Source organism: Actinomycetota bacterium (assembly GCA_040881665.1).
Lineage (GTDB): Bacteria > Actinomycetota > UBA4738 > UBA4738 > HRBIN12 > JBBDWR01.
On sequence record JBBECT010000006.1, the window covers coordinates 1 to 57671 of the forward strand.

57 protein-coding genes, 1 rRNA gene, 1 pseudogene and 1 riboswitch (1 of these 60 running past the window's edge) are annotated in these 57671 nt (G+C 68.8%); of the genes and pseudogenes, 3 read left to right on the forward strand and 56 right to left on the reverse strand.

All coding sequences use genetic code 11. The annotated features are described in order from the left end of the window. From WEF05_09680 to tyrS, 3 genes are all read right to left on the reverse strand, one after another. A 16S ribosomal RNA gene (locus WEF05_09680) occupies positions 1-60 on the reverse strand; the annotation flags it as partial. A gap of 340 nt (positions 61-400) precedes the next feature. Further along, a complete protein-coding gene (locus tag WEF05_09685; GenBank protein ID MEX1102152.1) occupies positions 401-1381 on the reverse strand; it encodes a DUF4325 domain-containing protein in 981 nt (326 codons plus the stop codon). A gap of 265 nt (positions 1382-1646) precedes the next feature. After that, entirely contained in the window at positions 1647-2876 is a 1230-nt protein-coding gene (tyrS, locus tag WEF05_09690; GenBank protein MEX1102153.1) for a tyrosine--tRNA ligase, read from the reverse strand. A gap of 62 nt (positions 2877-2938) precedes the next feature. Between tyrS and WEF05_09695 the strand changes: the two genes are divergently transcribed. Continuing rightward, entirely contained in the window at positions 2939-5206 is a 2268-nt protein-coding gene (locus WEF05_09695; protein ID MEX1102154.1) for a transglycosylase domain-containing protein, read from the forward strand. Here the strand turns inward: WEF05_09695 and WEF05_09700 are convergent. From WEF05_09700 to ribD, 14 genes and pseudogenes are all read right to left on the reverse strand, one after another. Then, complete coding sequence (locus tag WEF05_09700) at positions 5187-5831, reverse strand: DNA-3-methyladenine glycosylase (protein MEX1102155.1); 645 nt, start codon at positions 5829-5831, stop codon at positions 5187-5189. The genes WEF05_09695 and WEF05_09700 overlap by 20 nt on opposite strands. Beyond that, positions 5828-7582, reverse strand: a complete 1755-nt coding sequence (gene polX, locus WEF05_09705; protein MEX1102156.1) for a DNA polymerase/3'-5' exonuclease PolX — start codon at positions 7580-7582, stop codon at positions 5828-5830. Before polX ends, WEF05_09700 begins: the two co-directional genes overlap by 4 nt. A gap of 38 nt (positions 7583-7620) precedes the next feature. Then, positions 7621-8541, reverse strand: coding sequence for an ornithine carbamoyltransferase (gene argF, locus WEF05_09710; protein MEX1102157.1), 921 nt, complete (start codon positions 8539-8541; stop codon positions 7621-7623). Between the two features lie 25 nt (positions 8542-8566). Further along, the gene (pheT, locus tag WEF05_09715) at positions 8567-10957 is read right to left on the reverse strand and encodes a phenylalanine--tRNA ligase subunit beta (protein MEX1102158.1); all 2391 of its coding nucleotides are present in this window, start codon (positions 10955-10957) and stop codon (positions 8567-8569) included. After that, on the reverse strand, positions 10954-12006 hold the full coding sequence (gene pheS / locus WEF05_09720) for a phenylalanine--tRNA ligase subunit alpha (protein MEX1102159.1): 1053 nt from the start codon (positions 12004-12006) through the stop codon (positions 10954-10956). The genes pheT and pheS overlap by 4 nt, the downstream gene beginning before the upstream one ends. A gap of 73 nt (positions 12007-12079) precedes the next feature. Next, the gene (locus tag WEF05_09725; GenBank protein MEX1102160.1) at positions 12080-13507 is read right to left on the reverse strand and encodes a TrmH family RNA methyltransferase; all 1428 of its coding nucleotides are present in this window, start codon (positions 13505-13507) and stop codon (positions 12080-12082) included. Between the two features lie 77 nt (positions 13508-13584). Beyond that, entirely contained in the window at positions 13585-13950 is a 366-nt protein-coding gene (gene rplT, locus WEF05_09730; GenBank protein ID MEX1102161.1) for a 50S ribosomal protein L20, read from the reverse strand. A 6-nt stretch (positions 13951-13956) separates the two neighbouring features. Next, complete coding sequence (locus WEF05_09735) at positions 13957-14148, reverse strand: bL35 family ribosomal protein (protein ID MEX1102162.1); 192 nt, start codon at positions 14146-14148, stop codon at positions 13957-13959. Further along, a pseudogene (gene infC, locus WEF05_09740) lies at positions 14126-14675 on the reverse strand (translation initiation factor IF-3). The gene WEF05_09735 and the pseudogene infC overlap by 23 nt, the downstream one beginning before the upstream one ends. A gap of 183 nt (positions 14676-14858) precedes the next feature. After that, positions 14859-15209 (reverse strand): cupin domain-containing protein, encoded by a 351-nt coding sequence (locus WEF05_09745; GenBank protein MEX1102163.1) that lies wholly within the window; start codon positions 15207-15209, stop codon positions 14859-14861. Positions 15210-15215: 6 nt separating this feature from the next. Further along, positions 15216-15689 (reverse strand): 6,7-dimethyl-8-ribityllumazine synthase, encoded by a 474-nt coding sequence (gene ribH, locus WEF05_09750; GenBank protein ID MEX1102164.1) that lies wholly within the window; start codon positions 15687-15689, stop codon positions 15216-15218. After that, entirely contained in the window at positions 15689-16975 is a 1287-nt protein-coding gene (locus tag WEF05_09755; GenBank protein MEX1102165.1) for a bifunctional 3,4-dihydroxy-2-butanone-4-phosphate synthase/GTP cyclohydrolase II, read from the reverse strand. The genes ribH and WEF05_09755 overlap by 1 nt, the downstream gene beginning before the upstream one ends. Next, positions 16972-17643 carry a riboflavin synthase gene (locus WEF05_09760; protein MEX1102166.1) on the reverse strand — a complete coding sequence of 224 codons (672 nt, stop codon included), beginning with the start codon at positions 17641-17643 and terminating at the stop codon, positions 16972-16974. Before WEF05_09760 ends, WEF05_09755 begins: the two co-directional genes overlap by 4 nt. Further along, on the reverse strand, positions 17624-18769 hold the full coding sequence (gene ribD, locus WEF05_09765) for a bifunctional diaminohydroxyphosphoribosylaminopyrimidine deaminase/5-amino-6-(5-phosphoribosylamino)uracil reductase RibD (GenBank protein ID MEX1102167.1): 1146 nt from the start codon (positions 18767-18769) through the stop codon (positions 17624-17626). Before ribD ends, WEF05_09760 begins: the two co-directional genes overlap by 20 nt. A 74-nt stretch (positions 18770-18843) precedes the next feature. Next, positions 18844-18975, reverse strand: a riboswitch (FMN riboswitch). A gap of 117 nt (positions 18976-19092) precedes the next feature. Between ribD and WEF05_09770 the strand changes: the two genes are divergently transcribed. Next, a complete protein-coding gene (locus tag WEF05_09770) occupies positions 19093-20187 on the forward strand; it encodes a sulfite oxidase (GenBank protein MEX1102168.1) in 1095 nt (364 codons plus the stop codon). Positions 20188-20203: 16 nt separating this feature from the next. On the opposite strand, the gene WEF05_09775 is transcribed toward WEF05_09770, so the two are convergent. The 19 genes from WEF05_09775 to pyrR all read right to left on the reverse strand — a co-directional run bounded on the left by WEF05_09775 (position 20204) and on the right by pyrR (position 40339). Next, positions 20204-21136: a response regulator gene (locus WEF05_09775; protein MEX1102169.1), complete on the reverse strand. Its 933-nt coding sequence runs from the start codon at positions 21134-21136 to the stop codon at positions 20204-20206. Next, positions 21136-21813 carry a ribulose-phosphate 3-epimerase gene (locus tag WEF05_09780; GenBank protein ID MEX1102170.1) on the reverse strand — a complete coding sequence of 226 codons (678 nt, stop codon included), beginning with the start codon at positions 21811-21813 and terminating at the stop codon, positions 21136-21138. The genes WEF05_09775 and WEF05_09780 overlap by 1 nt, the downstream gene beginning before the upstream one ends. A 10-nt stretch (positions 21814-21823) precedes the next feature. Beyond that, a complete protein-coding gene (locus WEF05_09785) occupies positions 21824-23158 on the reverse strand; it encodes a transcription antitermination factor NusB (GenBank protein MEX1102171.1) in 1335 nt (444 codons plus the stop codon). Next, complete coding sequence (gene fmt, locus WEF05_09790) at positions 23155-24123, reverse strand: methionyl-tRNA formyltransferase (protein ID MEX1102172.1); 969 nt, start codon at positions 24121-24123, stop codon at positions 23155-23157. The genes WEF05_09785 and fmt overlap by 4 nt, the downstream gene beginning before the upstream one ends. A gap of 26 nt (positions 24124-24149) precedes the next feature. Then, positions 24150-24656: a peptide deformylase gene (gene def / locus WEF05_09795; GenBank protein MEX1102173.1), complete on the reverse strand. Its 507-nt coding sequence runs from the start codon at positions 24654-24656 to the stop codon at positions 24150-24152. Between the two features lie 82 nt (positions 24657-24738). Beyond that, entirely contained in the window at positions 24739-26652 is a 1914-nt protein-coding gene (locus tag WEF05_09800; GenBank protein MEX1102174.1) for a hypothetical protein, read from the reverse strand. Further along, entirely contained in the window at positions 26558-27748 is a 1191-nt protein-coding gene (gene metK / locus WEF05_09805; GenBank protein MEX1102175.1) for a methionine adenosyltransferase, read from the reverse strand. Before metK ends, WEF05_09800 begins: the two co-directional genes overlap by 95 nt. Before the next feature lie 61 nt (positions 27749-27809). Further along, positions 27810-29021 (reverse strand): bifunctional phosphopantothenoylcysteine decarboxylase/phosphopantothenate--cysteine ligase CoaBC, encoded by a 1212-nt coding sequence (gene coaBC / locus WEF05_09810; protein MEX1102176.1) that lies wholly within the window; start codon positions 29019-29021, stop codon positions 27810-27812. Further along, a complete protein-coding gene (gene rpoZ, locus WEF05_09815; protein MEX1102177.1) occupies positions 29008-29253 on the reverse strand; it encodes a DNA-directed RNA polymerase subunit omega in 246 nt (81 codons plus the stop codon). The genes coaBC and rpoZ overlap by 14 nt, the downstream gene beginning before the upstream one ends. A gap of 72 nt (positions 29254-29325) precedes the next feature. After that, positions 29326-29853 carry a guanylate kinase gene (gmk, locus tag WEF05_09820; GenBank protein MEX1102178.1) on the reverse strand — a complete coding sequence of 176 codons (528 nt, stop codon included), beginning with the start codon at positions 29851-29853 and terminating at the stop codon, positions 29326-29328. Positions 29854-29923: 70 nt separating this feature from the next. Continuing rightward, a complete protein-coding gene (gene mihF, locus WEF05_09825; protein ID MEX1102179.1) occupies positions 29924-30235 on the reverse strand; it encodes an integration host factor, actinobacterial type in 312 nt (103 codons plus the stop codon). A 161-nt stretch (positions 30236-30396) separates the two neighbouring features. Next, positions 30397-31080: an orotidine-5'-phosphate decarboxylase gene (gene pyrF, locus WEF05_09830; GenBank protein MEX1102180.1), complete on the reverse strand. Its 684-nt coding sequence runs from the start codon at positions 31078-31080 to the stop codon at positions 30397-30399. Then, positions 31077-32054: a dihydroorotate dehydrogenase gene (locus WEF05_09835; GenBank protein MEX1102181.1), complete on the reverse strand. Its 978-nt coding sequence runs from the start codon at positions 32052-32054 to the stop codon at positions 31077-31079. Before WEF05_09835 ends, pyrF begins: the two co-directional genes overlap by 4 nt. A gap of 25 nt (positions 32055-32079) precedes the next feature. Continuing rightward, a complete protein-coding gene (locus tag WEF05_09840; protein ID MEX1102182.1) occupies positions 32080-32958 on the reverse strand; it encodes a dihydroorotate dehydrogenase electron transfer subunit in 879 nt (292 codons plus the stop codon). Beyond that, positions 32955-36332 (reverse strand): carbamoyl-phosphate synthase large subunit, encoded by a 3378-nt coding sequence (gene carB, locus WEF05_09845; protein ID MEX1102183.1) that lies wholly within the window; start codon positions 36330-36332, stop codon positions 32955-32957. The genes WEF05_09840 and carB overlap by 4 nt, the downstream gene beginning before the upstream one ends. Continuing rightward, entirely contained in the window at positions 36333-37511 is a 1179-nt protein-coding gene (gene carA, locus WEF05_09850; protein MEX1102184.1) for a glutamine-hydrolyzing carbamoyl-phosphate synthase small subunit, read from the reverse strand. Continuing rightward, a complete protein-coding gene (locus WEF05_09855) occupies positions 37508-38818 on the reverse strand; it encodes a dihydroorotase (protein MEX1102185.1) in 1311 nt (436 codons plus the stop codon). The genes carA and WEF05_09855 overlap by 4 nt, the downstream gene beginning before the upstream one ends. Further along, positions 38811-39785, reverse strand: a complete 975-nt coding sequence (locus WEF05_09860) for an aspartate carbamoyltransferase catalytic subunit (GenBank protein ID MEX1102186.1) — start codon at positions 39783-39785, stop codon at positions 38811-38813. Before WEF05_09860 ends, WEF05_09855 begins: the two co-directional genes overlap by 8 nt. Next, entirely contained in the window at positions 39782-40339 is a 558-nt protein-coding gene (gene pyrR / locus WEF05_09865) for a bifunctional pyr operon transcriptional regulator/uracil phosphoribosyltransferase PyrR (GenBank protein ID MEX1102187.1), read from the reverse strand. The genes WEF05_09860 and pyrR overlap by 4 nt, the downstream gene beginning before the upstream one ends. 160 nt (positions 40340-40499) lie before the next feature. On the opposite strand from pyrR, the gene tatA reads away from it, so the two are divergent. Further along, on the forward strand, positions 40500-40727 hold the full coding sequence (gene tatA, locus WEF05_09870) for a twin-arginine translocase TatA/TatE family subunit (GenBank protein ID MEX1102188.1): 228 nt from the start codon (positions 40500-40502) through the stop codon (positions 40725-40727). Between the two features lie 21 nt (positions 40728-40748). Here the strand turns inward: tatA and nusB are convergent, their stop codons facing one another. The 20 genes from nusB to WEF05_09970 all read right to left on the reverse strand — a co-directional run. Then, on the reverse strand, positions 40749-41153 hold the full coding sequence (gene nusB, locus WEF05_09875; GenBank protein ID MEX1102189.1) for a transcription antitermination factor NusB: 405 nt from the start codon (positions 41151-41153) through the stop codon (positions 40749-40751). Between the two features lie 4 nt (positions 41154-41157). After that, positions 41158-41721: an elongation factor P gene (gene efp / locus WEF05_09880; protein ID MEX1102190.1), complete on the reverse strand. Its 564-nt coding sequence runs from the start codon at positions 41719-41721 to the stop codon at positions 41158-41160. 67 nt (positions 41722-41788) lie between these two features. Beyond that, on the reverse strand, positions 41789-42862 hold the full coding sequence (locus WEF05_09885) for a Xaa-Pro peptidase family protein (protein MEX1102191.1): 1074 nt from the start codon (positions 42860-42862) through the stop codon (positions 41789-41791). A 5-nt stretch (positions 42863-42867) separates the two neighbouring features. Next, positions 42868-43296 carry a type II 3-dehydroquinate dehydratase gene (locus WEF05_09890; protein ID MEX1102192.1) on the reverse strand — a complete coding sequence of 143 codons (429 nt, stop codon included), beginning with the start codon at positions 43294-43296 and terminating at the stop codon, positions 42868-42870. A 64-nt stretch (positions 43297-43360) separates the two neighbouring features. Next, positions 43361-44449 (reverse strand): 3-dehydroquinate synthase, encoded by a 1089-nt coding sequence (aroB, locus tag WEF05_09895; GenBank protein ID MEX1102193.1) that lies wholly within the window; start codon positions 44447-44449, stop codon positions 43361-43363. Between the two features lie 13 nt (positions 44450-44462). Continuing rightward, positions 44463-44960, reverse strand: coding sequence for a shikimate kinase (locus WEF05_09900; protein MEX1102194.1), 498 nt, complete (start codon positions 44958-44960; stop codon positions 44463-44465). Next, positions 44957-46111, reverse strand: coding sequence for a chorismate synthase (gene aroC, locus WEF05_09905; protein MEX1102195.1), 1155 nt, complete (start codon positions 46109-46111; stop codon positions 44957-44959). Before aroC ends, WEF05_09900 begins: the two co-directional genes overlap by 4 nt. 156 nt (positions 46112-46267) lie before the next feature. Continuing rightward, positions 46268-46846: a hypothetical protein gene (locus WEF05_09910; protein ID MEX1102196.1), complete on the reverse strand. Its 579-nt coding sequence runs from the start codon at positions 46844-46846 to the stop codon at positions 46268-46270. After that, the gene (gene pilO, locus WEF05_09915) at positions 46846-47511 is read right to left on the reverse strand and encodes a type 4a pilus biogenesis protein PilO (GenBank protein ID MEX1102197.1); all 666 of its coding nucleotides are present in this window, start codon (positions 47509-47511) and stop codon (positions 46846-46848) included. The genes WEF05_09910 and pilO overlap by 1 nt, the downstream gene beginning before the upstream one ends. Continuing rightward, complete coding sequence (locus tag WEF05_09920) at positions 47508-48143, reverse strand: hypothetical protein (protein ID MEX1102198.1); 636 nt, start codon at positions 48141-48143, stop codon at positions 47508-47510. The genes pilO and WEF05_09920 overlap by 4 nt, the downstream gene beginning before the upstream one ends. Next, positions 48140-49198: a type IV pilus assembly protein PilM gene (pilM, locus tag WEF05_09925; GenBank protein MEX1102199.1), complete on the reverse strand. Its 1059-nt coding sequence runs from the start codon at positions 49196-49198 to the stop codon at positions 48140-48142. The genes WEF05_09920 and pilM overlap by 4 nt, the downstream gene beginning before the upstream one ends. A 1-nt stretch (position 49199) precedes the next feature. Beyond that, positions 49200-49403 (reverse strand): helix-turn-helix domain-containing protein, encoded by a 204-nt coding sequence (locus WEF05_09930; protein MEX1102200.1) that lies wholly within the window; start codon positions 49401-49403, stop codon positions 49200-49202. A gap of 298 nt (positions 49404-49701) precedes the next feature. After that, entirely contained in the window at positions 49702-50481 is a 780-nt protein-coding gene (locus tag WEF05_09935) for a prepilin peptidase (GenBank protein ID MEX1102201.1), read from the reverse strand. 49 nt (positions 50482-50530) lie between these two features. Continuing rightward, entirely contained in the window at positions 50531-52027 is a 1497-nt protein-coding gene (locus tag WEF05_09940; GenBank protein ID MEX1102202.1) for a hypothetical protein, read from the reverse strand. A 17-nt stretch (positions 52028-52044) separates the two neighbouring features. Then, complete coding sequence (locus tag WEF05_09945; protein ID MEX1102203.1) at positions 52045-52542, reverse strand: type II secretion system protein; 498 nt, start codon at positions 52540-52542, stop codon at positions 52045-52047. After that, a complete protein-coding gene (locus WEF05_09950; protein ID MEX1102204.1) occupies positions 52526-54013 on the reverse strand; it encodes a PKD domain-containing protein in 1488 nt (495 codons plus the stop codon). Before WEF05_09950 ends, WEF05_09945 begins: the two co-directional genes overlap by 17 nt. A gap of 143 nt (positions 54014-54156) precedes the next feature. Further along, entirely contained in the window at positions 54157-54660 is a 504-nt protein-coding gene (locus WEF05_09955; protein ID MEX1102205.1) for a type II secretion system protein, read from the reverse strand. Positions 54661-54896: 236 nt separating this feature from the next. Beyond that, positions 54897-56108 carry a type II secretion system F family protein gene (locus tag WEF05_09960; GenBank protein MEX1102206.1) on the reverse strand — a complete coding sequence of 404 codons (1212 nt, stop codon included), beginning with the start codon at positions 56106-56108 and terminating at the stop codon, positions 54897-54899. Next, positions 56101-57249 carry a type IV pilus twitching motility protein PilT gene (locus WEF05_09965; GenBank protein MEX1102207.1) on the reverse strand — a complete coding sequence of 383 codons (1149 nt, stop codon included), beginning with the start codon at positions 57247-57249 and terminating at the stop codon, positions 56101-56103. Before WEF05_09965 ends, WEF05_09960 begins: the two co-directional genes overlap by 8 nt. A gap of 45 nt (positions 57250-57294) precedes the next feature. Beyond that, positions 57295-57671, reverse strand: partial view of an ATPase, T2SS/T4P/T4SS family gene (locus WEF05_09970; GenBank protein ID MEX1102208.1) — the 3' end only. The gene runs 1312 nt beyond the window's last position; the window shows 377 of its 1689 coding nt (coding positions 1313-1689); its start codon lies off the right edge, out of view; its stop codon occupies positions 57295-57297.

Genomic DNA, 57671 nt, shown 5'->3' on the forward strand with positions numbered 1-57671 from the left:
TTGCATGTGTTAAGCACGCCGCCAGCGTTCGTCCTGAGCCAGGATCAAACTCTCCGTAGAAGATGCACCGTCGATCCGACCCCGGAGGGCCTGGTCGCCGGGCGCATCTGGTTCGGAGGTGGCCTCGGGAACTAGCACCGCTCCCTCGACCGCTTCCTGACCCGTCCGGCCGACTACTCCGGACGGTTCGTGTTTGTTTCGTACGACCCTTCGGTTCGGAACGCGCGTGAACGCGCCCTCCCCGACGGGGAACGCACTGGCTTTCATCGGCACACTGTTCAGTTCTCAAGGTGCGAGCTGCGCCCCGCTGAGGAAGGATCCTCGGAAGTGGGGACGCGCAACCGGTGATGATAGCTACATCGTGAGTTGTTGTCAAACAGTCGCACCAGTCACTCGTAAGCTATTTCCCCGCGAAACCCCACCGCCTTGGCCATGCCCAGTTCCCGGTCCTAGTCCCCAGCGTCGTCAGAACAATGGCAGCCACAGACTCATTCATGCCTCGCAATTCCACCTCGGCAATCATCCGCTCACGTCCTAGTTCCATCGACATTCTCCCCACGAACTCGTCCAAGAACGACGACGAAGCCATGGGCACTTTCGAAAAGTCGAGGACGATGCGCTCGCCGTTCGGTATCGCGTGCGCGAGGTTCATGACGCGGTTCTTAACTTGTCGGCCGCTCGACCGGGTTCCGAGGTCGGGTGCGTCGCCCGCGACGTCGAATACGAGTTCTCCACCAACCGCCTGCTCAAGTTCAAGGAGGGTGACCGGGTCCCTCTGACCGAGTGCGGCCGCTAGCTCAACCTGGCGATTCGTTCGCAGCTGGAGCTCCACAAGAGTTCCCACATGTGGGGCGAGTGTGGGGGTGTATCGCAAGAGGTCGTCGGAACCTCTGCCGACGACCTCTTGCGACAATCTCGACGACCCTGAGTAGACGATCATCTGACCTCGATTCGACCTGACAATCTGACGACATCCGGCCAGGCCGTACCCGGCATTTCGCTCGGGATTTCCGGTAACGCCCTGTTCGACCGCTCGCTTGATTGCTTCCTGATCCGTAAGTCCTGAGTACATCCCGGAGAGGGAGGAGCGAATCCCCACTCCGGAATCTACGACGAGAATGTTCACATGGTCTCGTTTCGCAAACGTGGACACCTGTACCCAGCCTCCATCGGCCTCTGCGTGGTTGAGCACGTTCTCCATCACCTCCCAGAGCGCCCACTGGACTGCTTCTGGCACCCACTTTGCCAGCCGACCCTGAGTCGTCACGACTTGCATCACGCTGGCCCGGATCTGATCGAGCTCCTCGACTGTTGAGAAGAACCTCACCGGTGTGAACTTCTTAGTGAAGGATGGAAGTTCGAGAAAGACGGGTTCAGGCATCTGCAAATACTCACTCCAGCCAACTCCATCGAAGACACCTCTCATGTTCCGGGTCGCCGGAAGCTCAACTGAGAAATCAACACCAGCATGGGATCTCAGGCTAGACAAGTACGAAATCAGGGGCAGCACCCCATCAGGAAACGCTCGGGCGCACGATCGGAAGTCGAGAACAAAACGGCTGGTACCACTTGCACGACCTTGTTCCACGCACAGAACGCACCACGTGTAGCCGTCGACATCGAACGGCGTTGGGATCTCTATTCGCTCAGGAGTCTTGGACGACAAGTCGTACGAACCTCCGTCGACCAATCTGCACGACCGAGTCGTGCAGATTCTCTACCGAGATTTCGAGGTTGGGGTCGGAAATCAGCCGGGAATCGATTCGAACACCCTTCTGGAGAATCAGGCGTCTGCCCTCAGAGCTTGAGGAAACAAGCTCCAGCAGAACTAGCAGCTTGGGGAGGAAGACCCTCCCGTTCGCTCCTATTGCCCCTTCTGGTACAGGAACAACCGCAATCTCTTCTGGCAGCTCTCGCTCCTTATGGACCCGGTCGAATGCGGCCTCGGCCTGCCGTCCGGCCCCCATCCCGTGGTAGAGATCGACGACCTCTCTGGCCATCCGGCGCTTCTGCTCGACCGCCCGGGCCGAGCCGTCGGCGAGCCCCCGCTCGACCTCATCGGCCACCTCGTGACCGAGGGCAGTGCACAGCCGCATGTACTTCGCGATCAAGCCGTCGGGGACGCGCATCAACCGCCCGAACATCTCCTCGGGGGGGTCGGTCAGGCCGACGTAGTTGTTGTAGCTCTTCGACATCTTCCGGACACCGTCGGTGCCCTCGATCAGCGGCATCGTGAGAACGACCTGCGGATCCTGGAGTGCGGCCTTCTGCAGCTCCCTACCCATCAGCAGGTTGAACGTCTGATCCGTGCCGCCGAGTTCGACGTCCGCTTCGACCGCGACCGAGTCTTGCCCCTGCAGGAGGGGGTAGAGGAACTCAACGAGCGAGATCGGCTTGTGCGCGGCGTAGCGAGCGTGGAAGTCGTCGCGCTCGAGCATCTGCGCCACGGTCACCGACGACGTGAGGCGGAGCACCTCATCCATCCCCATCGGCGCGAGCCACTCGGAGTTGCGGCGGAGCTCGAGGCTCTCCTCTTCCAGGCGGATGACCTTGCCGGCCTGGTCGAGATAGGTTCGCGCGTTCGCCTCGATCTGCTCGACCGACATCGACGGACGCAGTTCGGAGCGACCCGACGGATCCCCGATCCGCGCCGTGTAGTCGCCGACGATCAACACCGCCAGATGCCCCGCGTCCTGGAACTGCCGCAGCTTGCGCAGCAGGACCGCGTGCCCCAGGTGCAGATCGGGCCGGGTGGGATCGAGCCCGAGCTTGACGCGCAGCGGGCGGCCGAGCGCGAGCTTGCCCGGCAGCCCGTCCTGAGGCTCGATCAGCTCTGCGCCGGCCGTGAGCCGGTCCACGTCCGCGGCGCGTTTCATCGTGGCGGATGCTAGCAGTGCCTCCCGGCCCGGGTCCGTGGTCACGGGTAGCATCGAGGGGCATGAAGTCCCGCCTCCCACGCTCGATCATCGCGCTGTCCGGCGTCCTCGTGCTCGTGTCGAGCTGCCGCGGCCTCGCCGACCTCGAGGAGGCCGAGTCCGGTGAGGCGCGCCTGTCCCAAACCTCGTTCCTCTACGCGGCCGACGGCACCCTGTTGAAGGAGCTCCACGGCGGAGTCAACCGGATCGTGGTGCCCACCGGGAAGATCCCGCGGACGATCCGGGACGCGGTCGTCGCGATCGAGGATCGGCGCTTCTACCAGCATCACGGGATCGATCTGAAGGCGCTCGCGCGCGCGGCCTACGTGGACGCGGCGGCCGGGGAGATCGTCGAGGGCGGATCGACGATCACCCAGCAGTACGTCAAGCAGGTCTACGTCGGCAGCGATCAGACACTCGAGCGCAAACTCAAGGAAGCGTCGCTCGCGTGGCAGATCGAGGAGCAGTACAGCAAGGACCAGATCCTCACGCGATACCTGAACACGATCTATTTCGGCCGGAGCGCCTACGGGGTCCAGGCCGCAGCACAGGCGTTCTTCTCGGCCGACGCCCCGGAGTTGGACCTCGCCCGATCGGCGCTGCTCGCGGGGATGATCAACTCTCCCGCCGCATTCAACCCGTTCCGGCATCCGAAACGCGCGCTCGAACGCCGCGCCCTCGTGCTCCGTCTGATGCGCGAGCAGGACATGATCGGACGCGGCCAGATGCGCGCTGCGCTCGCGACGCGGTTGCGCCTTCGCCCGCCGCGGACCCAACGCACCTCCGCCCCCTACTTCGTCGACTATGTCTATCGATGGTTCCTGGTGACGCCGAGCTTGCAGCGCGTCGAATGGTTCGGCCCGCCGTGCCCCTTCGACGAACCGCTCGGGCGGAAGGCGTGCCCCCAGCGCTGGGACGCCTTCTTCGAGGGAGGGCTGCAGATCCAGACCACGCTCGATCCCGAGCTGCAGGTCGAGGCCGAGCGGGCCGTGAACGCGGTGCTGCGCTACCCGAACGATCCGTACGGCGCGATGACCGTGATCGACCCGAACTCCGGCTCCATAAAGGCGATGGTGGGTGGACGCGACTACTACGACCCGCGTGTGGAGTTCGCGAAGCTCAACCTCGCGGCCGGCGGAAGCACCGGGCGCCAGGGCGGCTCGACCTTCAAGCCGTTCGCGCTGATCGCCGCCCTCGAGAGCGGGCGTTCGCCGCAGGACGTCTATCCGGCTCCGGGTTCGATCGAACTACCCCTCGAGGGCGGGCGGGCCTGGAAGGTCAGCAACGCGGACGGCGGATCGTTCGGCAGCCTCACCCTCGAGGACGCGACGATCAACTCGGTGAACACCGTGTTCGCGCAGCTGATCCAGGAGCTGGGGCCGGAGGCCGTCAACGACGTGGCCACGCGGATGGGCGTGCGCTGTTGCTACCGAACGAGCTACCCGCGGACCCAGGAACTGCTCGACGAACCCGCTGCGGTCCTCGGGGCGAACGAGGTGAACACGATCGAGATGGCGAGCGCCTTCGGCACCCTGGCAGCCGGCGGATACCAACTCGACCCCACACCGGTCGCGCAGATCCAGGGCAGCGACGGCAAGGTCCTCTGGCGCTCCTCCGAGTCCCCCCGGCCGGCGATCGATCCGCAGGTCGCCGCGGCCGCGACCGACATCCTGCAGAAGGCGGTCCAGTTCGGCACCGGCACGGGCGCCAACATCGGCCGTCCGCAGATCGGCAAGACCGGCACCGACGACGGCTTCACCGACGCCTGGTTCGTCGGGGCGATCCCGCAGCTGGTTGCCGCGGTCTGGATCGGATTCCCCGAGGGACAGATCGCGATGGACACGCCGCGCACGCGGATCACCGTGTTCGGCGGTACCTGGCCGGCCGACATCTGGCGGACGTTCATGACGAACGCGGTGCGCGGGATGCCACGCCAACGGTTCCCGACCCCCAAGGTGCGCTACACGCAGGTCAAGGTGGACGTCACACAGAACTGCCTGCCGAATCGCTACACCCTTCCCCGCAACATCGACGAGGTGGAGTTCATCACGGGAACCCAGCCGATCCGCCAGTGCGAGGAGCCAACCTCGGCCCAGACCGTCGACGTGCCGTCCGCGATCGGGCTGTACGAGTCCGCGGCCCGCGACCTGCTCGAGCTCTCGGGCTTCTACACCGAGGTGCGCTACGTGAAGTCGAATCAGCCTCGGGGCACGGTGATCGCACAGAGCCCGCAAGGCGGACTGGAAGCCCAGCAGACGAGCACGGTGACGATCACCGTCTCCGGGACCTGACCGCCGTTCCCGCGGCCAGGTCCCCCGCGCCCCGCGCGCGGGAAACCCACCGATCATCGGCGATCTGGAACCGCCAGGGTCGGTCGAGGCCGGTGCGGATCCCCACACGCGTCGACACGAGCACCCGGCCGCGTGCGGGAGCTCGTCCCTCGTGGATCTCGAGGCCCGTTCCGCGGGCGAGATCCGCCCCGTTGTCGGTCCCGTCGATCCCCAAGGCCTGACAGAGCTTGCCGGGCCCCGAACACAGAGCGAGCACGTCATCGGTTCCTCGGTTCGCCGACATCTCGGCGATCCCCGACAGGGGCTCGGCCGATCGGAGCAACACGGCCGCTCCCACGCCGTCTTCCCCCGCGACCACGTTCATGCACTGGTGCACGCCGTAAGACAGGTACACGTAGCAGAAGCCGGCGGGTCCGAACATCACGGCATTGCGAGGTGTCGGTCCACGAAACGAATGGCTCGCCGGATCGTCGAACGCGTATGCCTCCGTCTCGACGATGCGCACCGCGAGCCGTTCGCCGCCCGCCAGGCGGTGTACGAGCACCCTTCCCAGCAGGTCACGCGCGAGCACCGGGCTCGGCCTGGCGAACCATCTGCGAGGCAGGCGTCGTCCGGCGCTCGTCACGACGTCGAGCGTCCACGGGCTGCGCCGCCCGAGCGCCCTGCGCGCAGGAACCGCTCCAGCTTGGTCCGCGGCCAGGTGTTGATCACGTCGTCGGGACCCAGCCACCCTCGCTGCGCGGTGCCGACGCCGTAACGAAGCAGGTCGAGGTGACTCACCGCGTGGGCATCCGAATCGATGGAGAACCGCACACCGAGGCGTTTCGCCCAGAGCACGTGCTCGTCCTTCAGGTCGAGGCGATCGGGATGCGCGTTGATCTCGAGGGCGGTTCCCGTCCTCGCCGCGGCCTCGAAGACGGCCTCCTCGTCGAACTCGATCGGATCGCGCCTGCCGATCTTGCGCCCGGTCGGATGGCCGATCACGTTCACGAGTGGGTGCTCGATCGCCCGCAGCAACCGCCGCGTCATCTGGTCCCGGGATTGGCTGAAGTGCGAGTGCACGCTCGCCACCAAGACCTCGAACCCCTCCAGGAACGCGTCGTCCCAATCGAGACCGCCCTCCGGATCGATGTTCAGCTCGGCGCCGTGGAGCACCCGCATCTTCGGCACGCGCTCCTGGAGCGACGCGAGGCGAGCTCGCTGCGTGAGCATCTTGTCCCGGGTCATCCGCTGCATCGAGAGCTGCTCGGCGTGGTCGGTCACCGCGAAGTACGCGTACCGATGCGCTGCTGCGGCCTCCACCATCTCCTCGAGCGCTCCGTGTCCGTCGGTGAGGTCCGTGTGGGTGTGCAGGTCCCCTCGGATCTGGCGTTGGGTGACGAGATCCGGCAACGTCCCCTCGAGCGCCGCTTCGATCTCGCCCCGATCCTCACGCAGCGTGGGAGCGATCCACGGGAGATCCAAACGCTCGTAGACCTCCTCCTCGGTCTCGGCGACGATCAGGCGCCCGCTCTTGGCACGGAACAGTCCGTACTCGTTCAGCTTCAGCCCCGCGCGGACGGCGCGCTCGCGCAGACGGATGTTGTGCGCCTTCGAGCCCGTGAAGTAGATCATCGCCGCTCCCCACACCTGGGGCGGGACGATCCGCAGGTCGACCTGTACCCCGGCGTCGGTCACGATCGAAGTCTTCGACTCCCCCGACACGAGCGTCCGGCCGATCCCGGGCGCGGATACGAACGCCTCGGTGACCGCCGAACCGTCTGCGGCCGCGACGAGCAGGTCGACGTCGCCGATCGTCTCGGCCATCCGTCGCAACGAACCCGCGTACGCGATGCGCTCCACGCCGCCGACCGCTTCCAGCTGGGCGAGGAAGAGCTCCGCGACGACCATCGCGGCGCCGATCGGGACCCGTCCCCCGGACGACGCCAGCCGGTCGAGCCCCCGCAGGACGTTCTCCTGGGTCTTGGCTCCGAATCCCTTCTGGGCGGCAAGGGTGCCGGCCTCCGCGGCGTGGCGCAGGGTCTCGAGCGAGTCGATCCCGAGATCTCGGTACAGGGTGATCGCCCGCTTCGGCCCGAGGCCGGGCACCGACATCATGTCGCGTACCCCCGGGGGGATCTGTGCGCGCAACTCGTCGAGCGCGCCGATCGTCCCTGAGTCGAGGTACTCCCGGACCTTCTCGGCGATCGAACGGCCGACGCTCGGGATCGCGAGCAGCCCCTTCGCGTCGAGCTTCCCGACGTCGCCCGGATGCGCGCCCACGGCGCGGCCCGCCTTCTCGTAGGCACGAGCCTTGTACGCGTCGTCGGACAGGATCGCGAGAAGATCCGCGTACTCGATCAGGATCTGTTCGACGTCATCGTTCGCGCGCGGCACGGGAGCTCAGCGCCGCACGCGGCCGGTCGCGCATCGGCTCACGCCAGATCGAGGATCCACAACAGGAGCGCCTTCGCGGTGTGCAGCCGGTTCTCCGCCTCGTCCCAGACCGCCGATCGGGGCCCGTCGATCACCTCGTCGGTGATCTCCTGACCGCGGTGCGCCGGGAGACAGTGCAACACGATCGCGTCGGCCGCGGCGAGGTCGACGAGCCGCTGGTTCAGTTGGTAGGCCGGGAACACCAACGATCGCTCGTCCGCCTCGGCCTCTTGGCCCATACTCGCCCAGACGTCGGTCGCGAGCACGTCCGAACCCGCCGCCGCTTCGAGCGGGTCCGTGAGCAACGCGACGCTGCCACCGGTCGCGCTCGCGATCTCGCTCGCACGGTGCACCACCTGCGGGATCGGCTCGAACCCCGGCGGTGTCGCGACGCGAACGTGCATCCCGCACTTCGCCCCGCCGAGCAACAAGGAGTGCGTGACGTTGTTGCCGTCACCCAGGTAGGTCAGCGTGAGCCCCGAGAGGTCGCCCCTGCGCTCGCGGATCGTCAACAGATCGGCGAGCGCCTGGCACGGGTGTTCGAAGTCAGACAGGCTGTTGACCACGGGCGCGTCGGACGCGCCGGCGAGCACCTCCAGGCGCTCCTGTTCGAAGGTCCGGAGGACGATCGCGTCGACGTATCGCGAGAGGACCCTGCCGGTGTCTTCGATCGTCTCGCCGCGGCCCAGCTGGAGCTCGGTGCTCGACAGCACGACGGGGTGACCGCCCATCGCCGCGACGGCGACCTCGAAGGACACTCGCGTCCGGGTCGACGGCTTCTCGAAGATCAGGGCAACGGACCGGCGACGCAACACATCGGCGACGCCGGCGGGGTCGGTCTTGGTCTTCGCAGACAGGTCGAGCAGCGTGAAGAGCTCCTCGCGCGAGACGTCGTCGATCGAGAGGTAATCCCGAGTCATGGACGCAAGTCTATCGGCTGGCTCGTCAGCCCGCTCGAAGCTCTGCGTCGAAGGCCGCTTCGATCCGACGCACGATGTCCGCCACGGCCGCGTCCGCCTCCCCGTCGGTGAGGGTGCGGTCCGGGGCACGGAACGCGAGTGCGAATGCCAGGCTCTTCCGGCCCTCGCCGACCTGCCCTCCGGTGAACAGATCGAACACGGCGACCTCCTCGAGGAGATCGCCGCCGGCCGCGAGGATCGCTTCCCGGACCGCCTCGGATGCCACGTCTTCTTCCAGGATGAAGGCGAGGTCGCGCCGCACCGGCGGGAAGCGGGGAGCCTCGTGGAGCTCGACATCGGCCGGGGTCCGTTCCATCAACACCGTCGCATCCAGCTCGCAGGTCGCGACCCGTCCGGGCAGGCCGGCGGGCTCGGCGATCCGCGGGTGCAGTTCCCCGACGGCGCCCGCGCGGTCGTCACCGATCCATACCTCGGCCGCGCGCGCCGGATGCCACGGATCGACCGTCAGCGGTGCGAGCCGCCAGTCCCGGATCCCCAGCCCGGCGAGGATCGCCTCGAGCATCCCCTTCGCGTCGAAGTAGTCCGCGGGGCGGTCGGCTCCGTGCCAGCCGCCGTCGAGGGGACCGGTCAGGATCAACCCCAGGTGGAAACGTTCATCGACCGGTGCCTCGGCATCACCGGTCAGCGCGAACACCGACCCAACCTCGAAGGCCGCGACGGGGGCCACCCCGCGGGCGAGGTTGCGAGCGGCGGCATGCACCAAACCGGGGAGCAGACGCGTGCGCAACAGCCCCTCCTCGGCGGACAGGGGATTCGCGATCGGCACGGCCACATCGGTGTCCCCGGTGAGGGCGATGTCCTCGGGCGAGGCGAACGACAGGAGCTTGAGCTCCACGAGCCCGGAGCGGACGCAGAGCTCTCGCAGACGATCGCGGAAGGCGTAGGCGGCCGGGACACCGCCCGCCTGGCGGATCGCCGGCAGGGTCGCCGGCACCGTGTCGTACCCGCGGACTCGCGCGACCTCCTCGACCAGATCCTCCTCGAGCCGCAGGTCTACCCGGTAGCTCGGAACGGTCACCGTCGCGACGTCGTGCTCGATGACCGCCGTGACATCGACGAGGCGGTCGAACGCCGAACCCACGTCCTCGGGCGTGACGTCGATCCCGAGCAGCCGGGATGCCCGGGACGAGCGCAGGCGGACCCGGGACCGTTCCGGGGCCTCCCCAACCTCGAGCACACCGGCGAGCACCGCGGCACCCGTCCACGACGAGATCAGCTCCGTCGCCCGATCGGCCGCCGGCCCCACGGCCTCTGGGTTGGCTCCCCGCTCGAACCGCGCCGAGGCTTCGGTCGACAGCCCGAGCCGGCGCGCGGTGCGCAGGATCCCCCGGGACGCGAACGAGGCGCTCTCGAGCAGCAGGTCCGTGGTCGTCGGCATCACCTCGGCGCTCGCGGAGCCCATCACCCCGGCGACGGCAACCCCGCGCGCGTGATCGGCGATCACCAGATCGTCCTCGGTGAGCTCGCGCTCCACCCCGTCCAGGGTCGTGATCCGCTCTCCGGCGTCGGCGAGACGGACGACGATCCCCGGTCCGTCGAGCTGCTGGAGATCGAACGCGTGCAGCGGCTGTCCGAGCTCGAGCATCGCGTAGTTCGTCGCATCGACGACGGCGGAGAGCGGACGCATCCCCGCGGCTGTGAGCCGCGCCTGAACCTGCACCGGCGACGGCCCATGAACCACCCCCCGGAGCACCCGCGCCCGATACCGCGGACAACGCTCGAGGTCGAGCACCCGGAGGTCGGCGACGGCCTCGGCCGCGTCGGCAGACTCGACGATCGACACCTCTCGCGGGGAGAAGGGAACGCCCGTCGCCATCGCGGCCTCTCGTGCGACCCCCACGACCGACATCAGATCCGGGCGGTTCGGCTCGATCTCGACGTCGAAGACGGCATCGTCGAGCCCCAACAGTGCCTTCACGTCGGTTCCCGGTTCCACGGCAGGGTCGAGGACGAGGATCCCCTCATGCAGATCGGAAACGGCGAGCTCTCGGGGCGAGCAGAGCATGCCTTCCGATCGCGCGCCACGGATCGTGCGTTCACCGAGTGGCTCGTCGAGGGCAGGGACGCGCGACCCCGGGCCCGCGTAGGGAACGAGGTCTCCCGCAACCATGTTCCGCACGCCGACCACCACGTTCCGCTCGGTCGATCCGGTCTGCACACGGGCCAGGCAGAGCTTGTCGGAGTCGGGATGGTCGCGAACCTCGAGAACACAGGCCGCGATCACGCCCTCGAGCCCATCCCACGGCCGAAGGACGTCCTCGACCTTGACCCCCTTCGCGGTCAGCAGCTCGGCGAGCTCGTCCGGACCGAGGTCGGTCGGGCAGAACTCCCGCATCCAGCCGAGGACGACCTTCACCGCACGCTCCCGAACTGCGCGAGGAACCGGACGTCGCCGTCGAAGAGCAACCGGATGTCGGGGATCGAGAACCGCAGCAGCGCGGCCCGGTCGATCCCCATCCCGAAGGCGAAGCCCGTGAACCGTTCGGGGTCATAGCCGACGTTGCGCAGGACGGTCGGATGCACCATGCCGGCACCCAGCAGCTCGATCCAGCCGTTCCCACAGACCCGGCACCCCGAGCCCCCGCACTTGAAGCACGAGACGTCGACCTGCGCTCCCGGCTCGACGAACGGGAAGTACGACGGCACGAGCCGCACCTTCGACGAGGCGCCGAACAGTTCGCGCGCGAACGCGCTCAGCGTTCCCTTCAGGTCGGCGAAGGTGATCCCCTCGTCTACGGCGAGCGCCTCGATCTGGTGGAACACGGGCGAATGCGTGGCGTCGGAGGTCTCCCTACGGAACACCCGGCCTGGCCCCACGATGGACACGGGGGGCGTGGTCGATTCCATCGTTCGGATCTGGATCGCGGAGGTCTCGGTGCGGAGCAGGAGATCAGCGCCGGGCACGTCGAGGAAGATCGAGTCCTTCATCGTCCGCGCGGGATGATCGGCGGGGATGTTGAGCGCCTGGAAGTTGTACCAGTCCGTCTCGACCTCGGGCCCTTCGGCGACGCGGAAGCCGAGACGCGTGAAGATCTCGACGAGCTCACGCTCCACGATCGTCAGGGGATGCAACGCGCCCAGCCGTGGTCGGCGTCCCGGCAAGGTCACATCCACGCCGTCGGCCGCGAGCAGCTGGGTCTCCGCGGCCCGTCCCAGGGTCTCCCGGCGCTGTTCCAGCGCCCCGGTGAGTGCGGTCCGAACCTCGTTCGCCAGCTTGCCGACCTCCTTGCGATCGGCGGGCTCGAGATCGCCGACCGAGCGCTGCACCTGGGAGAAGGGCGACTTGCGTCCGAGGACCGCCGTCTGGGCCGAGTCGAGATCCTCGAGCGAGGGCGCGGCCGTCAGGGTCGCGAGCCCACGCTCACGCTCGGACTCCAGGATGCGGATCGCCTCGGCACGGTCCATACGGGTTCGGAGTCTAGCGGGGAGGAACCGCCGCCCCGGTGCACGACGGCATCGAAACGAACCGCGACGCTGATCACGCCTCGGTCGCCACCGGAACCTCGAGGCGGAACTCCAGCCGCCCGTCGCGCACCCGCGCCGTGGCGGTGCCTCCCTGGGACTCGGCGATGCCGCGGGAGACGAAGAGCCCGATCTTGCTCCCCGACCCGGTTCCGGGGCGTCGCGGAAGGAACAGCGTCTCGGCGCCGTCGTCGTCGAGCTCGGTCCCGGTTCGGGTGACGACCACGACCAGCCGGCCGTCGTCGATCCGTGCGTCGACGTCGATCGCGCCCTCCCAGCCGAACCAGATCTGTCCCTCGACGAACGCGCCCAGGACCGTGCGGAGGCGGTCGGCGTCGACGAGCCCGGTCACCTCGCCTCCGGTCCATCGCAGACCGGGGAACTCCGGGTCGCGCCGCAGCGACGCGTCGAACTCGCGAACGAGCGAACCGATGTCGGTCTGCTCGGGGCTCAGCTCGAGCCGTCCTCCGACGATCCGAGCGGCGTCGACCAGGAGCGTGAGGATCTGATCCATGCGGTCGGTGTCGTGCGCGATCCCCCGGAACATCAGCTCGCGCTGTTCGTCGGTCATGTCCTCCCAGCGACGCTGCAGCGCGTAGGCGAAGCCCTTCATCGCCGTCAGGGGCGACCGGATGTCGTGTGCCGCGGCGGCGATCACCGCCTCGAGCGCCACGCGCCTGCCCTCCCGGCGGCGACGCGCCCACTCGAACAGGCACACCGTCGCGGCGGCCGCGAGGTTCAACGACTCGGCGCGGCCTCCCAGTGGGATCCGAGCGCGGACATCCGCGCGATCGGCGACCTCGGCGGGAAGCCCCCATGACTCGTTCCCGAACACGAACGCGATCGGTCGCTGAAGGTCGAGCTCGAACAGGTCGGCTTCGCCGTCGCCGGCCATCGCCAGCACGGTCCGGCCCTGTTCCCGCAACCGGTCGATCGCCTCCACGGTCTCGGTTTCCCGAACCACGGGCAGATGGAACGCCGACCCGGCCGAGGCTCGGACGGCCTTCGGGTTGTACGGGTCGACCGAGGACGCGGCGAACACCACCCCCTCGGCACCCGCGGCGTCGGCCGATCGGAGGATCGTTCCCGCGTTCCCGGGATCGCGTACCGCATGCAGCACGGCCACGCATCCCTGTCCGTCCAGTGCCTCGAGATCGCGGTCGACGATCGGCGCCACGCCGACGAGTCCCTGGGGCGTGACGGTGGAGGCGAGCTTGGCCATCACGGGCTCGCTCACCTCGAAGACCTCGACGCCCCCCGCCTGGGCCCGAGAGACCAGGTCGTGCGTGCCGGTATGGAACAACGACTCGAGCCGTCCCGCCGCGAGCGCCTCCGTCACGGTCTGTTCTCCCTCGACCAGGAAGCGCCGGTCGCGCTCGCGGAACGCGCGCTTGTGCAACCGGGCCGCGTCGGCCACCTTCCGGTTGTTCGGCGAGCTGATCACGCCCCGGCACACCCCTCGCGTGGGCGCGCCAGAGCGCCCGATGGGGGGAGTCTAGTCCGCGGACATCGCCGGCCGGGCTAGGCCGACGCCGACAACGCTGCGCGCGCGGTTTCGACGAGCTGGCCGAACACCTTCGGTTCGTGAACCGCGAGGTCTGCGAGGACCTTGCGATCGACCTCGACCTCGGCTGCCTTGAGTCCGGCGATGAACGTCGAGTAGCTCATGCCGTTCTGCCGGGCGCCGGCGCCGACCCGCGTGATCCACAACCGCCGGAACTGGGCCTTGCGGTCGCGACGATCGCGATAGCTGTACTGCAGGGAGTGGCGAACCTGTTCGGTCGCCATCTTCATCCGACGGTGCCGGCCACCCCGGTAGCCCTTGGCTGCCTCGAGGGTCTCGCGGCGCTTCTTCTTGGCGTGGACGGAACGTTTGACCCGGGCCATCGTCCGCTACCCCCCCAGCAACCGGCGGATCGTCTTGCGCTCGGCGGTCGTCTCGGACCAGCCCTCGATGCGCCGGCGCTTGCTCGACGACTTCTTGGTCAGCATGTGGTTGCCGGTCGCCTTCCGGTGCAGCACCTTGCCGGTCCGGGTCACCCGGAAACGCTTGTGGGTGGCGCTATGGGTCTTCTGCTTCGGCATGCCTAGCCTTCCTCACCGGCCGTCTGCACGACGGGCTTCTTGACCGGGGCGATCACCATGATCATGTTCCGCCCATCCTGCTTCGGTTGCGAGTCGACGATCGCCAGATCCTTCAGGTCGTCGACGAGACGATCGAGGATCTTGCGGCCGAGCTCCGTATGGGCCATCTCGCGCCCGCGGAACATGATCGTCACCTTGACCCGCGCTCCGGCCTTGAGGAACCGCACGACGTGACCCTTCTTCGTCTCGTAGTCGTGCGGATCGATCTTGGGTCGGAACTTGATCTCTTTCACCTCGACCCGCAGCTGCTTCTTGCGGGCCTCCTTCTGGCGGATGTCGCGCTCGTACTTGTACTTGCCGTAGTCCATGATCCGCGCGACCGGCGGATCGGCGTTGGGCGCGACCTCGACGAGATCGAGATCGAGGTCACGAGCCTGCGTGAGGGCGTCCTGGGTCGGCACGATGCCGACCTGATCGCCGTCGGGCCCGACCAGACGGACCCGGGGTGACCGGATCCGATCGTTTATGCGCGGGTCACTGGATACCCCGCATCACCTCCGTCCTCGAAACTGGGCGGCGCCGACCTCGGGTCGACGCCGCAGGTGGAACAACGGAAAACGCTTCCCGAGTATAGGGGCAGGCACCCACGGTGTCGACGGAGCCTGGCCTCCGGTGGACCCGACGGTCCGAGGGACCCCGAACGCGTGCGCTCACCAATCCGATTCCAGCGGGCGACCGTAGTCGTCCTGCAGGCGCAGCGTATCGTCCTCGGTCGTGTACCCGTAAGCGATCTCGAGCACCCTGCCCCGCGCCGGAGCGCCGTTCGTGATCCGATGGACCTCTTCGGCCGAGACGACGAACTCCTCCCCGGTCTTCGCCTGGACCGTGCGGTTGCCGATCTGGATCGTCAGCCCCGGATCGAGCACGACCCACATCTCGTCGCGCATCTGGTGGTAGTGAACGCTCGTCTCCTGGCCGGGTTCGACCGTGATCACCCGCACCGACGAGGGTTGGTTCAGGGCGTAGGTCGCGACCTTCCCCCAGGGCTTGTCGAGGATCACGGACGATCACCCTTCCTGCTTCGGGAGACGGTCCAGCAGCGACGCCGTCTCGAGGGCGGCCTGCGCGGCCTCCCATCCCTTGTTCCCGTGACGTCCCCCGGCGCGATCCGTGGCCTGCTCGAGGGTATCGGTCGTCAGGACACCGAAGATCACGGGCACTCCGGTGTCGCGCGCAGCACCGGCTATCCCGCGGGCAGCCTCTCGCGCCACGTGATCGAAGTGCGCGGTCTCTCCACGGATCACGGCCCCGATGCAGACAACGCCCTCGTAGACACCCGAACCGGCGAGCCGCCGCGCCACGAGCGGCAGCTCGAACGCGCCCGGCACCCATGCGACGTCGACGTCGTCCTCGGCCGCGCCCGATGCATGGAAGCAGCCGAGGGCCCCCTCGACCAGGGGTTCGGTTACGTGCGGGTTGAACCGGGCCGCCACGATCGCGAACCGGCGCCCACCCGTGCGCTGCTCTCCCCGATACTCCATCAGGGAACCTCCGTGACGGCTTTCGCGCCGTTGCCGGACGCTTGATCGAGGTCGCCGAGCAGGTGACCCAGCTTGTCGCGCTTGGTCCGCAGGTACTCGATGTTCTGCTCGGTCGGTCGCGTCGCCAGCGGCAGGCGCTCGGAGATCGACAGTCCGTACCCCTCGAGACCGGCGCGCTTCGACGGGTTGTTCGTCAGGAGGCGCATCGACCGCACGCCGAGATCGGCCAGGATCTGCGCGCCGATACCGTAGTCCCGAGGATCGGCCGGGAAGCCGAGGTCTTCGTTCGCCTCGACCGTGTCGCGGCCCTCCTCCTGGAGCTGGTACGCGCGCAGCTTGTGACTGAGCCCGATCGCGCGACCCTCGTGACCCCGCACGTAGAGCACCACGCCGCGGCCCTCCTCCCCGACCGCCGCAAGCGCCCGCTGCAGTTGATCGCCGCAGTCGCACCGCAACGAACCGAACACGTCGCCGGTGAGGCACTCGGAGTGAACGCGCACGAGGATGTCCTCGCCGTCGCCGATGTCGCCGAGCACCATCGCGATGTGGGTCCGGCCGTCGACCGTGCTCTCGTAGGCAGTCGCCCGGAACGCTCCGTGCTCGGTCGGGATGTTGGCCTCGGCAACCTTGCGCACGAGCTTCTCACGCGTGCGGCGGTACTCGATCAGGCCGGCGATCGAGATGATCTTGAGGTCGTGTTCGCGGGCCACCTTCACGAGCTCGGGCATCCGCGCCATCGAGCCGTCCGGGTGAAGCACCTCGCACAGCACCGCCGCCGGATACATGCCGGCGAGCACCGACAGGTCGACGCCGGCCTCCGTGTGACCCGCGCGGACCAGGACCCCTCCCTCGCGCGCCATCAGCGGGAAGATGTGGCCCGGCATGTGGATGTCCTCGGGTGCGAGCTGCTGATCGCAGATCGCGTTCACCGTCGCAGCGCGGTCGAAGGCGCTCGTCCCGGTGGTCGTCACGCCGCGGACGTCGATCGAGACGGCGAAGGCTGTTCCGTGGCTCTCGTTGTTCTTCGAAACCATCAGCGGGATCCGCAGCTCGTCGAGACGCTCGGGCGTCACCGGCATACACACGATCCCTCGTCCGTGCGTCACCATGAAGTTGATCGCCTCGGGGGTCGCCTTCTCCGCGGCCATGATGAAGTCGCCCTCGTTCTCACGATCGGCGTCGTCGACGACGATCACCATCTTGCCCGCGCGAACGTCCTCGAGAGCCTCGTCGATCGTCGAGAAGACCGATCGATCCGCGACCGGCGTACCCGTGTCCTCGTTCATCGTGTGTCCTCCATCGTCCTGTGCGGTCCGTCGGCGGATCCCGCCGCCACTGGTGCGTTCGTTCGATCCGTATCGCCGTCGTCCTGCTGAACGCCGACGTATCGGGCGACGTACTTCGCGATAACGTCGACCTCGACGTTCACCGGCGTTCCGGGTCCGGCGCTCCCGAAGGTTGTTGCCGCGAGGGTGTGCGGGATCAACGCCACCGTCAGGGAGGTGGGTCCGAGCGCGGCGACCGTCAGGCTCACGCCGTCGATCGTGATCGAGCCCTTCTCGACGACGTACCGCCGGAGCCCGGACGGCACCGAGAACGTGATCTCCGCGCCGGTTCCCTCCGATGACCGGCGGACCTGCAGCACCTCACCGACGCCGTCCACGTGGCCCTGCACGAGATGACCACCGATCCGGGTCGCAAGCGTCAGGGGCCGTTCCAGGTTGACCGGGTCTCCTCCGGTGAGCCGTCGCAGGCTCGTGCGCCGTTGCGTCTCCGCGGAGACGTCGAACGCGAGGCCCCCGTCGCCACGTTCGACCACCGTCAGGCATGTGCCGTTCACGGCGATCGAGGCTCCCACCTCAGCGTCGTCCGCCACCGTGGTGCAGGCGATCGCCAGGCGGTCGCCCTCGAACGATCGCACCTCGCCGAGCTCCTCAATGATCCCGGTGAACATGAGCCTCCACCCGCACGTCGTCGCCGATCCGATCGACCGCGTCGATCCGAAGGTCGAGGGCCTCGGTCACCGGAGCGAATCCGGTCCCTCCCAAGGCCCCCGGTGCCTCGATGCCTCCGAGCAGCTTCGGAGCCAGGTAGAGGACGACCTGGTCGATCAGTCCCGCGCTCGCGAAACCCCACGCCAACGTCGGCCCGCCCTCGAGGAGCACGCCCTGCACGTCCCGCTTCCCGAGATCTTCGAGCAGCGGTCGGAGGGCGACGAGGCCTCCCCGCTCGTCCTCGGTTCCGCGTGTCCCGTCCAGCACGAGCACCTCGGCACCGGCAGCTCGCCACGCGTCCCGCACCGAGCTCGGCGAGCGCTCCGTGGTCGCGACGAGCGTCGGCGGCGCACCGTCGAACAGCGCACCGCTCGCCGGAGTGCCGCCCGCGGCGTCCACGAGGACCCGCATGGTGGGCCTGGCGCGCGAGCCCTCGAGCTGGACCGTGAGCGACGGATCGTCGGCGAGCGCCGTTCCGGCACCGACGACGATCGCATCCGCCCACGCGCGCATCGCGTGCACGTCCCGGCGAGCCGCCTCGCCCGTGATCCACCGGGACGTCCCGTCGCGGGCGGCCACCTTGCCGTCGAGGGTCGCAGCCGCCTTCCATCGCACGATCGGAAGACCGGTGCGGACATGGTGCAGGTAGGCGCCGTTCAACCGGTCCGCCGCGCCGCGATGGGCACCCGCTCGCACCTGCACACCCGCCGTCCGAAGCCGTCGTGCGCCCCGGCCGTCCACGAGGGGGTTCGGATCCGGCGAGGCGTACTCCACCCGCGCGATGCCCGCATCGATCACGGCGGCGGTGCACGCCGGGGTCCGTCCCTGGTGATCGCAGGGCTCGAGGGTGCACACGAGGGTCGCTCCGCGCGCGCGATCTCCTGCCGCCCGGAGCGCGACGACCTCGGCGTGCGGCGTTCCGGGACCGTCGTGGAACCCGTCGCCGACGATCGCGCCGTCGCGCAGCACGACCGCCCCGACGAGCGGATTGGGCGACACGCGCCCGGATCCCCGCGCTGCGAGCTCGAGCGCGCGTGCGAACGCCGCGTCGAGGGAGGAGGTCCCGGTTGCCTGCCCCTGTTCCACGAACGACCTTTCCCGGAGCAAGGGTGGGAGCAACCACGGCCGCGAGCACTCGTGCCGAGGCACGACGCACCGGCCGACGTCTCCTCCCATCCCGACTTTCACGGTCGGTCCCGGAGTTCCACCGGGTCAGCCCTCGTGCGTGTCGCGCCGAGGGGTCGCGGACTCTCACCGCCGGTGGGGAATCGCACCCCGCCCCGAAGACGTAGCTATCTGCCAGGCAGTATACGCCTCCGTTCGAGAGGACGCTCAGGCCGGAGTCGGTCAGCCGATGACCCGCGGACATCCGGTTGACCACCGGGTCCCGGTGCTCGGATGATGGCCCGGTGAGCGGCGAGGAGACCACCGCCCCCGAGGGGATCTCGGTCGAGGAGCTGCAGCTGGCGACACGCAACCACGGGATGCCGCTCGAAGCGCTGCGCTACGACCTCACGCCGGCGGGGATGCACTACCTCCTGATCCACTACGACGTCCCCGAGGTCGACCCGGCGACGTGGTCCCTTCGGATCGACGGCGGCGTCGATCGTCCGGCGACCTTCGACCTCGCCGCACTTCGCGCGCGTCCACGCCGGACCGTCACGACGACGATGGAGTGCGCGGGCAACGGTCGGGCGCTGCTGACACCGCGTGCGATCAGTCAGCCCTGGCTCCGAGAGGCGGTCGGCACTGCTGCGTGGAGTGGCGTGCCCCTGACCGCTCTCCTCGACGAGGTGGGGGTGCGCGACGACACGGTCGAGCTCGTGTTCACCGGACTCGACCGTGGCATCGAAGGCGGGATCGAACAGGCGTACGCCCGGAGCCTGCCGGTGATGGAGTGCCGCCGTGAGGAGGTGCTCCTCGCCGACGTGATGAACGGGGCGCCTCTGCTTCCCCAGCACGGAGCACCCGTGCGGCTGCTTGTGCCCGGCTGGTACGGCATGACGAACGTGAAGTGGCTCGCGCGGATCGACGCGGTGTCCGAGCCGTTCCGCGGGTACCAACAAGAGAAGGGGTACCGGTTCCGCACGAACGAACACGACCCAGGCGACCCGGTGACACGGATCGCGCCGCGGGCGCTCGTCGAGCCCCCCGGCGTCCCCGACTTCATGACCCGCGCGCGATCGGCTCCCCCCGGCCCCACGCTCCTGCGGGGTCGCGCGTGGTCCGGACGAGGCCCGATCCGAGCCGTCGACGTCAGCACGGACGACGGCGCGACCTGGGCGACTGCCGAGCTCGGGCCGGAGATCTCACCGTGGGCGTGGCGATCGTGGCAGGCTCCGTGGAACGCGACCGAGGGCACGCACGTGATCCGTGCCAGGGCGCGGGATGCGACCGGGCGGGTCCAGCCCGATGAACCCACGTGGAACGTCGGTGGCTATGCGAACAACGCCGTGCAACGGGTACCGGTGCACGTCCAGGGCGGCATCGAAACCGCGGGGTGATCGTCCGGGCGCTGAGCTACTCGGGGGTTCGCCGGTCGACCGCGTAGGAGGAACCGGGCTCGCGCTTGGCGAACTGCTTCATCTCCGTCGCGACCGAGACGGCGTTCGCGTAGTGTTCGAAACCCCGTTTCGCCGTCGTGGCGACGCCGACGGAGATCGCGACGAGCGGGATCTCCTGCAGGACTCCCTTGCGATCCTCCATCTTCACGAACCCGCGCTCGAGGTCCTCGGGCTCGTAGAACTCGATCCGATGCTCGTCGAAGCGAGCCGTGATGCGTTTCGCGGCCTCCTCGGCCACCTCCGGTGGTACGACCGCGACGAAATCGTCGCCACCGACGTGCCCGACGAACCCTTCGGAGGCCCCGTACTCGGCGACGGCGTCCTGGATGATGCGCGCCGTGGTCTGGATCAACCGGTCACCGCGAACGAACCCCTTCTGGTCGTTGTAGGTCTTGAAGTTGTCCAGGTCGCAATACAGGACGGCGAACGGGGTCCCGTTGCCGACCATGCGCTCGATCTCCTCCTGGATGCGGATGTTGCCGGGAAGGCCGGTGAGCGGCGAGAGGTTCCGCATCTCCTTCGCGCGGCGCAGGGTGCCCTTCACGCGCGCGAGCAGTTCGATCGGGTCGAACGGCTTGATGATGTAGTCGTCGGCGCCGGCGGTCAGCCCCAACACCTTGTCGGTCGACAGCGCCTTCGCGGTGAGCATGATGATGCTGGTGTTCGAGGTCTTCGGGTTCTTCCGCAACCGCTGCGCGACCTCGAAGCCGTCGATCCGGGGCATCATCACGTCGAGGAGGACCAGGTCGGGGTGGAGCTCGTCGGCCTTCGACAGGGCCTCTTCCCCATCGCCGGCGACCGAGACGTCGTAGCCGGCCGAGCGGAGGTTGACCTCGACGAACCGTGCGATGTCCGGATCGTCGTCGACGACGAGGATCGTCTCGGGCATCAGGCCGCCCTCCTTCCACCCTGTGCGATCGCCGCGAGGCGTCCCGCGGCGTCCGCGATATCCGGTTGGCCGAACACTCCCGACGCCGCGATCAACACGTTCGCTCCCGCGTCGACGGCGCGCTGCGCGTTCGCGATCTTCACGCCCCCGTCGATCTCGAGATCCACGTCGAGACCCTGGCGATCGATCTCGGCGCGTGCCGACTCGAGCCGCGGGTACACCTCCTCGTTGAGCGTCTGCCCCGACCAGCCGGGTCGGATGCTCATCAGCATCAGGTCGTCGATCCGTTCCAGGTGCGGCGCGACCTCGTCGACCGGGGTCTCGAGGTTGAGGGTGAGACCGACGCCGAGTCCGGCGTCCCGGGCCTTGCCGATCGCGGAACCGGGGTCGCCGACCGCCTCGACGTGGAACGACACCATGTCGAGCCCCGCTTCGCGGAGTTCGTCGAAGAAGCTCTCGGGGGCGTCAACCATGAGATGGCCGTGCAGCACCCGCTCGGTCACGGGGCGCAGCGAGGCCACCACGACCGCCCCGAGGGCGATCGGGGGCACGAAATGCCCGTCCATGATGTCCACGTGGACTACCTCGGCGTACGGTTCCACGAGCTTGACCTGGTCGGCCAGGTACGCGAGATCCGCTCCGAGGATCGACGCTGAGAGCTTGCCGCTCGTGCTCACGAGGCCAATCCTACCGGGGCGAACCCCCCTCGCCGGGAGGCCCGCCCCCCCTCGGCGGAGACCGCCCTTTCGTGAACCCGGCGAGGAACATCCCGTCTGTGCCGTGCAGGTGCGGCCAGAGCCGGATCCGTTCGCTCGGCCCGTCGGGGCCGTCGATCGCCGTCGGAACCAGGTCCGGACGGGCGCGCACGAGGGCGTCGCACACGGCCACCGTCTCGGCCCGGGGGAAGGTGCAGACCGAGTACACGAGCCGTCCTCCCGGGCGCAGCAGGTCCGCGACGGCGGTCGCGATCGCTACCTGGAGCCGCGCGAGCTCGGACAAGCGCCCCTCGTCCGGACGCCACAGCAGCTCGGGTCGCCTGCGCGCCGAGCCGATCCCCGTGCACGGAGCGTCGACGAGGACCCGGTCGAAGGTGCCCGGGCGCAGGGCCGGGCGCCGAGCGTCCTGGACGAGCGGCGATGCGTCGGTCCGCAGACGACGAAGGGCCCCCGCCGCCAGCAGCGCCCTCCCGACGCCGACGTCCGCGGCGACCAGATGCCCGTCCGGGGCGACCGCGCACGCGAGGATCCCCGCCTTGCCCCCGGGACCCGCGCACGCATCGAGCACGCGCTCCCCCGCGAGCGCGCCGACCGCGTGTCCGACGAACGCCGACGCCTGGTCCTGGACCGCGAAGGCTCCGCGCGCGTACCCGGGAAGGTCCTCAACGGCGCTTCCCTCGACGAGGAGGCAGTCGGGCGCGATGACTCCCCGACGAGGATCCAGACCCGCCTCTCGGAACGACGCCTCGAGCTCCTCGACGTTCGCGACGCACGGGTTCGCGCGGACGCACAGCGGAGCGCGCTCGGCGAATGCGCCGGCGGCCCGCTCCAGGTCGCCGTCGCCGACGAGATTCCGCAGCTCGCCGACGATCCACGGGCTCATGCCCGCGCGGATCCCGATCGCGTCGTTGCCGTCCCCCTCGGGCAGCGGCGGAGGGTCGGCCGCGAGCGCCCGCAGGATCGCGTTCACGTAGCCGCGCTCCCGACCCGTGGCGAGCGAGACCGTCTCGCCCACGGCCGCGTGCGGAGGGATGCGCAGCTCCAACAACTGGTAGGTCCCGAGGCGAAGAAGCGTCCGGGCACGCTCGCTCATCCGAGGGACCGGACGGTCCGCGTCCCGTCCGATCGCGTGGTCGATCCGGCGCAGACGGCGGAGCGTTCCGTAGGTCAGCTCGGTGGCAAGATCGCGGTCGCGACGATCGAGCGCCGTGGCGCGCAAGGCCGACCGCAACGCCAGGTTCGAGTACGCGCCGCGCTCGCAGACGTCGCCGATCACCTGCGCGGCGATCCCTCGGGCCGTGCTCATCCCAGGCGTTCGCCGGCCTCGATCCGGGCGCCGCGCGCGAACGCCGCTCCGTCCATCCGGCCACGGCCCTCCGGTCCGACCTCCAGGAGCGCGACCGATCCGCTCCCCGTCGCCACGAGGGGCGTCGCGTCGGCTCCCGGGACGATCGTGCCCGGCGCGTCCGGGGCGTCCTGCGCGCCCGGGGGCGGGGCGTCCGCGTCGATCGCCGCGGCCCGGAACACCTTGAGACCCTTCCCACGGAACCTCGTGGTGGCCGCGGGTGCCGGGGACAGGGCCCGGACGCGCCGAACGAGCTCGCGCGCGGCGCCCGACCAGTCCACGACCCGGTCGGCGGGTCCGAGCTTCGGAGCCCAGGTCGCCTTCGTCGGATCCTGGATCCGCGGGGAGAGGGCATCGCGTGCCGCGGCATCCAGGGTCTGGACCAGCAGCTCGCCGCCGGCCGCCGCGAGCCGGAGTCCTAGGGCTCCCGCATCTTCGTCGGACCCGATCACGATCGGCCGCTGCAGAAGGATCGGGCCCGTGTCGAGTCCCTCGTCCATCCGCATCGTCGTCACGCCGGTCTCGTCCAGGCCGGCCAGCAACGCATGCTGGACCGGAGCGGCGCCGCGCAGTGCGGGCAACAGCGAGAAGTGCAGGTTCACGGCACCCCGCGGCGCCAGGCCGAGCAGCTCCCCGGTGAGCAGCTCTCCGAAGGCGACCACGACGAGGACGTCCGGTGCCGCCTCTCGCACCCGCTGCGTCCCTCCGCCGTCACGGATCGTCGCCGTCTCCAGCAGCGGCCGGCCCGCCACGTGCGCGGCGTCGGCGACCGCTGTAGGACGCAGCTTCGATCCGCGCCCCGCTGGACGAGGGGCCGCCGTGACCACCAGAGCGATCTCGTGGGCCGATGCGTCGATCGCGGCGAGCGCGGGCACCGACCAGGGATCGTTCCCGAGGAACACGACGCGGAGCGGGGCTTGGTCCACGACGCGGACGATACCCCCGTCGGGACTCAGGCCTCCGACGTTCTCGCCGCGCGCTGCAGCTCGAGCTGGCGGAGCTGGCGCATGACGTCCTTGCGACCCGCGTCGTCCAAACGGTCGATGTAGAGGAGCCCGTCGAGGTGATCGGTCTCGTGCTGGAAGATGCGGGCGAGCAACCCCTCGGCGACGACCTCGACATCTCGCCCCTTGAGGTCGTGTCCCCGGATCCTCGCGCGGGCCGCGCGCCGCGTGGGGTGGAACGGCCCGGGGATCGACAGGCACCCTTCGTCCTGGACCAACTCGCCCTCGAGGTCCTCGACCACCGCGTTCGCGAGGAAGCCCCGATTGCCCGCGCCGTCGTCGTAGACGAAGAACCGGCTCGCGATACCGACCTGCGGTGCGGCCAGTCCGACGCCCGGTGCGTCCTCCATCGTCTCGAACATGTCGTCGACGAGCCGTCGCAACGAGCGGTCGAAGCGCTCGACCGGCCGGGTCGCCTCGCGCAGGACGGGATCCCCCAGCGTTCGGATCGACATCAGCGACATCGTCTCTGCGGCTCCTCTCCCGTCCGCGTCGTCGCGCGGTCCCGGCGTGTTCGCTCGACCCGTTCGTGCGTGATCACAGGTGCGGCTCGGCTTCGACCCGCTCGAGCACCCCGCTCGCCGCGAGCTCGCGGGCACGCGCACCGAAGCGTGCGATCGCGTCCGGCTCGAGCGCGAGCAAGCATATCGCCTGTTCCCCCTGCCTCGAAGCGAGGAACGTGATCGGTGCGAGGGCTTCCAATGCGGCCGGCAGCTCGTCGGACCCGACGACGCGGAAGACCGCGGCCCCGACCGGGAACCCCCCCTCGGCGCGCCGGGCTCGCTCCGCGCGATGGAACCGTTCCGGCGTTCCCTGTACGAGCGATTGCACCGCGGGATCGTTCGGTCGCGACGACTGCACGATCACTCGTCCGCCCTGCGGCGCAGCCCACGCGGCCACCTCGGTCCATGTGGTGAGCGCGCGTTCGAGTGCGGAGATGCCCGGCCTGCGCGAGGCCAGGTCGGCGTCGAGGATGCCGACGAGGTCGAGCCCGAGCGGACCCACGTCCTTCACCGACTCGGGGCCGCCGACCACGACCTGGTCGCCGCCGGCGAGGGACGCGAGGGCCGAGGGGTCCGCCGAGGCCGATCGGACCGGAACGCGCGCCGCACGCCCTGCCCATTCCTCGACGTGCTCCGCGCCGCCACGCCGCAGTCCGAAGCTCTTCGCCCCGCACGATGCACACTCGCCGTCGCGTCCACACACGACGCAGCGCACCCGTCCTTGCTCCGCGCGCAGCACGCCTCCGCATGTCGCGCAGGCGGCGGGCTCGTGGCAGGCGCGACAGACCTGGGCGATCCCGTACCCGGGCAACGGCGCGTACAGGAACGCGCGCCGCGACGAGCGCAGCGACGCGGTCAACCGCGGGGCCCGGGCCTCCGGTCCGGGGCGCACCACCTCGACCGGTGGCCACCGGCGCTGCGAGGGCTCCACCCGGACGGCCTCGAGCACCGCGGTTTCGACCGACGGGGCGAGCGCCGACACGAGGCACGCGGCACCCTCGAGTTCGGCGCGCGCGAGGGCGACGTCTCGGACGTGGTAGTAAGGGGAGCGATCCTCACGATGCGCAGGATGGGACTCGCGCGCGACGGCGACGAGTCCCAACCTCGGCAAGGGCGCGAAGATCGCCGGGCGCGTACCGACCACCACGTCGTAGCGACCCGCGGCGATCTCGAGCCATCGCCGGTACCGCATCCGCTTGGACCCCCCGGCGAACAGTGCGGCACGCTCGCCGAACGCTTCGAGCACCGCCGTCGCCGTGAAGGGAACCGGATCGGCCTCGGGCACGAGCACGATCGCCCGTCGGCCACCCGCGAGTGTTCGGCCCACGGCGTCGACCACGATCGTGGCCTCGTCCGCGGGCGTGGGGCGCACGACGAACGCCCCACGGTGCTCGTCGAGCCCGGTCCGAACCCTCGCTCCTTCCCGGTAGGCGTCCCAGGGTCCCGCCGGGGGGGTCGGTGGCAGGTCCGTCCCGCGATCGGTCGCCACGAGGCCGGTCCACTCCTGTTCCTCGGACACGACGCGCGGCGGGGTCAACCGGCCGAGCACCGACGCGAGCGGAGCGACGTACCGCTGCGAGATCCATCGCGCGAGTTCGAGCAGATGCTCGTCGAACATGCGAACCGGAGAAACGCGCGCGCGAACCGGAAGCACGCGCTTGCCGAGCTCCCCCGCCGGGCCGAGGACCCAGCCTCGGACCTTCCGTCCGTGGAACGCGACCTCGACGAGGCTCCCGAGGCCCGCCTCGAGATCGGCGTTCAGCTCGTAGGTGAAGGGACGGTCGAGGGCGAGCAGGGGTCGGTCGACGCAGACCGCGACGGGTCCCGAAAGGATCGGCGGCTCGGGCGAGGGGTCAGCCGAGCGCGCGACGGAGGTCGTCGGCGCGATCGGTCGCCTCCCAGGGGAACTCCTTACGACCGAAGTGCCCGTAGGCCGCCGTGTCGAGATAGATCGGGCGGCGCAGGTCGAGGTCGCGGATGATCGCCGCGGGCCGGAAGTCGAACAGGTCCCACACCACGTCGACGAGCTTCGCCGGGTCGGTGGTCTCGGTGCCGAACGTGTCGATCGCGAGCGAGACGGGGTGTGCGGTGCCGATCGCGTACGCGACCTGGATCTGCACGCGTTCGGCCGTGCCGGCGGCCACGAGGTTCTTCGCCACGTACCGGGCCATGTACGCCGCCGAGCGATCGACCTTCGTCGGGTCTTTGCCCGAGAAGCAGCCGCCGCCGTGCGGCGCCATCCCTCCGTAGGTGTCGACGATGATCTTGCGTCCGGTGAGCCCGGTGTCGGCCTTCGGTCCGCCGATCTCGAACCGGCCGGTCGGGTTCACGAGGACACGGACGTCCTCGGAGTCGAGCTCGGGGAACTCCTTCAGCACGGGCTCGACCACCTCGCTCTCGACATCGGGAGCGAGCAGGGTCTCGACGTCGACCTCCTCGCGGTGCTGCGTAGAGATCAAGACAGTGTCGACCTTCGTGGGGCGACCGCCCTCATAGGAGATCGAGACCTGGCTCTTCCCGTCCGGTCGGAGATACGGAACGACGCCCGCTTTGCGGACGTCGGCAAGGCGCTTGGTGAGCCGATGAGCCATCGCGATCGGCACCGGCATCAACTCCTCGGTGTCGCGGCACGCGTAGCCGAACATCATGCCTTGGTCGCCCGCACCGAGCGTGTCGAGCTCGTCGGTTGAGTGCTCCTCGCGATGCTCGAGCGCGTCGTCGACGCCGCGCGCGATGTCGGGCGACTGCTCTTGGATCGACGTCACGACCCCGCATGTCTCGCCGTCGAGGCCGAACTTCGCGTCCGTGTAACCGACCTCGGACACGGTCCGGCGCACGATCGCAGGGATGTCGATGTACTCCGACGTGCTGATCTCGCCGGCCACCATCACGAGTCCGGTGGTGACGAGCGTTTCGCACGCGACGCGGCCGACCGGGTCGACGGTCAGGATCGCGTCGAGAACCGCATCGGAGAGCTGGTCGGCGAGCTTGTCCGGGTGGCCTTCGGTGACCGATTCGGAGGAGAACAGGTAGCCCTTGGACATGGCGCGGAGTATATCGGCCCGGACCGTCGCCGCCGCGACCGCGCGACCGGACCCGCTCACTTCAGCCGTACAGCGCGTCGAGCCGATCGCAGATCGCGGTCGCGAGCTCGCGCTTCGACCACGTGCGCAGCGGCGTCGCGTCCCCCGTCCTCTGGACGAGCATCGCGTCGTTCGTACTCGAACCGAAGCCGGTGCCCTCCCGCCCGACCTCGTTCACGACGATGAGGTCGAGCTTCTTCTTCTCCAGCTTCTGCCGGCCGGTCGTTTCGAGGGCGTCGGTGTCGGTCTCCGCGGCGAAGCCGACGAGCACCTGCGCCTCCTTGCGCTCTCCCAGCTCGGCGAGGATGTCGGTGGTGGGCACGAGCTCCAGATCGGGAACCCCGCCGTCCTTCCTCAGCTTGTCGTCGGCGGCCTGCGACGGCCGGAAGTCGGCGACCGCGGCCGCCATCACGACCGCGTCCATCGCATCGAACTCGGCGAGCACCGCGTCACGCATCTGCGCGGAGGTCTCGACGGGGATCACGCGGATGCCGGCCGGTGGAGCGACGGTCCCGGGGCCGAGCACGAGGGTCACCTCGGCACCCCGGGCGGCGGCCTCGCGTGCGACCTCGATCCCCATCAACCCGCTCGATCGGTTCCCGATGTAGCGGACGGGATCGATCGGCTCGTGGGTGGGTCCCGCGGTGACCAGGATCCTCCATTCGTCCAGGTCACCGCGAAGTCCCAGCGCCGCTTCGCTCGCGCGCACGATGTCCTCGGGCTCGGCGAGACGGCCCTGCCCCTCGTCCCCGGCCGCCAGCGATCCGTATGCGGGACCGACGATCGTCGCCCCTCTCGCCTCGAGGGAACGGACGTTGTCCTGGGTCGGCGGTGCCTGCCACATCCCGGTGTGCATCGCGGGAGCGAGGATGAGGGGACGGCCGGAGGCCTCGAGCAGCGTCGAGCTCAACAGATCGTCGGCGAGCCCGAGGGCGAGCTTCGCGAGGATGTTCGCGGTCGCCGGGGCCACCACGATCAGGTCGGCCTCCCGTGCCAGCTCCACATGGGCCACGCGGCCGGGCTCGTCCCAGAGCGAGGTGTGCACGGGGTTGCCGGTGAGGGCGGCGAAGGTGTCCGCACCGATGAAACGCGTCGCGTTGTCGGTCATCGCGACCGTCACGTCGGCGCCCGCAGCGGCGAGCAAGCGCGCGAGGTGCGCGGCTTTGTAGGCGGCGATCCCGCCCGTCACGCCGAGCAGGACTCGGCGTCCGGCGAGGGGGCTACTTGGTGACAACCTCGTCGGGGCGCTCGGCGCTGATCTTCGCCTCGGCGACCTCTTCGAGGGCCAGGCTGAGCGGCTTGTTCCGCAGTCCGGTCTCGACGAGCGGCGGCACGAACTCGCCGCGGCCCTCGCCGAGCTGGCTGTAGTAGTTGTTGATCTCCCGGGCGCGCTTGGCGGACACGATCACCAGGGAGTACTTCGAGTCCACACGGGCAAGCAGGTCGTCGATCTTCGGCTCGATCATTCCGGGATGCCTCCAGGCTCCTCCGCCGCGCGTCCGGGCGGGTGGTCGGGTGGGACCGGCATCGACCGGACCTCAGTCTCGGCCACGCCGTTCCTTGAGTATAGCCGCGACCTGGGTTGTTGCCCGCTCCAGGTCGTCGTTGACCACGGTCTCGTCTTGGAGCCCCTCCGCTTCGGCGATCTCACGGTCGGCCTCGGCGAGGCGCCGCACGATCTCCTCCTCGTGCTCGGTGCCCCGGGTCTCGAGCCGCCTGCGCAGAACCTCCCGCATCCGGCTGCGGTCGGGCGGGGCGAGGAAGAGGAGGAAGGCGTCCGGAGACGCCGCGCGCACCTGCCGGGCTCCCTGGACGTCGATCTCGAGCACGACGTCCTTGCCCTCGGCGCGGGCCCGGACCACGGGCTCGGCCGGGGTCCCGTAGAGGTGCCCGAACACCTCCGCCCATTCGAGCAGCCCGCCGTCATCGATCAGCTTCCGGAACCGTTCGTCGGAGACGAACCGGTAGTCCCGGCCGTCGACCTCTCCCGGGCGGGGCCGGCGGGTCGTCGCCGACACCGAAAGGAACAGCGCCCCCGGGTTCGACGAGAGGAGACGCGCGATCACGCTCCCTTTGCCGACCCCGGAGGGGCCGAAGATGACGTAGAGACCGCCGGTGCGGTTCAGCGGCCCGTGACTACTTGGCGAACTTCAGGAGCAGCTGCTCGCGCTGCTTGGCCCCGAGGCCCCGAACACGACGGCTCGCGGAGATGTCGAGCTCCTCCATGATCTTCGTTGCCCGGACCTTCCCCACGCCGGGCAGCGACTCGAGCACGTTCGAAACCTTCATCTTGCCGACGATATCGTCGGCGGAACGACCCAGGAGCGCGTCGAGCGAGAGCTTGCCGGACTTCAGCTGCGCCTTGATCTCCGCGCGCTTCTTGCGCGCTTCGGCAGCTTTCGCCAGCGCCTGCTTACGCTGCTCCTCGGTGAGCTGGGGCAGGGGCATGTAGGTGCCTCCTTCGTCTCGGGGTTGAGGACCTGGGGAGTATACGCACGGCGGGGAACCGGAGCAAAGAGAACATGCGCCGTGACCTGTGGTTTCCCTTCGACCCTCCACCTACTCCTGAGGGGGAGGTCCGTCCGCGGGGCGGCGAGGCGAAGGGTCGGTCAGCGCACCGACGCCACGATCGCGCGCGCGGCGCCGGCCGGATCGCTCGCGCCGGTGATCGGTCGTCCGACGACGAGGTAGTCCGCGCCCGCTTCGACGGCCTCCTCCGGCGTCAGGATCCGTACCTGGTCGTCGCCGTTGGATCCCGACGGCCGGATCCCGGGGACGACGAGCACGAACGCCTCCCCGACCACCTCGCGGACCGCCGCGACGTCCGGACCCGACACGACACATGCCGCCGCACCCGCCGCTTTCGCTTCGAAGGCAAGAGATGCGGGCGAGGCAAGGTCCTCACCGGACATGCTCGACAGCACGGTCACGGCCGTAACGAGCGGTGGGGAAACGCGCGCGTCTCGCGCTCCCTGTTCTGCGCCGCGTACCGCCGCGGCGATCATCCGCTCACCGCCGAGCGCGTGCACGGTGAGCATCAACACCCCGAGCTTCGCGGCGTTGCGCGCAGCGGCTTCGACGGTGTTCGGGATGTCGTGCAGCTTCAGGTCCAGGAACACGGGCGCGTGTTGCCCGACGCGACGGACCGCCTCCGGACCGTGCGCCGAGAACAACTCGAGCCCGACCTTCACCGCGCCGACGTTCGGCGCGAGGTCGCGGGCGAGGTTCTCCGCAGCCTCGATGTCCGACACGTCCAGCGCAGGGATCAGGGGGTTGTCTGGACGCGGGATCACGCGGATCCCCCGCTCTCGAACCGCGAGGGGGCGTCGGGACGCACAGCCGGCGCACGCATGCGTCCCCGGATGTCGCTGGGCGAGACGAGACCTTTGCCGCGCAGGTAGTCGGCGAGCCCGGAGGCCACCCGGCCGGCCGCGGCGGGATCGGTCAGCATCGCCGTTCCCACCTGGACCGCCCAGGCGCCCGCCAGCAGCAGTTCGGCGGCATCGCGACCGGTCCAGACGCCGCCGACGCCCATGATCGGGAGCTCGGGAAGCGCGCTCGCGACCTCGTGCACCGCCCGAAGCGCCAGCGGGCGCACGGCGGGACCCGAGAGGAACCCCTCGACCGCACCGAGCGAGCTCGCGAGTTCGTCCGCATCGACGGCCATGCCGGGAACGCCGTCGATCAGGGTGACCCCGTGGACCCCTGCGCGGGCACACGCTCCGGCGACGTCCACGAGACCGACCGGCATCGCCGGCAGTTTCGCGAACACGGGCACACCGGCACGCCGGGCGACGGCGCCCGTGACCTCCGCACACCGTTCCGGCCGGGCCGTGAACGCCTGGCCGTCGAGCTCCTCGTCCGGTCCGGCGAGGTAGACCTCGACCGCCACGACGCCGGGAGCCCCGTCGAGCATCGCCGTGACACGGACGTACTCCTCGACGGAGCCGCCCGCCACCGACACGATCACGGGGAGCCCGAGGCTGGCCATGTGCAGGAGATCGTCGGCCACGAACGCATCCGCGCCGGGGTTCTGGAGTCCGACCATCGACAGCAGCCCCGACGGTGTCTCCGCCGCCCGCGGCGAGGGCGCTCCTTTCCGGGGGCTCGCCGTCACCGTGCGGGACACGACACCGCCGAGTCCCCGCGCCTCGAACAGATCGCCGAGCTCGCGCCCCGACCCGAAGCATCCGGACGCCACCAACACGGCGCCCGGAAGCACCAGCCCGTTGAGATCCACGGCGAGATCGACGTCCTTCACGGCCATCGCCGCGACCTCCGGTCCCGAGGGATCAGTCCGGCCACGATCGCACCACCGGGGATCCCTCGGGAGGCGTCGGGACCATCTCCTCCGCCGAACGCTCGCCCATCCATTGATCCCACAGCACACGCGCGGGGTTGAACACCGGCCCGTCGACGCACGCGCGCAATGGGTCGTAGCCGGATCCGTCCTTACGCGCCACGGGGACGGTGCACGTGTAGCACAGCCCGTAGCCGCAGCCCATCCGCTCCTCGACCGCGATCTGCGCCGGCAACCCCCGGGCGTTGCTGAAATCCGCGACGCCCCGGAGCATCTGCTGCGGTCCAGCGGCGTAGAGCACCTGGGCCCGCGTCTGCTCGGCCATGCCGGAAAGCGCGTCGAGCACCGAACCGCGTTCGCCCATGCTGCCGTCGGCGGTCATGAAGGCGACCGTCTGGGAGAGGCGCTTGCCCTCGATCGGCTTGAAGACGTGTTCGAGGTCGCGCGCGCCGACGAGCAGATCGACTCGCTTGCCCTGCGCGCGCAGCTCCTGGGCGAGGAAATAGAGCGATCCGGCACCGTGCCCCTCGGCCACCAGCAGACAGTTCGTGAGCCGGCGCGGGAACGCGAACGGCGTTCCGATCGGGCCGAGCACGTCGAGGAACGAGTGCGCGCGTTGGTGCGCGAGCCAGTCGGTGCCGTGTCCGTGCTGCTCGAAGGTGAACTCGAGGGTGCCCGCCCAGCCACCACGCCGGGACGACTGATGGATCGAGAAGTGCCGCCGGAGCAGGAACGCCCGTCCCTCGGGCATCGCGACCGAGAGGAACTGTCCCGGCCGCGCGGTCTCGGCGATCTCCGGAGCGACGATCGTCACCGAGTGGTAGGCGCCGTAGCTCCGGTTCGACAGGATCTCTGCCCGCGCGCGCTTCACGGCGTCGTTTCGGGCGGCGCGGTGACCGCGGACGTGGACGAGGGGCCCGTCGTGGTTCGGCCGATCCCGAGCCGCCCCTGGATCGGCACCGCGGCGGCCTCGGCGTGGTACTCCTGGATCGAGCGCGGCTGGGTCGCGGGGGCGGCGACCGCCTCGATCCCGCGGACCGCGGCCAGCACGCCCGGGATCGTCGTGACGCACGGCACGCCGGCGATCGCGGCGGCGGTGCGGATCCAGTAGCCGTCGGTGCGCGCGCCGCGGCCGAACGGCGTGTTGATCACGAGGTCGACCTGCCCGCCTTTCAGCAGATCGACGATCGTCGGCGTCACCTCACCGGTCGCGCCCGGGCGCGCGTGCTCACCCTCGGCCGCTGTGCCCTCCGAGACCTTCTGGACGAGCTCGACGGGGATCCCTCCGCGTGTGAGCACGCCGGCCGTTCCCTTCGTCGCGAGCAGGTGGAACCCCATATCGGCGAGGCGCTTGGCCGGTAGCAGGATCGCGCGCTTGTCCCGATTGGCGACCGAGACGAACACCGTGCCCTTCACCGGGAGCGAGGTGCCTCCGGCGACCAACGCCTTCGCCAGCGCCGCGCCGGAGTCCTGATCGACGCCCATGACCTCGCCGGTGGATTTCATCTCCGGGCCGAGCACCGTGTCCGCGCCGGGGAACCGGTTGAACGGCAGCACCGCCGCCTTGACCGACGTGTAGCGCAGATGCCGGTAGTGGTGTGGATCGTCGGGCAAGACACCATCGTCGATCAGCTGCGCGATCGATCGGCCGGCGAGCAGCAGCGTGGCGGAGCGCGCGAGCGAGACCCCGATCACCTTCGATACGAAGGGAACGGTGCGCGATGCCCGCGGGTTCGCCTCGAGCACCCAGATCGTCTCGTCCTTCACGGCGAGCTGCAGGTTGAGCAAGCCGATCACTCCGAGCCGGCGCGCGAGCGCCCTGGTGATCTCCTCGACCCGGTCCATCTCGCCGTCGGAGAGCGTCTGGGGTGGGATCGCGCAGCTCGAATCACCGGAGTGGACCCCCGCTTCCTCGATGTGCTCCATGACCGCGCCGATGAACACGTCGGTCCCGTCGCACACCGCATCCACGTCGACCTCGATCGCGCCCTCCAGGAACCGGTCGATCAGCACCGGGTGGTCCGGAGACGCCTCCGCCGCCGTGCGCACGAAGTGCTCGAGATCCTCGGCGTCGTACACGATCTCCATCGCGCGCCCTCCGAGCACGTAGGAGGGACGGACGACGACCGGGTAGCCGATGTCCTGCGCGATCCGCCGCGCCTCCCCGAGATCGCGCGCCTCACCATGCGGCGGCGCAGGGATGTCGAGCTCGCGCAGCACCTCCGCGAACTTCCCGCGGTCCTCCGCCAGATCGATCGCGGACGGTGGGGTTCCGAGGATCCGAACACCGCGCTCGGCGAGGAAGTGCGCGAGCCGCAGCGGCGTCTGGCCGCCGAACTGGCAGATCACACCCTCGGGGCGTTCGGACTCCACGATCGCCAGGACGTCCTCTTCCGAGAGCGGCTCGAAATAGAGGCGGCTCGAGGTGTCGTAGTCGGTCGAGACCGTCTCGGGGTTGGAGTTGACCATCACCGATTCGAAGCCGGCCTCCTCGAGTGCGAAGGCGGCGTGCACGCAGGCGTAATCGAACTCGATCCCCTGCCCGATCCGGTTCGGCCCGGCGCCGAGGATCACGACCCGGGGTCGCTGCGCCGGCGTCACCTCGTCGGAGTCCTCGTAGGTCGAGTAGTGGTACGGCGTGCGGGCCGCGAACTCCCCGCCGCAGGTGTCGACGGTCTTGAACACCGGCCGGACCGCGAGCTCGCGGCGCCGCTCGGTCGCGGCACGCGCACCCGTTCCGGTCATGTGGGCGATCCGCCGGTCCGAGAGGCCGACCCGTTTGGCGCGCCGGATCTGTTCCGCGGAGAGTTCGGCGAGCGACCGTCCACGTAACGCCTCGGCCTCCTCGACCACCTCGGCGATCTGATCGACGAACCACGGGTCGATCGCCGAGGCTTCCGCGACCTCCTCGATACCGTGGCCGTCGCGCAGCGCGCGCTCGACCAGCAACAGCCGGTGCTCGGTCCCCTCGGCGATCGCGCTGAGCACATCACCCCCGTCGTCCCCCGGACCGTCGGCACCGAGGTCGAAACCGGTCCTCTCGATCGCGCGCCAGGACTTGCCGAGCGCCTCTTTGAAGGTTCGCCCGATCGCCATGACCTCACCGACCGACTTCATCGTGCTGGTGAGGGTCGGATCGGCCTCCGGGAACTTCTCGAAGGCGAACCGCGGCACCTTCACGACGACGTAGTCGAGCGTCGGCTCGAAGGCGGCCGGAGTCTCGCCGGTGATGTCGTTGACGATCTCGTCGAGGCGGTAGCCGACGGCGAGCAGGGCGGCGATCTTCGCGATCGGGAACCCGGTCGCCTTCGACGCGAGCGCGGACGAGCGCGACACGCGAGGGTTCATCTCGATCACGACCCGCCGGCCCGTCCGTGGGTCGACGGCGAACTGGACGTTCGATCCACCGGTCTCGACACCGATCGCGCGGATGCAGGTGATGGCGTCGTCGCGCATCTGTTGGTACTCGCGGTCGGTGAGCGTCTGCTGCGGGGCGACGGTGATCGAGTCCCCCGTGTGCACACCCATCGGGTCGACGTTCTCGATCGAACAGATGATGACGGCGTTGTCGGCGCCGTCGCGCATCACCTCGAGCTCGAACTCTTTCCAGCCCTTGACCGATTCCTCGATCAGGACCTCGGTCGCCGGCGATTCCGCGAGGCTCCGACGGACCAGCTCCACGAGCTCGGCGCGGTCGTCCGCGAAGCCGCTGCCGCCGCCGCCCAGCATGAAGGAGGGCCGCACGATCACGGGGTAGCCGATCCGATCGGCGATCGCGGCGGCGTCAGCGACCGTGGTCGCGGTCTCCGCCCGTGGTACCTCCAACCCCGCCGCGACCATCCTCTCCTTGAATCGGCTGCGGTCCTCGGCGGCGTGGATCGCATCGAGCTTCGCCCCGATCAGCTCGACACCGAGTCGGTCGAGCTCCCCGGTTCCGGCGAGCGCGACCGCCACGTTGAGCCCCGTCTGCCCGCCGAGCGTCGGCAGCAACACGTCGGGCCGTTCGCGCCGCACGATCGCCAGCACCGACTCCGGCGTCAGCGGCTCGATGTAGGTCGCGTCGGCGAACGACGGGTCGGTCATGATCGTCGCGGGGTTCGAGTTCACGAGGCAGACCTCGTACCCTTCAGCGCGCAGCGCCCGGCACGCCTGCGTTCCCGAGTAGTCGAACTCGCATGCCTGCCCGATCACGATCGGACCCGACCCGATCACCATCACTTTGCGGATGTCGTTTCGTTTAGGCACCTAGGATGCCTCCCGCATCGACGCGCGGAACTCGTCGAACAGGTAGCGGGAATCGTGCGGCCCGGGCGCGGCCTCGGGGTGGTACTGCACCGAGAACGCGGGCACGTCGAGGCAGCGGAGCCCCTCGAGCGTTCCGTCGTTCAGGTTCCAGTGGGTGAGCGCAACACGTCCCGACGCCGTCTCGACCACGGCCGGCTCGCCGGCGGCCGCCGCCTCGGCGGGATCGAGCCCGTCGTCCCACGACCGCGCGTCCACCGCGAACCCGTGGTTGTGGCTGGTGATCTCGACTCGGCCCGACCGGAGGTCCTTCACCGGCTGGTTCACCCCACGGTGACCGAACTTCATCTTGTAGGTGCTCCCACCGAGCGCGTGTCCCAACAGTTGGTGCCCCAGACAGATCCCGAACACCGGCACCGTCCCGAGCAACGCCCGCGTCGTCGCGATCCCGTAGCGCGTCGCCCCCGGATCGCCGGGTCCGTTCGACAGGAACAGCCCCTCGAACCCTCCGGCGGCGATCTCCTCGGGCGGCGTCTGTGCGGGGAACACCGACGCCTCGATGCCCTCCGCCGCAAGCAGCCGCAGGATGTTCCGCTTCATACCGAGGTCGAGGGCCGCGACCGCGTGGGTGCGCCCCTCATGCGCCTTCGCGGGGCCGACGAGCTCGCGAGCCTCGTAGGGCCGCGGAGCGCTCACGTTTTTGGCCAGGTCGGCACCCTCCATCCCCGACTGCTCCCGCACGCGGTCGGTCAGCGAGCCGGGGTCGAGATCGGTGGTGGACACCCCGCACCGCATCGCGCCCGCCTCGCGGATCCGCAGCGTGAGCCGACGGGTGTCGACATCTTCGATCCCCACGACGCCGGCCGCGCCCAGTTCCTCGTGCAGCGTGCGCCGGGCCCGCCAGCTCGATGCCCGGCGCGAGGCCTCACGGACCACGAATCCCGCAACCTGGACGTCCGATGATTCGGCGTCCTCGTCGTTCGTCCCGTAGTTGCCCTGCTGCGGCGCGGTCATCACGACGACCTGGCCGGCGTACGAGGGATCGGTGAGCACCTCCTGGTAGCCGACCATGCCGGTGTTGAACACGACCTCACCGAAGCTCTCCCCTGCCGCGCCGAACCCGCGCCCGTGGAATGCCGTGCCGTCCTCGAGCACCAGGAGCGCCTCCGGACCCCGGGTCACCGCTGGGCCTTCCCGTCCGCGACGACGAGCTCCCCCCGGAAGCACGTGTGGACCACCCGCCCCGTGAGCGATGCCCCGAGGAACGCGGAGTTCCGACTCTTGGAGACGAACGGCGCCTCCGCGGTCCACCGCGCGGCCGGGTCGAACACGACGAGGTTGGCCGGGTCGCCGACCTCGAGCGGGCCACCGTGGTCGGTCGCTCCCAGGATCCGAGCGGGAGCGCTCGAGAGCGCGTCGATCGCCCGCGACAGCGGGAGCAGTCCGGGCTCCACGAGGTGGGTGAGCACGGCGGCCAGCGCCGTCTCGAGACCGATCGTGCCCGGAGGGCTCCGGTCGAACTCGGCCTCCTTCTCCTCGACCGCGTGGGGGGCGTGGTCGGTGGCGATCACGTCGATCGTGCCGTCGGCCAGGCCGGCGCGCAGCGCGTCCCGGTCGTCGGAGGTGCGCAGCGGCGGGTTCACCTTCAGGTTCGTGTCGTAGGTGACGAGGTCGTCGTCGGTGAACACGAGATGGTGCGGCGTGACCTCGGCCGAGACCCGCAGACCCTCATCCTTCGCGCGGCGGATCAGGTCGATCGAACCCGCGGAGGACACGTGGCATACGTGGAGCCGCCCGCCGGTCATCCGTGCGATCGCGAGGTCGCGGGCGAGCGCCACCTCTTCCGCCTCGCGCGGACGCCCCGCCAGACCCAGGGAGTAGGAGTTGTATCCCTCGTGCATCTGTCCGCCCTCGACGAGGCTCGGGTCCTCACAGTGCTCGGCGATCACCACGTCGTCGAACGCGGTCGCGTACCGCAGCGCATAGCGCAGCACGCGCGCGTTCGGCACGCAGTTCCCGTCGTCGCTGAAGATCCGCACCCCCGCCTCGACCATCTCGCCGAGCTCGGCGAGGTCTTCTCCCTCGAGCCTGCGGGTGATCGCACCGACCGGGAACACGTCGCAGAGGCCCGCGCGGGCCGCGAGTGCCTGCACCTCTCGGATCACCGCGGCATTGTCGGCAACCGGATCGGTGTTCGCCATCGCCGAGATCGCGGTGAACCCTCCGGCCGCGGCGGCACGCGACCCGCTCTCGATCGTCTCCTTGTCCTCGCGGCCGGGTTCCCGCAGATGCGTGTGCAGATCGACGAGCCCCGGTGTCAGCACGAGCCCGTCGCACTCGACGATGTCCGCATCACCGGCCTCGGCCCCGTCGCCGATCGCGGCGATCCTGCCGCCTGAGACGAGCAGGTCGGCCGGGGTGTCGCGTTCCCCGGCGGGATCGATCACGCGAGCCCCCCGGAACAGCAGCTTCGCGCTCGCCTCAGACATCGTCGGCTCCTCGGGTCGCCTCGTCGTTCGGGCCTGCGGCCTCGAGCTGGTCCGGGCCCGATCCACCGAGGAGCAGGTACAGCAGCGACATCCGAACCGCGATGCCGTTCGTCACCTGTTCCTCGATCACCGCCTGGGGCAGGTCGGCGACGTCCGAATCGATCTCGACCCCGCGGTTCATCGGACCGGGATGCATGATCACGCAGCCCTCCGGCAGGGCGTCGACCCGTTCGCGTGTCAGGCCGAACAGCCGCGCGTACTCGCGCACGCTCGGGAAGAACTGCTGGCGTTGGCGCTCGCGCTGTACCCGGAGCATGTAGCAGACATCGAGCTTCGGAAGCACCGCGTCGATGTCCGAGCTCACGTGCACGCCCCAGGCGGGGGCATCCGGCGGGATCAGCGTCGGCGGACCGATCAACGTCACGTCCGCGCCCATCTTCACGAGCCCGAACGACAGCGATCGGGCAACCCGCGAGTGCAGCACATCGCCGACGATCGCCACGTTGAGCCCCTCGAGGCGGCCGAGCTTCTCCCGCATCGTGTACAGGTCGAGCAGCGCCTGTGTCGGATGCTCGTGCGTCCCGTCCCCGGCGTTCAGGACGCTGCCCTGGAGCCACTTCGTGAGCTGGTAGGGCGAGCCGGAGCTGGAGTGTCGGATCACCACGGCGTCGGCCCCCATCGCCTGCAGGGTGAGCGCGGTGTCCTTCAGGCTCTCGCCTTTGGAGACCGACGACCCGCTCGTCGTGAAGTTGATCACGTCGGCCGACAGCCGTTTGGCCGCCAGCTCGAAGCTGATCCTCGTGCGAGTCGAGTTCTCGTAGAACAGGTTCACGACCGTGCGCCCGCGCAGAGCGGGCACCTTCTTGATCACCCGGGTACCGACCTCGCGGAACGACTCGGCCGTGTCCAGCACCCGGACGACGTCCTCGGGGGTCAGGTCGTGCATCGAGAGCAGGTGTCGCTTCATCGGGGTTCCTCCACGACGACGGCATCCTCGCCGTCGACCTCCTCGAGGAGCACCCGCACGATCTCGTCGCTGCGGGTCGGAACGTTCTTGCCGACGTAGTCGGCACGGATCGGCAGCTCACGATGTCCCCGGTCGACGAGGACGGCGAGCTGGATCGCCTCGGCGCGACCGAAGTCGGTGACGGCGTCCAGCGCGGCACGGATCGTGCGACCGGTGAACAGCACGTCGTCCACCAGGACGACGACCTTGCCGGTCACGTCGAAGTCGATCCGCGTCTCGTGGACCTCCGGGGCCTCGGCACGCATGCCGATGTCATCCCGGTAGAACGTGATGTCGAGCGCCCCGACCGCCACCTTCGTCCCCTCGATCTCGGCGATCTGCTCGGCGAGCCGGGTGGCGAGGTCGTCCCCCCGGGCGGCGATCCCCACGAGGACCACGTCGTCGGCCCCCTTGTTTCGCTCGAGGATCTCGTGCGCGATCCGCGTGGTGGCCCGGCGGATCTCGCCCGCGTCGAGCAGTACCCCGGTCCCGGGATCCTTGGAAATCGGGGTCATGGAACAGGAAACGCCCGGCCGGCAAGGCACGGCAGGGCGCGGGTTGTGGGCCTCATCCTCGGTTGCTCCCTTCCCGGCCTCACCGGACCGGACTTAAAGGGGAAGTGCTGCCCAGAGAGGATAGCACTACACTTGAGGTCGCCCGAGACAAGGAGTCACCATGCTGGCCATCTCCCTCGGCCCGACCGAGATCGCGATCATCGTGGGTGTCGTCGCGCTGCTGTTCGGCGCCAAGAAGATCCCCGAGCTCGCCCGCTCGATCGGCCGGTCACAGTCGGAGTTCAAGAAGGGGATGAAGGAAGGCACGGCGGACGACGTGGATGAGGCCGACGCCGCGGACACCACTGTCGAGTCCACCGACACCAAGGCCGAGAAGACCACCGACTGAGGTCGGGGTCGGCACACCCCTTCAGTCGGCCGGCTCGCGTTCGCGGGCCAGCCGGCCGAGCACCCCGTTCACGAACCGTCCCGAGTCCTCCGTGCTGAGCTGCTTGACCGCCTCGACCGCCTCGTCGATCGCCACCGCCGCCGGGATATCGTCGCGGTGCACGATCTCGTAGACCGCCAGCCGGAGCACGCTGCGATCCACCGCCGGCATCCGCTCCACCGTCCAGCCCTCCGCGAGCCTGCCCAACACCTCGTCGATCTCGGGCAGCGCGTCCGTCGCTCCCTCGACCAGCTCGCGGGAGAACGGCGGCACGGCTCGTCCCGACGTCCCCCACTCCTCGAGCACGACCAGAGGATCGTGGTCCAGGATGTCGGCCTGACAGAGGATGTCCAGCGCGATCCTGCGGGCGTCGCGCCGCGACGCCACCGTCCTACTTCTCCCGCTCGAGGTAGTCGCCCGAACGCGTGTCGACCTTGACGCGCTCGCCCTCTTCGATGAACAGCGGAACCTGGACCACGACGCCGGTCTCCATCGTCGCCGGTTTCAGGGCGTTCGTCCGTGTGTCGCCCTTGACGCCCGGCTCGGTCGATGCGACGGCCAGCACGACCGAGGCAGCCAGCTCGACCGCGATCGGCGTTCCCTCGTGGGTGGAGACCTGCGCGGTGGCGCTCTCGCTCAGGAACTCCTTGGCGCCGCCCACGATCGAGGCCGGCACGTGGAGCTGGTCGAAGGTCTGCAGGTCCATGAACACGAGGTCGTCGCCGTCCGGGTACAGGTACTGCATCTCCTTGCGCTCGACGATCGCCATCCCGACCTTTATTCCGGCGTTGAAGGTCTTCTCGATCACGGCGCCCGTCTTGACGTTGCGCAGCTTCGTGCGGACGAACGCCCCGCCCTTGCCCGGCTTGACGTGCTGGAACTCGATGATCTGGAACAGCGCTCCCTCCAGGTTCAGGGTCATCCCGTTCTTCAGATCGTTGGTCGAAACGCTCACACAGACTCCTCGCGCCGTGCTCTTCGCCGATCGGACCACGAGAGCCTAGAGGCCGTCCGTGATCGCGTCACAGGACGAGCAGGTCCTTCGACGCGTCCGGCAGCGGGCGAGGGCCGTCCTCGGTGACCTCGACCATGTCCTCGATCCGCACGCCCCCGAGACCGGGGACGTAGATCCCCGGCTCGATCGTCACGACCGCGCCGTCGGGGATCGTGGTCCGCTCGTCACGGCGCAGGATCGGTGCTTCGTGGATCTGGAGTCCGACCCCGTGTCCGAGCGGATGCACCCAGGCGTGTCCGTACCCGGCCTCCTCGACGACCGCACGCGCGGCGGCCTCGACCTCGCGGACCTGGACCCCCGGCGTCAGCGCCGCCACGCCCGCCTCGTGCGCGCCGAGGACCGTCGCGTGGATCCGCCGGAGCTCGGGACCCGGATCGCCGAGGGCAGCGGTCCGCGTCATGTCCGCGTGGTAGCCGTCCACGAGGGCGCCGAAGTCCATCTTCACGACGTCGGCGGTCGTCAGCGCGCGATCGGTCGGGGCGTGGTGCGGCTCGGCCGCCCGCTCGCCGAACGCGACGATCGGCTCGAACGCCCGGTCGTCCGCCCCGGCCCGGCGCATCGCGATCTCGAGCTCGAGCGCGACCTGCCGTTCGGTGACCCCCGGACGCAGCCCCCCGATCACCGCGTCGAAGGCGGCGTCGGTACACGCCTGGGCTCGCTCGAGCGTCCGGACCTCGTCGGCATCCTTGGTCAGACGCTCCCCCTCGACCAACCCGGACACACCGATCAGCTCGACGCCGTCGAGCCGCTCCGCGAGGTCGCCGAAGGACGCGTACGGCAGCGACGTCTCGAACCCGATCCGCGAGGCGCCGGCATCCACCGCGCGTTCGGCGGCCGCACGGAGCAGCCCGGTGGCCGGCGTGAGCACCTCGACGCCGGATCCCTCTCGTCTGGCCTGCTCGGTGTACCGGCCGTCGGTCAGCAGGAGGGCGGGTCGATCTCCGCTCAGCAGGAGCACTCCCGCGCTCCCGGTGAATCCCGTGAGGTAGCGCACGTTCGCCCGATCGGTGACGAGGATCGTGGGGACCCCGATCTCCGCCAGACGAGCCGCGACCCGTGTGCGGCGCCCCGCGTGATCCACGCCGGTTACAGGCCCGAGACGGCTTCGAGCGCGAGGTGATACCCGAGCGTTCCCGCGCCGGCGATCGTGATGCGCGAGACCGGCGAGATCACGGAGTGTCGCCGCCACTCCTCCCGCGCATAGATGTTCGTCTGGTGCACCTCGATCACGGGCGCCTCGCCCGCTTCGATCGCGTCCCGGAGCGCGTAGGAGGAATGGGTCAGGGCCCCGGCGTTCAGCACCACGGCCTCGAAGCCGTCGCCCGAGGCTCCGCGCACCCATCCGAGGATCTCGCCCTCGTGGTCGGACTGACGCCACTCGACCTCATGTCCGAGCTCGGCGGCGCGCTTGGCAACACCCTCCATGATCTCGGGCAGCGTTTGGGTCCCGTACTTCTCCGGCTCACGCTCGCCCAGCGCTCCGAGGTTCGGACCGAACACGTACAGCACGCGCATATCCCGTGTCTCCCTCTCTCCGCGTCGGTGGTCGGTCCCCGTCGGTCGCCGGCATGCGCGACCCTCAGGCCGGCGCTCCCATCGCGGTTAGCGTGGCACGGATCCGGTCCCGGGGCACGCCGTCGACGACCTCGGGCTGTCCGATCCCCCGCAGCAGGACGAAGCGGATCCCGCCCTGGAACTTCTTGTCGAGGTGAAACGCATCGAGGATCTCCTCCACCGGAGGGAGCCCGACCTCGGCCTCCAGGCCCAACGAGGTGAGCAGCCGCACGTGCCGGGCGGTAAGTCCCGGCTCGGCGATTCCGACGGCCTCGGCCAGTCGGGCCGCGAACACCATCCCGATCGCGACCGCTTCGCCGTGGGTGTGCCCGGCGAAGGACTCGATCCGCTCGAGCGCGTGACCCAAGGTGTGCCCGTAGTTCAGGAAGAGCCGCGTTCCCTCGTCCTTCTCGTCCTCGGCGACCGTGCGCGCCTTCGCCTCGACGCAACGCGCGACGAGCTCGACCATCACCTCGGGCTCTCGCGCGAGGACGACGTCGAGCCGCGTTTCGAGCAGCGCGAGCAGCTCGGTGTCGAGCGTGAGCCCGTACTTCGCGACCTCGGCCAGCCCGGATCGCAGATCCCGATCCGGCACCGATGCGAGCGTCCCCACGTCGGCAAGCACCGCCGAGGGCTGGTAGAAGGCGCCGACGAGGTTCTTGCCCTCCGGGAGGTTCACCGCGGTCTTGCCGCCGATCGCAGCGTCGACCTGCGCGGTGAGCGTCGTCGGGACCTGCACGAAGGGCACGCCACGCGCGTAGCTGGCCGCGACGAACCCCGCGAGGTCCCCGACCGCACCGCCGCCGAGCGCCACGACGAGGTCACCGCGATGCGCCCGTTGCGTGGCGAGCTGGCGCACCAGCGTGCCGTGGACCTGAAGCGTCTTGGCCTCCTCGCCGGAGGGCACCCCGAGCAGCACCGGCTCGAGATCCCGCTCACGCAACGAGGCTGCGAGCGGTTCGAACCACGTGTCGGAGACCGTGCGGTCGCTGACCACGAACGCGCGCGAAGCCGCGGGAAGCTCGGGGAGGTGCTCGCCGGCGGCGGCGATAAGCCCCTCGCCGATCGTCACCTCGTAGGGCCGGCCGGGGATCGCGACGCTCACGCGACGCACGGGCGCTCCCGCTTCACGCGCTGCCTCGCAGCTCCTGCTCGATCGCCGCCGCAACCGCTCCCGGCGTGCCGCTGCCGTCGACCACGTGCGCGGCGAACTCCCGGTAGGCCGGCTCCCTCTGGGCGAGGAGCAGCTCGAGATCACCTTCTTCGTGGATCAGCGGTCGCTCGGCCGCGGGCCGCACACGGCGTTTCAGGATGTCGATCGGGACGTCCAGGAACACCACGTGGCCCGTGGCACGCAGCGTGACGCGGTTGGCCGGCTCGATCACGACGCCGCCTCCGCACGCGACCACGCTCGGATCGTCGGCCGCCGCCTTCGTCAGCACCTGCGCTTCCAGCGCCCGGAAGGCCGGCTCGCCCTCGTCGGCGAAGATCGCCGTGATCGACTTGCCCGCCTCCCGCTCGATCTCGTGATCGAGATCGACGAACGGAACGCCGAGCCGGCCCGCGAGCTCCGCGCCGACGACGCTCTTGCCCGACCCGGGCATGCCCACGAGATAGACGATCACGCGAGCGTCTCCCGGTAGGACTCGAGGTTGCGACGGGTCTCGCCGACGGAGTCGCCGCCGAACTTCTCCAGCACGGCGTCGGCGATCACGTACGCGGTGGCCGCCTCCCCCACCACGCCACCGGCCGGGACGGCGCAGACATCGGTCCTCTGCTTGATCGCGACGGCCTCCTCGCGGGTGACGATGTCCACCGTCGACAGGGGCTTGGGCACCGTGGAGAACGGTTTCATCGCGGCCCGCACCCGGATCGGCTGACCGGTGCTCATCCCGCCCTCGATCCCGCCGGCGCGCATCGTCCTGCGGGTCAGCTCCCCACTGCGCGAGACGATCTCGTCGTGCGCCTTTGATCCGAGCCGGGCGGCGAGCGCGAATCCGTCCCCGACCTCGACACCCTTCACGGACTGGATCCCCATCAGCGCGAGCGCGAACCGGGCATCGAGCTTGCGGTCGTAGTGCACGTGCGAGCCGAGGCCGGGCGGCGCTCCGTACACGAGGACCTCGAACGTGCCGCCGATCGTGTCCCGCGACTTCCGTACCGCGTCGATCTCGGCCACCATCTTCTTGGAGACCGTCGGGTCGAAGCAGCGAACGGGCGACGCATCGATGCCCTCGAGGTCCTCGGGCCGCGGTGGCTTGGCGGTCGCGAGAACCGCGACCTTGCCGATCCTCACGATGTGGGACAGCACCCGGATCCCGAGATCGGCCAGGAACGCCTTCGCGAAGCACCCGACCGCTACGCGCGCCGCCGTCTCCCGAGCGCTCGCGCGCTCGAGCACGTTGCGGACGTCGTCGAAACCGTACTTCTGGACGCCGACGAGGTCCGCGTGTCCCGGCCGGGGCCGCGTGAGCCGGTCATCGGGGTCGATCTCGCCTTCGACCCCCATCAGCTCGGAGTACTTCGCGTCCCACTCCTTGTTCGGGATCACCACCGCGATCGGGCTCCCGAGGGTGCGACCGTGCCGGACGCCCGTGAGGATCTCGAACAGATCGGATTCGAACTTCTGTCGGCCGCTGCGCCCGTGCCCGAGGCGGCGGCGGGCCAGCTCGTCGGCGAGCTGCTTCGGGGAGACGGGCACACCGGCCGGCAGCCCCTCGAGGGTGGCCACGAGCGCCTGCCCGTGGGATTCCCCGGCCGTCAGCATCCGCAACATGCGTCTCATCATAGGGAGTGAACAGGGGCGACGACCCTCGGAAGTCGCGTGGCGGCGTGCCTCCGGACATGGAAGAGGGCGGCCCCAATGGGGCCGCCCTCGAACCGGCGACCGCTCCCCCCGTGGGCGGAACGCCGGTGACCTTTGCTCCGTTCGCTACTTCGGAGCGTCCGAACAGAGGCGGAACGACTCGTCGCCGTACACGAACGTCGCGCAGCTGCTCGTCGTGTCGATCGACCGCACCTCGTAGTTCTGGTCGAACGTTCCTCCGACCGCCTCGTCGTAGACCTTCCCCTCGACATCCACGGTCACCCGGGGCGTTCCCCCGCGTGTGTAGACCGTGGTGAGGGTCACCTGCTTGCCGGCGACGTTCGAGCTCTGGTCGTCCGCGGGCTTCGCCGGATCGGTCTCCGGGTCCGCCGTGGTCTCGGTCGAGGTCGGGCTCGTCGTCGTGGTCGCCGTCACGGTCGGAGAGGGAGCCAGTTCCGGTGGCGTCGAGAATGGGTCGCGCCCGCTGAAGTTCACGACCTCCTTCGGCGACTTCGTCGGCGTCGGCGAGGCGGTGGTCGGCTCGGGCTCGGGAGCACCGCTCGCAGGAACCGGAGCCGGTGTCGGTGCCGCCGTCTCCTCGTCTCCTCCCCCGAGCACCTGCGTGACCAGGAAGAAGGCGACGGCGATCCCCGCGATCACGCCGAGGATGATCAAAGCCCGTCGGTCGCGCTCGGTCATCGCCATCAGGCACCTCCCTCGGTCGCGGGTTCAGCAGCAGCGTCTTCGCTCGGACCCGGGACGGAGTTCGGCCCGGCACTGATGTCCGTCGTGAAGAACTCAACGGTGAACTGCCCGGTGAGCTCGGCCGTCGTCGCGGTCGTGGTGTCTGTGGCCGTCTCTTCCGTGGTCGTCTCCTCCGTCGTCGCCGCGGTCGTCGTGCCCCCGGTCAGCGATACCGACGTGACCTTCGCGGCTCGAGGGAGCGTCTCCAGGTTGTACAGGAACTCCTCGAGCGCGAAGTAGGTTCCGCTCGTGTCGAGCGTGACGATCACCGTCGAGTACTCCGCGCCCTCGGCCGCGACCGGGTTGGCGGTCGAGATCGACAACGGATCGACACCCGCGCGGTCAGCCGCGCTCTGCAGTAGCAAGATCATCCCGGGCTGGTCTTCCGTCGGCGGGATCATCGTGCCGATCTGCCGGATCTTCTCGTTCGTCACCGGGGCGTCCTCTCTCGCCGCCTCGAGTTGAGCGAGCGTCAGCTGCAACGAGGTTTCCTGCTGCTCCGCTTGGTCGAGCTCATCCTGCTTCTCCGAGACCTGTGCTCGCTTCGGCATGACGAGGAAAAAGATCACGAGCACCGCGAGTAGAACTCCGGCCACGGCTGCGATGAGCGGCGCACGCTTGTTCACGCGATCTCCTCAACTTCCCGGCCGCGTTCGGTAACGACGTCGTCGGTCAGGTCCGCCGAGCTGGAGAACGTGTACTGCCTGCTCCGCGGCGACGTTTCCGTCAAAACGGACGAGAACGGGTTCACCCAGCCATCGACCTGCGTCTGCCTCGTCAGCCAGACCGTAGCCGCCTCGAGGTTGGCCACGGTGCCCGTGAACGTCAAGGTGCCGATGATCCCCGTGTCCGCGAGAGTGGGATCGACGACGGTCGCCGCCGCGCCGGTGGCCGCGGTGGTTCCGCTCAAGTTGTCGAGGACCGCGTCGGGCGGGATCACGCGCGAGACGTCCAAGAGGATGCCCGACCACGCGACCTCACCGGCGAACACCTGCGCTTCGAGCGCCTCCTTCTCCGCGAGATCGGTCTGTAGATCGCCGAACTCCTGCAGACTCGCGATCTTCGTCTGAAGGGCGGCATTCGTTTGTTCCTGCGCCGCGAGCTCGTCCTCGACGCTCGAAAGGTTCATCGTCTGAAGCACGTAGTACGCACCGATCAGCACGAGCACACCGACCACGCCGAGGATCACCAGGGCCGTTCGCTGCCGCAGCTTCTGCCGCTGTTTGATCTCGGGGGGGAGGAGGTTGACCTGGCTCACTTGCCTCCTCCTTCCGGGATCGCAAGGCCGACCGCGGTGGCAAGCACCGGCTCGGCCTCTCCCATCGCCGCGTCGGAGAGCTTGAGCTGAGGTCGCACGGTTCCGAACGCGTGGCCGCGTTCGACCCGGACGGGGATCCGCTCCTGCAGCATCTCGAGGAAGCCCTCGAGCTTCGAACCGCCACCGGTGACCAGGAGGCGGCCCACACGAGCGCCGGGGACCTGTGCCGTGTAGAACTCGAGCGACGAGCGAACCTCGTCGACGAAGGCGCTCGCTCGCGTCATCGCGACGCGGTGCACGTCGTCGAACGACGGGGCGCCCTCGAGCTCCTCGCCCTTCTTCACGCGTTCGGCGACGTCGTCCTCCAGCCCGAGGTCGCGGGCGATCGTGCTCGTGACGTCCTTGCCTCCCGACGGGAGGATCCGTACGAAGCGCGTGATCCCGTCCGCGTGGACGCAGATGTTCGTCACGTCTGATCCGACGTCGATCACCGCCTCGTCGCCGGGCGTCTCGAGCTCCATCCCCGCCTCGGCACTGCCGATCGACCGAACGAGGGCGAACGGGATCAGATCGAGACCGATCGGGACGAGCTTCGCGCGGTCCACGGCGTCGACAAGGGCCTCGACCATCCCCTTCTGGGCCGCGACGAGGAGGATCCGCAGCATCTTGCGGTCCTCCTGCTCGAACTCACCGAGCACGTCGAAGTCGAGCACGGCCTCGTCGACCGGCATCGGGATGAACTCCTGCACCTGGAATCCGAGGGACTCGCGAAGTTCCTTCTCCGGGAGCCACGGAAGGGCGACCTCGCGGACGACAACGCGTTGGTTGCCGACACCCAGCACGACCTGGCGTCCCTTGAACCCGCCGCGGCTCCACAGTTCCTTGAGGGCTTCACCGACGATCTCGGGATTGCGAACCTCACCGTTCTCGACGGCACCGACCGGCAGCGCGACCTGGGCGGCGCGCACGAGGGACGGAGGGTTGCCGCCGCCGAGCTCGACCGCCCGAACGCTCGTCGAGCCGATGTCGAGTCCGATCCGGGTCCGTCGCGGCACGCTACTCGCCCTCCACCCAGACCGAGCGCTCCGAGAGGTAGCGTTCGATCTCCGACTCCCGGATCCGGTAGTTCTTGCCGACACGGATCGCCGCCAGCTGCCCGCTCTTGATCAGGCGGTACACGGTCATGTTGGACACGCGCATGATGTCCGCCACTTCAGCGACGGTCAGCAGGCGGTCCCCCACTCCGGACTTCTGGCTCACCGGCTCCGTCTCCACGTGTGGCTCGGGCGCCACGTCGGCAACACTTGCAACATCACGCTCAGATCGCCTCTCCGACGCTCCTGAGCCACAAGCTCACGGAACGTAGCCGTCTGCCACAGATCGTGTCAATGCGGTTCATCTCTGTACCCTCGGCAATCCGAGCGTAATTACGTAGGTGTGATTCCCAAGTGCCCCAAAGATTCACACAGGTAACGACAATGCTCTCCCCCGACAGACCTGCGGCGGGGTGGGCCGATCGGGTGATGCGGCGCGGTCGACGGGCGATGGCCCGAAGGGATCAGCCCGGCAGGGTCAGATCGAGGTAGGCCCTCGAGATGGGTTCGGCGAAGAATGCGGCGATCATCGCGCCGGCCGCGAGGTAGGGCCCGAACGGGATCGCCTGCTTCCGCCCGAGCCCGATCAGCAGCGCGACGATCGACCCGATCCCCCCGAGCAGGATCCCCACGCCGGCCGCGACCCCCACGTAGCGCAGGCCAAGAGAGCCAAGCACGAGGCCGATCAGCGCCACGAGCTTCACGTCGCCCATCCCCATGCCCCGGGGGACAACGACCGCGATCAGCAGCAGCGCCCCCCCATAGATGGCGAGCCCGAACCCCGCTCGGGCGAGGTCGACGGGCGCTCCGAACAGCCGGGCGATCACCAGATACACGGGGAAAACGATCAGCGCCGGATAGGTGATCAGGTTGGGGATGATCCGGTGGCGGATGTCGATCACAGCGATCGGCGGCATCAGCGCGAGGAACAACGCCATCATCACCGCCACCCACAGATCGTCGAAGACGAGCGCTGCAGCGACGAACAGCCCGGCGGTCCCGAGCTCCACGATCGGATAGACGACCGAGATCCGTGCGCCGCACGAGCGACATCGGCCGCGAAGGAGCAGCCACGACACGACGGGGATGTTGTCGACGTTCCGGAGCTCGGCGCCACACGAGGGACACCTCGAGCGCGGCGCGACGACAGACTCCCGGTTGGGGACGCGGTGCACCACGACCGTAAGGAAGCTGCCGATCGGCAGGCCGAACAGACCGAAGATGATGGCTCGTAAGGTCGTCATCGGGACGGGAGCCTATTCGGTGATGCGGCTCCAAGGTGGGACCCGGCGTCTAGAGGCAGGCCCAGGGGTCGCTCGTCGGCCGGCACTCGTTCCACAGCGTCTGCTCGAGCCCGGTGCCGAAACCCAGGATCCGTTCGATCCGGGAGTTGTAGACGATGTCGAATCCGTTCTTGATGTTCATCGAACCCGCGTAGAGGGCACCCTCGGCCGAGTTGGAGGAGTTCTTGAAGGCCATCTTCCCCGGCGTGTACAAGACGCCGGCAACACCGTCGTCGGGGTCCGTGGAAGTGCCCGAGTCGAACACGACCGAGTTCTTCCCGTAGATGCTGCAGTCACCGCCGTTCGTCGTGCACGTCGTCCCCGTGGGTGGCACGTAGAGCGAGACGATCACGACCGTCACCCCGGGCACACTCGTGCTGATCGTGCCCGTGTTACCCAAGTCGATCGGCGCGTTCGTGATGATGGTCAGGTCTCCTCCGAGCGAGAGACCATCCAGATCGATCCGCGTCGTCTTGCTCGGCTGCGTCTGCCAGATCGCGAACGAGCCGGACATGTCCGATTTCGAGACCGCGTTGAACTGCGTCACCGCGGTCGCCGAAGTGTTCGTCGCTCCGCACGTCCCGCTGCTCGGGTAGCAGTTCAGCGACGGGTAGTTCGTCGGGTCAAAGGTGAACGCCGGCAGCGGAACCACGGCGGGGGGCTCGGTCAGGGTGCGCGGCTGGGCCGGTAGATTGGGTACCGACGAGGTGATCGTGCCGCAGGCGGTTGCCTGACCCTCGACCGTACCGCCGGTGATGTTGTAGAGCGCCTGCGTAGCGCACCCGGGACTCACGCTCGACGGTGCGGAGGCCTTCGCGTCGCCTTCGGTCCTCGCGCCGTTGCTCATCGCGATGCCGGGCTCACCCCCCGTCCAGACACTGCCTTCCTTGTCGGTGCATTCGTGTCCGCTGGGGAACGTGTGGGACTTGAGCACCACGGAATTGTTCGCCATCGTCACGCCCCCGTTAGCGCTGAGCACGCTGCCGCAGATCGTGGTGTTCTGGCCGATCGTGACGCTGTTCGTGGCGTAGATGTCCCCGGCGATGTTCTGGTCGTTCTTGACCTCCATGTCGGACGCGGAGAACAGGGCGTAGCGGAACGTCGGGATCGGCTCCAACAAGATCTGCACCTTCCGGATCTGTCGCGCACCGGTCATCGTCGGGTAGTACCCCACGGATTCGATCTCGACGTCTCCGGCGCCCACCGTGCGCCAACTCACTTGGTACTCGCCGTCCTGACCGTCGATGGGCGTGCAGACATCCACCGGATCGTCGACCGCACAGTCCGAGGTCGCGGCCCGGTCGGCGGTGAGCCGGCCGATCGCGTCGTTTAGTCCGGATTCGGCTACCCCGAGGGTGCGCGACCAGCGCGCACCGTTCTCCGCAAGGTTGAACGCGGCGTTGCCCGCTGAAAGGGCCACGACCATCAGCAGGGTCATCACCGTCAGCAGGATGATCGCGGTCACGAGGGCGAAGCCCTCTTCCTCGCGTCGAAGCCTCGAGAGCATGGTGTCCGATCCCTCCGTTAGGTGGTCGTCGCGTTGCGCAAGAAGACGTCAGCCTGGATCGGCACATCCTGCGTGTGCGTATCCAGGTCCAGCGAGATGTCGACCGAGAGGTCGTCGGGATAGGTGAACACCTGGTCCGAAGCAAGTTGCGAGAGCTGCGGTACCGCGGTGCCCCCGTCGACCGCGCGGACCAGCGTGTAGGGGGCAGAACCCCCCTGGACGCGCCACGAGATGTCGTGCGGGTCTCCGTCGATGTAGGTGTCCACGTCGATCCGGCTTGCGGTGCTCGTCCCCGCGTCGACCGATACTCCCTGGCGCAGATCCTTGGTCAAGCGCTGCAGTGCGATCTGGCCGTCGCCGAGCACGTCGCGGCGGTTCGAGATGATGCTCGTATCCTTGAACGCCCTCATGGCGACCCCCAGAACGGCGGTCGTGATGATGCTCATGATCATCAGCGTCACCATGACCTCGACGAGCGTGAACCCGCCCTCCCGGGGATCAGACCGAGACGACATTGCTGGCTCCACCGATATTGCCGGCGAGATCCTGGACGACGACGTAGAACTGGTAGTCGGTCTGGTTGTTCAGACCGCTCACTCGGCACTTCGGCTGTGGGCTGCCTTCCGTCACACAGGTGACCTGCGAGTAGGGCAGGTTCGGCGGTGTCGTCGCGCGCTGGTAGACGAGATATCCACCGAAGTCCGCGGGGAGCGGTGACGGGGCAGTCCAGCTCAGCACGGTCGAGAGGTTGTTGACGGCCCTCGTACCGATCAGTCCCGTCGGCACGGCCGCTGGAGCTCCAGTGTCGAGGAGGATCGAATCTGACGCCGTCGCGCCGTGCTTGCCCAACGAGTCGATGAACCGCACGTAGACGGTCTTCGTCCCGTCTCCCGACGTCAACGTATACAGTGGGGAGGTCGCGTAGGTCAGAGCGGCACCCCACGTCAGTCCGTCGGTCGACAGCTGCATCTGAGTGGCACCAGCTGAGGACAGGTTCAATGTGACCTGGGCCGAGGTCGTGTAATCCTGCCCATTCAGGATCGAGATCGTGCCGTTCGGTCCGCCGTTCCCGCCTCCGCCTGCCGTGGAAACGGTGACCGTGCAGTTCGCCCCGGCGTTGGACGCGGTGGCGCCGTCGTCGTCGTAGACGGTGTTGCTGATCTGATAGGTCCCTACACCGGCGTAGGTGTGCTGCTGGTCCACGCCGCCGTCGGTGACCGAGGCACCGTCACCGAACTCCCAGTCGATGCGATCGATCGTGCCGTCGGTGTCCGACGCGCTCGCTGTCAGGTTCACGGTGAGGGCGTTCGCGGTGATGTCCGGACAACCCACCGAGGGCCCCTGATTCGTCGACGATTCGGGTACGACGTAAGGCACCTCGCCGTTCGAGAACAGGGACGAGATCTTCAGCTGTCGGGCGAAGGGCTTGGGGTTGTCCCAGGTGACGACCGCGGTGACTCGCTTGAGGTCTTCGGTCGATCCGCCGTCATCCAGATCGACCCACGTGACGTACACGTACACCTCGAACTCGGTGTTCCCTCTGGAGAACGGATCCTGCACGTGCGTCAGCTGAGGCGTGCCCGGCTCCTCGGGCGTGACGATCAACGGCTCGTAGCAGGTGCTCCCACCCCCGACGCACGCTGCGCCCGTGGGATTGTAGGTTTGGGCATCCTCGTCAACCCAGAAATCGGGATTGCTCTCGTTTGCCGAGTGCGGCACTTCGCCTCCGACGAGCGAATCCTGGTTCAAGGCCAGAGCTTCGTAGTTGAGGGATCGCGCGAACTCCATCTGCTCCTCAGCGCCGGCTTGCGCCGCGAGTCGCTCGCGGGCGAGTCCACTCGTCGTGAGGCCGTAGCCGAGCGCCTGGGCGACCGCAAAGGCGCCCACGGCGAGGATCATGCCCGCGACCATCCCCTCCACGAGGGTGAATCCACGCTCGTCAGCGTGAAGGCGGGCGTGGAACCATGTGAACAGGGATCCGCGCATACGCAATACGATCAGCCTCTCTGAGCCTCTCTTGGCCTTATCGGCCCAGGTCCCACGGAACTGAAGGCGCCGAAGCGGAAGGGAACGAAGAGAGGCGGCCCTCGGGCCGCCTCTCTTGCGTTCCTTCCTTTTTCCGTTACGACCTACGAGAACGACGGATCCGCGACGTTGGCCTCGTCAGCCGCGGCCCAGGCACCTGTGCAGGTCCCGCTGTCGGCGTAGAACGTGCCGGGCTCCGCACCGCCACCGGTCCCCGCCGTGTCGCGGATGTGGTAGCACGTCTGCGAGTCAGACAGCGCGGAGGCACCGAACGTTTGTCCAGCACCACCGACGGCCGAGACATCGAAGCTGACGACCGTTGGTCCGGTGGAAGCGCCCGCTTGGTAGTCCAGCGACCCTTCCGCGTCTTCCAGGGACGAAATCGTCACTGGCGTGTACGTGTTGTTGTCCGTGTAGATCGTCTTCGCAGCGGCCAGGCCGTTACGAAGGCTTGACTGCGCTGCCCGGTTCTGGGCACGCTGCCTGGCGCCGAGGAAGGTCGGCAGAGCGATGGCGATCAGGATGCCGATGATCAGAACGACCACCATCAGCTCGATCAGTGTGAAGCCTTCCTCGTCACGGCGCCGCTCTCTGAGGCGCTGGATCATGGAGACTCCCCCTTTCGAGGACTCCGTCGCGGATCCCGATGACCCGCGCTCTGCAAAAGGTGTCGGCCCCACGCCTTCCTGGCTGTAGTTGGCCTCAGGCGGATTTCCCAATGCAGCGGAGCCCATGCCCCGATAGTCCGAACGAACTACCAGCAGAAGGACAAGTTCTTGCAGCACACCGAAACACACGCATGCCCGCCCCCTGAGGGAACGGGCCCAGCGCGCTGCAATCGGGACTACTGGATCAGGTTGATGATGTTGAACATCGGCATGTAGAGAGCGATCACCGCGGCTCCGACCGCACCACCGATGACCGCGATCAAAAGCGGCTCGATCAGAGACGTCAGAGCGTCGACCGTTGCCTTGACCTCTTCCTCGTAGAAGGCCGCGACCTTCTCGAGCATCGTGTCGACGGCGCCGGTCTCCTCACCGACCGCCAGCATCTGCACCACCATCGGCGTGAACACCGCGTGCCTACCGAGCGGCTTGGCCATCGACTCACCCTCGCGCACGGCCGACTGCACGTCGGTGACGGCGATCGCGATCACCTTGTTGTTCACGGTGTCGATCACGATGTCGAGGGCCTGGAGGATCGGAACGCCCGACTTCAGCAGCATCGCAAGGGTTCCGGAGAACCGCGCCATAGCCGTCTTGTGGAACAGCTGGCCGAACACCGGGACGCGCAACTTGAACTTGTCGACCACGAGACGTCCTTGCTCGGTCTTCTTGTACTTATTGAGACCGATCCAGAAGCCGATCCCGGCGATCAGGAACATCCACCAGAAGGTTCGGAGTGCGTTCGACGCGTTCAGCAGGAGCTGGGTCGGCAACGGGAGCTTTCCACCCAATTGCGCGTAGATCGTCTCGAACTGAGGAACGACGAAGAGCAGCATCGCGCTCATGATCAACATCACGAGGATGACCACGACGACGGGATAGGTCATCGCCGACTTGATCCGCCGCCGGAGCTCGACCTCCGACTCGATCTGGTCCGCCAGTCGCAGCAGCACCAGGTCGAGCACACCGCCCATCTCGCCGGCCGCGACCATCGCCGTGTACAGCTCGTTGAAGCACTTGGGGTGCTTCTCCAGGGCCTTCGTGAGCGAGGAGCCTTGCTCGACATCGGTGCGGACCTGCACGAGGATCTTCTCGAGCTCGGAGTTATCGGTCTGGTCCGCGAGGATCGAGAGGGCGCGCAGGATCGGCAGTCCGGAGTTGATCATCGTCGCGAACTGGCGGGAGAAGACCGACAGGTCCTTCAGCTTCACGCGGCCTGGGCGGAGGTTGATCTCCATCTTGAGGCCGGCCTTCTCCTTGTTGACCTCCAGCGGTGCGTAGCCCATCTCACGCAGCTTGTTCAGCGCGAGGGACTCGCTGTCGGCCATCATCGTCCCGGTGACGACGTTGCCGGTCTTGTCGCGGACCTTGTAGGCGTAGGACTCAGGCATACGGCGAACCACCCCCCATCGGTGCACTCATCGGTGTTCCGCCGTTGGCGCTGTAGCCATCTTGAGGCGGTGGCATGCCGCCGCCGCTCCCGACGAGGCGCTGGAGCTCCTCGGGGTCATGGCAGCGCTCGAAGGCCAGCTGCTGGCTGATCTTGCCCGCCTTCAGCAGCTGCGACAGGGACATGTCCATCGTCTGCATCCCGAACCGGCCGCCCGCCTGCATCACCGAGTAGATCTGGTGGACCTTGCCCTCGCGGACGAGGTTGCGGACGGCGGGGGTGGTGACGAGCACCTCGGACGCGACCGCACGGCCACGGCCGTCGGTCGTCTGCAGCAGCTGCTGGGTCACGATGCCCTGCAGGGTCGTGGCCAGCTGCACCCGCACCTGCTGTTGCTGGTGGGGCGGGAACACGTCGATGATGCGGTCGATCGTCTGCGGGGCGTCCTGCGTGTGGAGCGTGGCGAACACGAGATGACCGGTCTCGGCCGCCGTGATCGCGGTGGAGATCGTCTCGAGGTCGCGCATCTCACCAACCAGGATCACGTCGGGGTCCTGGCGCAACACATGCTTGAGCGCCGGAGCGAACCCGTGCGTGTCGGTGCCGACCTCACGCTGGTTCACGATGCACTTCTGGTGGCGATGGAGGAACTCGATCGGGTCCTCGACCGTCATGATGTGCCCGGAGCGTTCCTTGTTGACCACGTCGACCATGCCGGCCAGCGTGGTCGACTTCCCCGAACCCGTCGGACCGGTGACGACGACGAACCCACGCGGGAACCGTGCGAGATCGGCCACCACCGGTGGCAAGCCCAAGGTGTCGAGCTCCTTAATCTCGTAGGGGATCAGCCGGAACGCGGCCCCGATCGAGTCGCGCTGGAAGTACACGTTCACGCGGAACCGGGCCTTGCCCGGGAGCGCGTAGGACATGTCGAGCTCGAGCTCCTGCTCGAGCCGCTCCCGCAGTTTCTGGGGGAGGATCGCGTAGATCATGCCCTGCAGCGACCTCGGGCCGAGCACCGGATACTCGGCGAGGCGCTCCAGGTCTCCGTGCAGGCGCACCGTCGGCGGCGCGCCCGCGGTCAGGTGCAGGTCCGAACATCCCCGCTCGAGGACCGCCTCGAGCAGCTCAGGGATGGGCACCTGCACATCGTCGTTCACGACTTCCATGCCGGGGATACTCATCTGCTACTTCACCACCCTCGCGACTTCCTCGATCGATGTCTGTCCCATCCTTGCTTTGGTCAGACCGTCGTCTCGCAGGGTGGACATCCCCTGCTCGATCGCGACCCGCCTCACATCATCGGCAGACGAACGCTCGACCGTGAGCCGTTCGATCTCCTCGCTCATCTGCATCACCTCGTACAACCCGATCCGGCCTCGATAGCCCGTGTTCGTGCACGCCGAGCAGCCCTCGGCGCGGAACAGCTCGGTAATCTCGTCCCACTGGTACTCGGGGTAGCCGGCGGCCTCGAGCTCGGGCTGATCCGGCGCGTATGCCACGCGGCAGCGCTCACAGAGCTTGCGCGCCAGGCGTTGCGCCACCACGCAATCAACCGCCGAAG

Coding starts and splice junctions, on each gene's coding strand:
- WEF05_09685 (MEX1102152.1), bottom strand. CDS start 1,381: ATGCCTGAACCCGTCTTTCTCGAACTTCCATCCTTCACTAAGAAGTTC.
- tyrS (MEX1102153.1), bottom strand. CDS start 2,876: ATGAAACGCGCCGCGGACGTGGACCGGCTCACGGCCGGCGCAGAGCTG.
- WEF05_09695 (MEX1102154.1), top strand. CDS start 2,939: ATGAAGTCCCGCCTCCCACGCTCGATCATCGCGCTGTCCGGCGTCCTC.
- argF (MEX1102157.1), bottom strand. CDS start 8,541: ATGACTCGGGATTACCTCTCGATCGACGACGTCTCGCGCGAGGAGCTC.
- pheS (MEX1102159.1), bottom strand. CDS start 12,006: ATGGACCGTGCCGAGGCGATCCGCATCCTGGAGTCCGAGCGTGAGCGT.
- rplT (MEX1102161.1), bottom strand. CDS start 13,950: ATGGCCCGGGTCAAACGTTCCGTCCACGCCAAGAAGAAGCGCCGCGAG.
- WEF05_09735 (MEX1102162.1), bottom strand. CDS start 14,148: ATGCCGAAGCAGAAGACCCATAGCGCCACCCACAAGCGTTTCCGGGTG.
- ribH (MEX1102164.1), bottom strand. CDS start 15,689: ATGGAGTATCGGGGAGAGCAGCGCACGGGTGGGCGCCGGTTCGCGATC.
- WEF05_09755 (MEX1102165.1), bottom strand. CDS start 16,975: ATGAACGAGGACACGGGTACGCCGGTCGCGGATCGATCGGTCTTCTCG.
- WEF05_09760 (MEX1102166.1), bottom strand. CDS start 17,643: ATGTTCACCGGGATCATTGAGGAGCTCGGCGAGGTGCGATCGTTCGAG.
- WEF05_09775 (MEX1102169.1), bottom strand. CDS start 21,136: ATGCCCGAGACGATCCTCGTCGTCGACGACGATCCGGACATCGCACGG.
- WEF05_09785 (MEX1102171.1), bottom strand. CDS start 23,158: ATGAGCACGGCCCGAGGGATCGCCGCGCAGGTGATCGGCGACGTCTGC.
- def (MEX1102173.1), bottom strand. CDS start 24,656: ATGTCGATCCGAACGCTGGGGGATCCCGTCCTGCGCGAGGCGACCCGG.
- metK (MEX1102175.1), bottom strand. CDS start 27,748: ATGTCCAAGGGCTACCTGTTCTCCTCCGAATCGGTCACCGAAGGCCAC.
- rpoZ (MEX1102177.1), bottom strand. CDS start 29,253: ATGATCGAGCCGAAGATCGACGACCTGCTTGCCCGTGTGGACTCGAAG.
- mihF (MEX1102179.1), bottom strand. CDS start 30,235: ATGCCCCTGCCCCAGCTCACCGAGGAGCAGCGTAAGCAGGCGCTGGCG.
- WEF05_09835 (MEX1102181.1), bottom strand. CDS start 32,054: ATGGCCGTGAAGGACGTCGATCTCGCCGTGGATCTCAACGGGCTGGTG.
- WEF05_09855 (MEX1102185.1), bottom strand. CDS start 38,818: ATGTCTGAGGCGAGCGCGAAGCTGCTGTTCCGGGGGGCTCGCGTGATC.
- WEF05_09860 (MEX1102186.1), bottom strand. CDS start 39,785: ATGAAGCGACACCTGCTCTCGATGCACGACCTGACCCCCGAGGACGTC.
- pyrR (MEX1102187.1), bottom strand. CDS start 40,339: ATGACCCCGATTTCCAAGGATCCCGGGACCGGGGTACTGCTCGACGCG.
- tatA (MEX1102188.1), top strand. CDS start 40,500: ATGCTGGCCATCTCCCTCGGCCCGACCGAGATCGCGATCATCGTGGGT.
- WEF05_09890 (MEX1102192.1), bottom strand. CDS start 43,296: ATGCGCGTGCTGTACGTGTTCGGTCCGAACCTCGGAGCGCTGGGCGAG.
- aroC (MEX1102195.1), bottom strand. CDS start 46,111: ATGTTGCGGATGCTGACGGCCGGGGAATCCCACGGGCAGGCGCTCGTG.
- WEF05_09910 (MEX1102196.1), bottom strand. CDS start 46,846: ATGGCGATGACCGAGCGCGACCGACGGGCTTTGATCATCCTCGGCGTG.
- WEF05_09935 (MEX1102201.1), bottom strand. CDS start 50,481: ATGACGACCTTACGAGCCATCATCTTCGGTCTGTTCGGCCTGCCGATC.
- WEF05_09940 (MEX1102202.1), bottom strand. CDS start 52,027: ATGCTCTCGAGGCTTCGACGCGAGGAAGAGGGCTTCGCCCTCGTGACC.
- WEF05_09945 (MEX1102203.1), bottom strand. CDS start 52,542: ATGTCGTCTCGGTCTGATCCCCGGGAGGGCGGGTTCACGCTCGTCGAG.
- WEF05_09950 (MEX1102204.1), bottom strand. CDS start 54,013: ATGCGCGGATCCCTGTTCACATGGTTCCACGCCCGCCTTCACGCTGAC.
- WEF05_09955 (MEX1102205.1), bottom strand. CDS start 54,660: ATGATCCAGCGCCTCAGAGAGCGGCGCCGTGACGAGGAAGGCTTCACA.
- WEF05_09960 (MEX1102206.1), bottom strand. CDS start 56,108: ATGCCTGAGTCCTACGCCTACAAGGTCCGCGACAAGACCGGCAACGTC.